The sequence below is a fragment of the Dendrosporobacter sp. 1207_IL3150 genome, assembly GCF_036763085.1.
Lineage (GTDB): Bacteria > Bacillota > Negativicutes > DSM-1736 > Dendrosporobacteraceae > JBAIYU01.
Genome location: NZ_JBAIYU010000010.1, coordinates 403,701 through 461,371 on the forward strand (window position 1 = coordinate 403,701; position 57,671 = coordinate 461,371).

Genomic DNA, 57,671 nt, shown 5'->3' on the forward strand with positions numbered 1-57,671 from the left:
GCTTTTTTCTGGGCTTGCTTCCGATTTATTATTCTTCCCGTCTTGTTTTTCGGTAAAGACTACACTAAGCAAATCTACTACATCCGAAGCTTTAGCGTGCTGAAGTTTAAAGACATTGATTTGCCCAAACCCTCTGCTCATTTGGCCGGAATTACCAACAACAATTACTCCACCTATCTTTTGGTAATCATAGCCCTTAGTTTTGGTGACAATATCAAGTGCCGTATCGAAAGAGACATCTTGCAACTGCACAGTTATTTTGCCAGTAACAGAATCATCAGCAACAATATTAACTCCACCGATAGATGCTAATGCTGTAAGCACGTCACGCACTTCGCCATTAGTTACATTCATATTTACTTTAGGATTCGCTGCCATGGCTGCGGAGGTAAGCAAAAGTATAAATATCATCAAAGTAACACTTGTTTTAATAATTTTCATTAACTACCACCTCCCAGCATTAAATTGAATTTACCCTCAGGTCCATCAAAAAGTACCGAGTTCTCGAATATTGCGGCAACTCGGTATGGTCCAATAAAATCATTAACCCTATATGTACGACTCTCAGACATATACTCTATGATAGCAAGACTTTTTGATTCTGCGCCAATAACACCAGTAAGAGTAGGTTTTTCAAATTTGGGTGTGTTACCATTATGAGCGTTCTGATTTATTCGATAATCACTTTGGCTTGCTGTATTAGCATTTTTATCTTCCCTGGGCTTTTGAAATGCCGTGGGAACTTCAAAAGGATTTTTTAATGAAGCCTCAGCCTTATATCCCTGTGGCATTACTGGCTGAGCGGTACTTTTCTTCACTGGTATGACTTGATTAGGAGTATTAATTTCTACTGAAGCCTCAGGTGCCATCAGGAAATTTGCAACAACAAGAGCTAATGTTCCTGCCGCTGCAACAGCCAGAATACGCTGCCTTGGCTGTAGATTAGCGATGAACTCCCTAATATTAACCTTCATTCACCACTACCGCCCTTTATTACCGAATTTTCTCTTTAATTCTACATAAGCATAAGAAAATCCTGTCAAGTATTGACAGGATTATAGTGGAAATATTTTATTGGGACTATCCACCTACTTATAGCGACAAATAGACTATTACTTATTAGCCTTAAGTGCTTTAAGCCTCGGCCCCATTAGCCGCTTATACCCCTCGACTCCCGGCTGATCAAAGGCATCGACATTAGCTAGTTCCCCTTCATATGCTACTGAAAGTGCCAACAGATATAATAGCTCACCTAAATGAAAAGCATTTAACTTTGGTAAAATAAAAGTTGCATTTAAGCGTTCATTTGAAGCTAAGGCTTCTGCATTAGCCGACCGAGCTACATCTAAAGCGTCACTCATATTAATTGATGAGACTTCCGAAAGCTTAGCTGCACTTGGGAATATATTAGGTATGACAAGATCATCCGACCACTCAGCTACTTTTACAAACTGGACTACCTTATCGTTCTTACCATCCTGGTGCTGTTGAGTTTGAGCATGCATATCAGTTGTACCAACCGCAACGACTGGTGTACGACCATAGTATACTTCGTTACCCTCACGATCTAAGCGTTTTCCAAGCGATTCGGCCAGCAGTTGTACATACCATTCTGCAACTGATTTCAAGTAATCCGCATAGGGCATAAACACTTCGATATCCCGCCCATATTTTTCGGCTGCTAGGTACTTCAGAGAGGCATTGAGCAGAGCCGGGTTGTTCCATATATTATCCTGCTGGCAGGCTTCGTCCATTGCTCGAGCCCCAGCCAAAAATCCATCAATATCGAAACCTATACATGCTGCTGTTATAAGACCAACTTCGCAAAATATACTGAATCTGCCGCCAACACCATCAGGTACGCCAAACGTTGGCCACCCCTGCTCAGCAGCCAGTTTCTTTAAAAGAGTAGCATTTTCACCTTCAGCAGGATCGGTTACAGCTACCACATTAACCTCTATTAATGGAGACTTTTTCAGTTCATTGTAAACTACCATAAAGGTAGCCATAGTATCCAATGTTGCGCCAGATTTTGAAATAACAATCAGCGTTATGTTATAAGGCTTCGCCGTCAAATCAAATGCTGCATGTGAAGCTTCTGTCCGTATCTGTTCAATAAGCTCACTTGTCCTGCGCGGATCTATATTGTTGCCACTGAAATAGTATTTTGGATACCCATTTCGTTCAGCAGCAGCCTTAGAATTCCAAAACTCACCGCAATGCATGTCAAACAACACTTTATTGCCTAGGAAGGATCCGCCAATACCGAAAGATATAACAGCATCGACTTTATTGCGCAATGAATTCCCAAACTCTTTTAACCTTTTTATCGACTGAGGAGAATTTAGATTGCCTTCTTTAACATAAGGGAGGTGAGTAAAAAGTACCTTCTCTGGGGTGTCGTCCTTAGATAGATGTCCTCTTACCTCTCCAGTAGCCCGCATATGCTTTATTGCCTTATGAGCATTTTCAAACTTAGCAGTTATTTCGTTAATATCATCACTAGATACTTTGCCTTCACCATACAGATTATTAAAATCGAATGTAAACCCAGAACTAAGCACTAAACATGAATTATTGTTAGCCATTCGAACACCTCAGCCCAAGTAGAATTTTTGTAAAATTTTACCTGATATGTATATTCAGTAAAAATGGATAATATTCCTGCTAATAAATATGCTAAGATTAAGAACCTCCTCAGTGGACGTGTCCATTGAGGAGGTTCTCTATGTTTCCGTAAGATAAATACAAAAAAATAGATTAATCCTTAATTTTTGCTTCTGACAACTCTTCAGATGCGGCTGCGGCCGCATCTTCGTTCTGAAGAATTGGGCCAACTTTTTTTAGCAAGTAGTTTAAAAACTTATCACGAAGATCAGGGCGCTTTAAAGCATATTCTACCGTTGCCTCTAGATACCCCTGCTTGTCACCGACATCATAACGGCGGCCATAGAAATTATACGCATAAACTGGCTTAATTGCAGCTAGTCGACATAAAGCATCAGTTAGCTGGATCTCACCACCGCGCCCTGGCTCAGTCTGCTCAAGCAGCTCAAATATTTCGGGATCGATAATATATCTCCCTAATACAGCAAGCTGTGACGGTGCTTTTTCAATAGATGGTTTCTCCACTAAATCAATAGCCTGCCACAAGTTATGCTTTATTGACTTGGGATTTACAATATCATAGCTGGATACCTTAGACCTGGTAACTTCCTGTACACCTAGCACGGTACCTTGATAGTCTTCATATACGTCCATAAGCTGCTTTAGGCAAGGTACATTAGCATCAACAATATCATCTCCTAAAAGCACAGCAAATGGCTCATTACCAACAAACTGTTTAGCACATAGTACAGCGTGGCCAAGACCTTTAGCTTCTTTTTGACGTACATAGTGAATCGTTACATTTGAAATTTCCCCAACTAAGCCTAACATATCATACTTGCCTTGTTCTTTGAGCTGAAGTTCCAACTCAACAGAACGGTCAAAGTGATCCTCAATTGCCCTTTTATTGCGTCCCGTTATAGTAAGATTTCTTCAATACCAGATTGAATAGCTTCTTCAACTATATACTGAATTGCTGGCTTATCAACAATAGGCAGCATTTCCTTCGGCTGAGCCTTTGTTGCAGGAAGAAATCTAGTCCCAAGTCCAGCTGCAGGAATTATTGCTTTTCGAACTTTAGGTGTAGTTTTCATGGAGAAACCCTTTCATCGTGGAAATAACGAATATAATTAGTAGCTATTTCGCTATTATAAGCAAATATTCTACTGTTAAATAATTGAATATATAAAGATATTCCAATTATGAATTGATTAGTTTTAGCAGTTCATTGGTTTTTTGTTTCATAAGTTCTACATCACACCGGGATTCAACATTTAGCCGTAACACAGGCTCAGTATTTGACATACGCACGTTAAACCGCCAATTTTCAAATTCAACACTTAAACCATCAATATACTCTACACTAACAGCACTGGGTATATATATATCCTCAATACGCTTTATTGCAGCCACCTGATCCTCAACATGACTATTTATTTCGCCGCTAACCGGAAAACAAGCCGTTCGTTCCTTCATCAATACAGATAAGGCTTTACCTTCTAGACTCATGATTTCTAATACTAGCAGCCATGGTATCATCCCACTATCACAATAAGCAAAATCTTTAAAGTAATGATGGGCTGACATTTCACCGCCATATACTGCACCTTCCTGGCGCATTCGTTCCTTCATAAAAGCATGCCCTGTTTTATTCTGGATTGGTACTCCGCCAGCTTGAGTTACAAGCTCTATCGTATTCCAAGTTAAACGAGGATCGTGAATAATCCTCGCTCCGGGATTTCTTCTAATAAAAGCTGTTGCAAGAAAACCTACTAAGTAATAACCTTCGATAAAATCTCCGTTTTCATCAAATAAAAAGCAGCGATCAAAATCTCCATCCCAGGCAATGCCAATATCAGCCCCGGTCTCCTTAACAACCTTTGATGTAGCCTCTCGATTTTCAACTAATAGAGGATTAGGAATACCGTTGGGAAAGCTGCCATCTGGATTATGATTGATTTTTATAAATTCAAATGGTAAGTACTCTACAATGGCATCAATTACTTTTCCAGCACCACCATTGCCGGCATTCACAACTACTTTAAGCGGCCTTAAAGTATTAATATCTATAAAGGTGAGTAGATGTTCAATATACTCAGGCATTATATCATAATAACTCACTTGTCCCGGTATGCTACCTCGCGTAGTAAATTCTCCATTAATCACAGCTTCTTCCAAATCCTTTAGTCCGCTATCACTGCTGATAGGCTTGGCCTCAGACCGGACCAGCTTCATGCCATTATATTCTTGTGGATTATGGCTTGCCGTAATCATAATACCGCCATCCAATTTTAAATGGGCGGTAGCAAAGTAAATTTGCTCAGTGCCGCACATACCAATATCTATTACATTACACCCGGCTTCAGTAAGGCCAGTAACCAAAGCATCTCTAAGCGCTGGACCTGATAACCGAATATCATGACCAACAGCTACTTGCTTAGCCTTAAATATGTCAACATAAGCTCGCCCAAGTCGGTAGGCCATTTCTTCATTTAGTTCTTCTGGTACCTTACCGCGAATATCATAAGCTTTAAATGCGTTGCGTAAAATCTTCATATACTTTTCACGCCCTTTAGTTAATTACGTTCTACCATACACATCTTCAAAGCGCACTATATCATCCTCTTCCAGATAGACGCCATTTTGCACCTCAATTATTTCAAGAGGTATTTTACCCGGGTTCTCAAGTCTGTGCTTCGTAGTTTGCGGTACAAAAATACTCTCGTTTTCATGCACCATTTTCTCTTCACTATCAAGAGTTACCTTAGCTGTGCCGCCAATCACAATCCAGTGCTCACTGCGATGATAATGCATTTGTAGGCTTAACCTCTGACCGGGATTTACAACTATTTTTTTCATTTTATAGCCTGGTCCTTCACCTAGTACTGTATAGTTTCCCCAAGGCCGATACATAGTCGTATTCTCACATATTTCCTTACGTCCACGCTTATTTAATTCAGCAACTAATTCTTTTACTTTTTGTGACTCTTCCCGCCTAGCTACAACAACTACATCGCTTGTTTCTACCACCAATAAATCTTCAAGGCCAACAGCTGCTACTAAGCGATTATGTCCCACAAGCAGACTATTTTTGCAATCTAAAGCAACGCAATCCCCATGAACGGCATTGCCATCGTTGTCTTTGTTTAGCACATCATATATAGCATCCCATGACCCAATATCTTTCCAATCGGCAGTTACCGGAATAGTCACTACCTTTTTAGATTTTTCAGCTATAGCATAATCTATTGAAATATTAGGCAAATGTTCAAAGTTGCTTATTAGACTATCAATATCACTAGCTAACCTTAGCATATCTGGCTGATATGTTTTCAGTTCATCAAGATAGCTCTTTATATTAAAGGCAAAAATACCCGAATTCCAATAATAATTACCATCTGCCATATATTTTTCAGCAGTTTCTTTGTCCGGCTTTTCTCGGAAAGACTTAACAGTAAAAGCACTGCCTTGTTTGTCACCAGCTTGAATATACCCATAAGCTGTTTTCGGCTCGTCAGGCTTTATCCCAAATGTAACAATCACATCGTTTTTTGCTATTTCAGCGGCCTGTTTAACTGCAGCATTAAACCCGTCTTCCGGTTTTACAACATGATCTGATGGAGTAACTAGAATAACCTCATGATCTGCAACTCCAAGTTTGTCTAAGCAGTAGCGAACAGCTAAGGTAATTGCAGGCGCTGTGTTTTTTCTCATAGGCTCGAGTAAAATGTGAGCATCTGAAGAACCACATAGTTCTAATTCTGCCTTGACATGATGAAAGTATTCCTGGTGAGTCACTATGATAATATCGGATGGGCTTACAATTGGAAGAAACCGTTCAACTGTCTTGTGAAAAAGTGATTTATCTTCGCCCACATTTATAAACTGTTTTGGGTAGCAGGTTCGCGAGAGCGGAAACAATCTAGTACCACCGCCACCAGCTAAAATAACTATTTTCATATTTTAATTTCTCCTTTAGGAAAATGCAAAAAGCATTATAATATATTCTTTAATATATTATAATGCTCCTTCTGGAAAGGTATTATAAGAATTATAAGCTCCACATTAAAAACAACCGAGTTGAGTTTATAGCAGGAAATCTAATTTTACATTAATCGGATTATTCTTTGTTAATCAATTCTAATTATATAAACTTTTTAAAAAATCTTACTCGAATTTTGCTAGCTATACTATCAACTTCTCCTATCTTCATAAAATAAATCATTATGATATACACGACTGCGCTTATGCAGATCGAAAGAATTAATGAAATATTTTCACTAAAACTGCCAGTAAAAGTACCGAAGGTATACTTTGCAATTAATCCCATTGCTATAGATGCAGTTAAGATTTTGCAGAATGATATTGTTAAATTCTTAATCCCAAAAGCGCCTATTTTTTTCCTTAAGCTTATAAATAATAGAATTGTACATAATATAGCCGAAATACTAGTTGCTAATGCTAAACCACCTATACCGAGATACCTTGATAAAATGATATTTAAAACTATGTTGAGTACCATAGCGATCGTTGCATTTATCATTGGTGTTTTAGTATCTTGAAGTGCATAAAAAGCCCGCGTTAGCACTTCCCGTAAGCCAAAACCAACCATACCTATTGAAAAAAAGTACAAAGCATATGACGTCATATAAATGGCGTGATAATCAAATGCCCCTCTACCAAATAAAAGCTTTACAATCGGTTCTGCAAAAATCATGGCTCCGACAGTGGCTGGTAAGACAAGTAAACTAATCCCACTAATAGCTTCAGCTAGCGTCTTTTTTAGACCAGATATGTTTTTTTCCGCTGCCATTTGAGAAATGACCGGATAAATAACAGTAGTTATAGAAGCAACAAATATCCCCTGGATAAATAAATTTAGACGATTTGCATAATTTAACGCAGAAATACCGCCAGTAGCTATCTGCGAAGCGATTGTCCTATCCACTAATACATTAATTTGGTCAACCGAACTGCCTACTATAACTGGAAGTGAAAGATACATTATTTCTTTCAAATACTTATCATTTGTATCAAATATAAAACTATATTTATACCCCTCCTTACGGATAAAAGGGATAAGATACAAAAGCTGAATAATTACTCCAATAGTAGTACCTATCGATAAGAATATGACATCAAATTTAGCACTTATAATAATTGAAAAAATGACAAATAAATTGGGAATTATACCGGCTAAAGCAGGTATTACAAAACTACTTTTTAATTGTAAGTAACTTTTAAAAATTGAAATAATACCATAAAAATATACTGCTACAATGCTAATCTGAGTAAATTGAATAGCACGGTTTAAAGTTTCACCTTCAAATCCAGAAGCGAATAACTTTACAATTGGACCGGCAAAAATTATACCCATAAAGGTTATCAAAGTACATATCATTAGCAAAAAATTTATAACACTACTTGTAAACCTATCCGCCCTTTGAATATTAAACTCTCTATTTATACGGCTGTACATAGGAATATAGCTTATAGCCAATCCTGTTCCTACAAATGAAAATATCGTAACAGGAATAGTAAGAGAAATTAAATATGCATCACTTATTCCAGAAGTTCCGTAATAATAGGACAAAGTTACATCTCTTAGAAATCCTACTATTTTGGAGACTATCGTCAGTACCATTAAAATTAAGGCTGTTTTTTTCATAGCTTACCCCAATTTAGTTTAGAAATAAAATCAATAAACAAGTTTTCATAAATAAACACTTAAGTTATAAAAAAACATCCTTTATCCAAAACTCTAAACTATATTTGTCATAAATAGTTTCGTCTATTTTTTCGTACTTTCCATTTATAAAAGAACATTCAATTTTTGGACTTTCTCTATCGACCAATAATATATTATTGGGATTAAAAAAATCATAATCTTTTATGTTAGGATTTGTAGTAATTAACTTTTTTCTCATCCCAAGCATCTCTATCGTTCTCATAGTTAAGCCGCTTTGTTTTGGATGTTGAATATCTAAGACAGTCTTAGATAAAAGAATCGTATTTTTTATTTCTTGAAATGATAAAGGCTTAAAATTAAAATCACTTGATTTAGTGTGCCGGAAACTGCTATTAAATATTTTTAAATAATAATACAATTGCTTTGCTGGGATAAACATATAGAAAAATGCACTTAAGCCTTTAGCTTCTAAGTCATGCTTAATATTCTCAATTAACGCATATCTATCGGAATGTATAGTTCCAATAAAACAACAGTCGTAAGCAAGGTTATTACTATTTTGATACTTATATTCATCTATGTAAAATAAAGGCCTAAACTTAAGGTCCTTAAACTTTTTAGCATCATGAAGATCAAATGTAAATACATCATCAAAATATTGAATTTTTTCATCTATATTTTTAATATTTTCTATTGAGTCCCATAAATAAAGTATCATTTTTGCTTTATTAAAGATTGTTCTTATTCTTTTTAGAATCTCACTGGTAACCGACTCGCCTTTTATAAAAAAAATATAATCGTATTGCTTATCTCTGACTTTACGAATTATTTCTTCGTAATATGTATTTATTGCTTGTACAAGAAATTTGTTATTTATTCTTAATAAAGCTTTGGATAAAACGGTATTAGAAGGCCTTTCATCGAAGAAATCAACCATATTTCCCATCAGTTCTAACTTTTTCTTTACCTCCATTTCATATCCGAAAAATCTAGGCGAAAAAAATAGAATTCTCTTATTTTTCAATTGGAAATCGGACATCTATTTGTACAGCCCCTTAACTTTCAACTCTTCGATTGACCTATCATAATTATCATCATTGATAGCCTGCTTGTTAACCCAGTCCACGAATCTTGATATACCATATTCAAATTCATATTTGGGAGCAAATCCCAACATTTTTTTAATTTTTAAAAGATCAGCATAATTATGTCTAATATCACCAATTCTATAATTACCGCTTATGTGAATATGAATATCAGAGTTAAATTTCTTTTTAAGTAATTCTGCAACTTCTAAGACATTGACAGGCCTGCCACTTCCTACATTAAAACATTCATAATTCGCTTCTTCTTTTTCTAGCGCCAAAATAGTTGCATCTACTACATCATCTATATATACAAAATCCCTTGATTCCTTACCATCTTCAAATATATTGATATCATTTCCATTCTTGATTCGTGTTGAAAATATTGATAATATTCCAGTATATGGATTAGCCAAAGATTGTCCAGGCCCATACACATTTTGGTATCGCAGCGATACAACCGGTATATCCATAGCCTTCCCTATCATCATACACATATTTTCTTGCATATATTTTGTTAATGCATATATTGATAAACAGTTTGTTAATGAATCTTCGGAAGTAGGAATTTCTCTTGCATCCTTATTGCAACAAGGACATTTGATTTGAAAATCTCCTTTAAGCATACATTGCTGCGTTCTTTGTAAAGGATATATTTCCCCATGCTCAGCACAATGATATTTTCCTTCACCATATATTGCTCTTGACGAAGCTACTACAATTTTCTTTATTTCACATTTCTTGTTTTGGATTAAATCCAACATAATAGCAGTTCCTGAAACATTTACATCAGAATATTTTTCAACTTCATACATAGATTGTCCAGTACCAGTTTCGGCCGCAAGGTGAATAATTGAGTCTTGATTTTTTAATGCTATTTCCCAGTCAGCTTTATTTCTTACATCTCCATAAATAAAAGAAACTTTGTGCTTAATATTTTTATATAGTGGTGAATCCTCATGGTTCTCTCCATGTATTTGCTTTGATAAGTTATCTAATACTGTCACTATATAGCCTTTTTCTATTAATTTATTGGCTAAGTTACTGCCTATAAATCCGGCCCCGCCAGTAATTAAAACTCTATTATTCATAATTTACTCCCCTCTAAATTTTCCCATTTTTGGCTATCAAAGTTGTAGCTCTTTATTACTTTAGCAGGTGAACCAACTGCTACTGAATAATCGGGTATATCCTTATTGACAACTGAATTGGCCCCTATTATGCAATGCTTACCCACTCTACAGCTTATTACGCTTACATTCTCACCAATCCAACTGTTATCACCTATATATACTTCTCCCTTAGAATTTATTGGCTGCTTCAATATTGGTTTAGTGATATCCTCGTATTCGTGATAGTTATCACTTATGTAAACTTTATCAGCGACTAATACATTCCTTCCAATTACAACCCTATTCTTAGATACGATGTGACAAAAATGGCCAACTCTAGAACCCGAATCTATAATAAGAGATGAATGTTTATCATGGGTGTATAACCAATTAAAGTCATTAATAATAACATCATTTCCAATGATAATATTCTGCGGATTAGTTAATTTTAATGGCTTAATAATAATTGATAAAGCCCCAATTTTCTTCAATATAAATCTAAAAAATATCTGTGTTTTGATAAGCCAATAGATTTTATAAATTTTATTTATGGCATTCATGACCATCGCTTCCTATTCTTGATATCTGACCACTATAAAATCTCGTCAATATATGTTGCGCTATTGTATCGCCCGACTTTAGATCTTTGTCCTGAAAATGACCTTCAAATAGATATTCAAAAAATAGATTATATAAAAATTTGTTTATTCTATTTTTAGGAATGTTATTCTCTATTGCCTCTTTAATTTTAATTACAATATCATCTTTTGAATTTACCTTAAAGCCAACTTCATGGCTATCATAATAACTATCACCCAAGATTACTAAAGGTTTATAATGGACTAATGCCTCTAATCCAACAGTCGAATTATTAACAACAATAACTTCACTTTGTTTAATCATTTCACCTAATGGCAAATCATTGATTAGTAAAATATTATTATTTTTTATATAATCATACATTTTTACATCGTAGTTATGAATATATAGTGGGTGTTCTCTAACGATAAGATTATATTCCCTTGGGATACTCTTATGTATCTCTTCAACCATTTCAGTAAAATCATTAAAAAGAGGTGAATTAAACATCATTTGAACATCGTAAGGAACCTGTAAGATTAATAAAATGGATTTTTTAGGTACTTCTAATTTTGATTTTATTTTATTTTTCAATGATAATATCCGTTTTAAATTACGTATAGCTAGATTAATAAAACTACTTTCGGCAACTAGTTCAATAGGGAAAATATTCTTTAAAGGAGGTGATAAATACATTAAATCTAAGATTTTAAGAGCATAGTATGTATATTCATTTTTATAAAACTTCGGTGATTTTTCCCTTGTTATGAATTTCTCTAATTTATTTTCATCAATTTCATTTTTGATTAAATAGTTTCTGAAAGAAGAATTAGCGTTTACTCCTTTTTCGTCAATAATAGTAGTATCATATGGACCTTGTTCGAAGTAGAAAATCTTAACATTATATCTTTGTGCAATTAAGATTGCAATCTCAACGAACATTCTACTATCGCCGCTGCAAATGAAAATATCGAAATTATGTTTCTTAAAAACCTGATCAAAATATTCAATGTATTTTAATGCAACTATCTTCAATTTACGATATTGACAGGTATCTCGCTTTATTCCCAGCAACTGCAAATGGTATTTCATAACATCTTCTATATTGATTCTTTTATATATTTCGCCAATTTCGTCAATATTAGAAATTCTAACTTTGCGTATTTCTTTGGGTAGAAATACCGACCTTTCACCTTGGTTTTTCCAATATAAATGAGCTGAAGGATATATGCTCATATTAAAATATTCTATCTCTTTACTTAATTTTGATATATTTTTTTGCAAGTATTTAAAGTATCGCGAAAAACTGCCATAATAGCCAAGGGTAACAATTTTCATCTTATTACTCCAGTCGAATAGATATCTTATTTTTATTGATTACTTTAGGTCTTGACGAAAATTTAGCTAGTAGAGTTGAAAGATAGTACAGGGTAAAGTAAACAAATGCAAATTTAAAAACTATTCTGATATTGTACGTATACCATTTTGGTAGTGTACAAAGTAAAAGTATTGTCCAGCAAACATACACCTGTTTATTTGTCTGAAATCCTTTAAAAATTAGTCTACCAAGAATATATGCGAATAACAATGTGCCTAGGTACCCAAACCATAAATACCCAGATATCCCGACTAGCCCTCCATTACCTGGTAAGGGAGCAAGTCCATTCTCCATTATATAGATATTAACCAACGCTTCATTTGGTGTTAGAGATGTGGGCAAAAAACTGTTTAAGAATGTACCTACAATGCTTTTTAACCTAAATTCTAAGTCAAATATACCATCACCAATTAATTTATATATAATTTCAGACGCAAACCAGACTCCTGTTTGATTATTATTTAAAATATCATTATCATTCAATCCAAACAATCCGCCAATTAAACTTTGATTCGAATGTACTCTATAAAATGCAAATAAACTGTTTAGTACATAACCAGCAATAGTTAATATATATATATATATAGTTTTATAGTTTCCTTCGATAAAAAGGATAAAGAATAAGATGAAAAGTTGCACAGAAGCTAGCCTTTTACCAAATAATAACGGCATAGCAGCCATTAATAGTATTAACGCACAGTTAAGACCTTTTTGAAACTTACTTGAAGAAAACTTATAATTAATTAGTGCAAAAATTAAAAAATAATCAAAATAAATTGTGCTTGCAGTATCAATACTATACATTGACTCTAAAATTGTCTCTCCGAAAGGAATATCCGCGAAAGAAATAACCATCAAAAGCAAGGAAAGAATATACGGAACATTAGCATTACTAATTTGCATCATCCTACGGATTGGAGTTTCTTCCTTTATTGGTAGTAAAGAAATGAACACTACCAGAAATATACTTTGTACTCGAAGAACACCTGATACGTTGTCAAACATATCAGGGTCAAATAGGACTTGATAAATCGAAAGAGGCAATTCAAAAAAGATAAACGGAATGATGTATAAAAAATAAGTCAACATAAACAACTGAAGTATTAATAATATTTGGCTTTTTGTTTTAGTTATTTTAATAACGGAGTATGCAATCATCCATATTAAAAGTGTCTTTACAAAAAAGGTATCGTAATAAGATAGCAATACAAATATTATTGTAATAAAGAACTCTATCAATTTTTTTACGCTAATAACCATAAATTTCTTCCTTATTCATAATTGTACATTTAAAGTGCTAAGTATCTTTAAATATTTGAATAAATCTTTATAATCGCTGCATTTCAAAATTATCGAGGTATTCTTTAATCTCCTCTTTAATCCCGTCCTCAAACGAAACAGGTGAATATCCGAAATCTTTTGTTGCATTTTCATAATCAAAATCTTTGTCTTCCTGCATTCTAAGAACCTGTTCAACAGAAATAATAGCATTTTTGCTAATCTTATTATAGATTTTGGCCGAGATAATTGAGAACCACAGAGGCAAATTGACTATATAATTCTTTCTCTCCAGTTTTTGAGAAACACATTTTACTAAATCTATATACCGTATTGGTCTCTTTCCCGACAAATTATATTCTTTATTTAGAGTTTTATCTTTATTTAACAGCACATCATAATACGCATATCCCAAATCTTTTGCATGTACTGGCTGCATTAAATTTTCCCCCTCTCCAAACAAAGGGAAAATTTTATTCCTATATAGATAATCAATTAGCTTGAACATATTTTTATCCTTGGAGGATCCGTATATCATAGTTGGCCTCAATACCGTAATACTAATTTTATCTCTCAAATTCAGTATATCGTCTTCGATTCTAATATACTCGTCAGAAGCACTTTTATATTTTGAATATCGTCCAGTTGTGTGGACTAAAATAGCCCATCTTACATTATTTGCAATTGCTGCTTCTACCACATTATTGGAAAACAATATTCCTGAAATGTGTACTATAATTTTAACACCAGCCATTGAAGATTCTAAAAAAGTCTTATCAGTAAGGCTACCATTAACCTTTTCTATTGAAAGTCCCGATTTATCTAGCATTTCTGTATTACTGTTTTCCCTAACTAAACAACGTATTTTCCCTTGGTAGTTTTCCTTAATTAATCTATCCAGAAACCATCTCCCCGTATGACCTGTGATACCAGTGACAAACAACATATACTTCCCTCCACGGAATAATAGTACAAATTTACTTTTTATGCTATTTAATTTTACCTCGCCCCTTCTTTTACACCATCTCTTAAAAGTATGCTGAATATAGTTTTAAAGAAAATTTCGGCATCAAAAATAAAGCACATTTTATTAGCATACTCTCCATCTAACTTAGCCTTAACATCTATGGGCAACTCATCTCGTCCATTTATTTGAGCCCAGCCTGTCAGTCCAGGATCAATATTATTAGCACCATATTTATCTCTTTCCTCAATTAAATCATACTGGTTCCATAGCGCAGGCCGTGGACCTACTATACTCATTTCTCCCTTTAATATATTAAAGATTTGAGGTATTTCGTCTAAACTTGATTTCCTTAGAATTCTTCCTACTCTAGTTATATACATTTCTGGATTTTGAACCATATGTGTAGGCATATCCTTAGGGGTATCTATTTTCATAGTTCTAAACTTAAGTATATAGAATTCTTTTTTATGTTTACATATACGTTTTTGCCTAAAAAGCACGGGGCCATTGGAATCTATTTTAATAAGAATAGCAATCGCCAGAAATAGCGGCCAAAGAACTAAAACTGCCATCGAAGAAAGAATAATATCTAAAAATCGTTTTAAATTATCATATCCGATAATACAAACCACACCTCTATATTTCTTTTTGCATTTAATTATGATCTGAAAACTAGCAAGCTGCTATCAAGTTCGCAAAGTCGGGAATTTTCCTTATCTTTATCAGATACTATTGGGTCACTAATTGGCCAATGTATATCGATATCTGGATCATTCCACAATACCCCTAGTTCAGCTTGTGGGTTGTACTTATTAGTACATTTATAACCGAATAGAACAGTTTCACTTAGAACGCAAAAACCGTGCAGAAATCCTTCAGGTACGTAAAGCTGCCGTTTGTTGTCACTAGATAGCGTTACCCCTACCCACTCTCCAAAGGTTTTAGACCCATACCTTACATCTACTGCTACATCAAATACTTCTCCCTGTAATACATGAACTAGTTTTCCTTGCGAGTTTGGGTTTTGGCTATGTAACCCCCGTAGTACTCCCTTTCGGGAAAAAGAGAGATTATCTTGAACAAATATAGAAGGAATTCCATATTTCTCATAACGAGACTGATGCCAAGTTTCCATAAAAAAGCCCCGTTCATCTCCATGTACTTTGGGTTCTATAATTAATACCCCTGGTAATTTAGTCTCAATTACGTTCATACAGGTTCACCATCCTGGATTAGATTGAGTAGATATTGACCGTAACCATTTTTCTTTAGTACGTTCGCTAACTTACGTACTTGGTCGACACTAATAAACCCCTTACGATAGGCTATTTCTTCCGGGCAAGCAACCATTAAACCCTGACGTTGTTGTACTGTCTCGATATAATTTGCTGCCTGGAGCAAAGACTCATGTGTTCCTGTGTCTAACCACGCATAACCACGACCTAGTGTTTCCACTCGTAAGCTCTTTTTTTCCAGATACATCCGATTTACATCTGTTATCTCTAGTTCTCCCCGCTTCGAAGGCTTTAAGTTTAGCGCAATATCCACAACCTGATTATCGTAAAAGTAAAGCCCGGTTACCGCATAATTTGATTTAGGTTTTACGGGTTTTTCCTCTATACTGATTGCATTCCCCTTTTTATCAAACTCTACAACGCCATAACGTTCGGGATCTTTAACCCAATAAGCAAATACAGTAGCGCCCTGATCAAAGTTTGCAGCTTGCTGTAAGCTTTCCGTTAAACCATGTCCATAAAAAACATTGTCCCCAAGTATTAATGCACAACTATCAGACCCAATAAAATTTTTCCCTATTATAAAAGCTTGTGCTAGCCCATCCGGATTAGGCTGTACAGCGTAAGATAAATTAATTCCCCATTGGCTTCCATCGTTTAACATAGTCTGAAATAAGGGCTGGTCCTGAGGGGTTGTAATCATTAATATATCAGTTATACCAGACAGCATTAATGTAGATAGCGGGTAGTAAATCATAGGTTTGTCGTAAATAGGCATTAGCTGTTTGCTAACTACAGTTGTCAGCGGATAAAGCCTAGTTCCTGAACCACCTGCTAGAATTATTCCTTTTCTAATAGCCATCTCCTAGATACCCTCCCCGAGCCTTTCGCCACGGTATTTCCCACTGCACACATTTTCAATCCATACAGGATTGTTCAAATACCAATTAATTGTTTTCTGAATACCAGTTTTGAAAGACTCTTTAGGTATCCACCCAAGCTCAGTCTTCATTTTCGTAGCATCTATAGCGTAGCGTCTATCATGACCTGGTCGGTCTTTAACAAATATTATTTGTTGACGGTAGGAGCGACCATCCGCACGTGGTTTGTCAATATCTAAAATATCACAGATTATATGCACGATTTCTAAATTGGTTTTTTCATTATGCCCACCAATATTGTAAGTACCGCCAATATTGCCGTTTTCCAGTACAGTTATAATTGCATTACAATGATCTTCAACATACAGCCAATCCCTTATATTCAACCCATCCCCATATACAGTAAGTGACCTACCTGAGAGTGCGTTTAAGATCATAAGTGGTATCAATTTTTCTGGGAATTGATAAGGCCCATAATTATTAGAGCAGTTTGTGGTCAACGTTGGTAAACCATAAGTGTGATGGTATGCCCTGACTAAGTGGTCTGACGCCGCTTTAGATGCGGAATATGGAGAGTTTGGAGCATAAGGAGTCTCCTCTGTAAAATATCCACTTTGTCCCAATGATCCATATACTTCATCAGTAGATATATGTAAAAAGCGAAAGGCTTTTTTATCTTGGTTAGACAATCCCACCCAATAGAAACGAGCAGCTTCTAACAATTCATAAGTTCCTACAATGTTAGTATGAATAAAGTCACGCGGGTCATCAATTGATCTGTCTACATGCGACTCAGCCGCGAAATTAACTATTGCGTCTGGCTTATATTTCCTAATAATTTCGGCTACTAGAGTCCTATCTTCAATCGCCCCCTTTATAAATACACAATTAGGATTGCCCGTTAAATCATCAAGAGAAGTAATATTCCCTGCGTAAGTAAGTTTATCTAAATTTATTATTTTATAATTATCACATTTAATAGCTGTGCGTACAAAATTACTTCCAATGAAGCCTGCACCACCAGTAACTAATAATGTTTTCAAGAATATCTCCCCTATTTCTAATTGTCATTACTAAATCAGCCTATTAGAAACTCTGTCAGCGCTTCCTCCCAGGATCTCATGTCTATTCCTCGTAACTGCAACATTTTGTTTTCCATTACTGAATACTTCGGCCTCAAGGCTTTAGAAGGATATTCCTCTGTACTAATTGATTTAATTTTTGTTGACTTATCGGTTATTTCAAATACCTTTTTTGCAAAGCTATCCCATGAACATACGCCGTTATTCGAGGCATGATATAAACCATAAAAATCAGTATACATCAGCTTTTCAATAACCAAGGCTAAGTCTTTGGTATAAGTCGGGGAGCCATATTGATCAGATACTACAGAGATTTCATCCTTATTCTCTGATAGCCTTAACATAGTACGAACAAAATTATTTCCGTCACCGTACAGCCATGAAGTTCTCAAAATAAAACATTTACAACCACTTTGCTGGATTAGCAATTCTCCCCAATATTTACTTTCCCCATAAATTGAGAGTGGATTGGGGGTATCGAATTCATTATATATGCATCCCTTTTTCCCGTCGAATACATAATCAGTACTAATGTGGAATAATTTGGCTTGAATTTTTTTAGCTACTATAGCAAGATTTTGAGCACCAATAGCATTAATTTTAAACGCCTGCTCAATTTCTTCCTCTGCTTTTTCTACATTAGTATAGGCAGCAGCATTTATAATAACATCGGGTAATTCTGATTGTAATTTAACATTTACCTCATTAAATTCAGTAATGTTAAGTGTTTCTATATCATGTAAAATTAAATCATGCTGATCCTTGAATTGTTTTGCGATAGCCCTTCCAAGCTGCCCATTCGAACCAGTTACGAGAATTTTCATAAGGGTTAGTCTCCTATCTATTTCAAAAAATAGCAGAATTAATATTAGCTTCCTATACCTAAAACTTCAGGATTTTTAAGGAGCGTTTCTGTGCTTTTATTTTGTATACTTACGTTATGTTCCAAATTCTGATCTTTAACCTTATACGGCTTATAGGTCCCAATCAATTGAAATAAAAGGTTCTTAATTTCATTACAGCTATTTCTCTTGGTTTCTAGTGACAAAAGGATTGTAATGAGCTTTTTAGTATCGATAGGATTTAGATTTGCAATGAATATTTTAGTATGCTTAGTAGAGGTTGTCCCTTCTTCATCTGTTAATAACTCCTCAAATAGCTTTTCACCAGGTCTAAGCCCAGTATATTTTATCTGAATATTTTCAAATTCCAACCCCGAGAGCCTAATTAAATCTAGGGCTAAATCTACTATCTTAACAGGTTGCCCCATATCAAGTAGAAAAACCTCGCCCCCTCTAGCCATAGCACCTGCTTGAAGAACAAGTTGGGTAGCTTCCGGAATAGTCATAAAATAACGATTCATATCAGGATGAGTAACAGTTATGGGACCACCCTTGGCAATTTGTTTTTTGAACAATGGAATTACACTTCCACGACTACCTAAAACGTTGCCAAATCTTACGGCGGCATATTTTGTATTACTAATATTATTTAAATGCTGAATTATCATTTCAGCAGCTCTTTTCGTAGCTCCCATTACACTAGTTGGATTCACAGCTTTATCAGTTGATATCATTATAAAAGTTTCGACGTTGAATCTATCTGCAGCTTCTGCAACAGTTTTAGTACCAAAGATATTATTTAAGACTGCTTCTGCAGGCTGAGCTTCCATTAGCGGTACATGTTTATGCGCAGCGGCATGAAAAACAACTTGGGGTCGAAATTCAGCGAAAATTGAATATATTCTATTTTTATCACGAATATCAGCAATGATCGGTATAATCCTTAAGTCAGAGTTTTTTTCTAGCAATTCTCGATGAATTTCATAGATACTATTCTCACCCTTGCCTAAAAGCACTACCGACTGTGGTGAAATTTTTGCCACTTGGCGGCAAAGTTCAGAGCCAATTGATCCTCCGGCTCCAGTAATTAATACAGTTTTACCAGTTAAATATGCAGAAATTTCGTCTATATCCAATTTTACTGGTTCACGACGAAGCAAATCTTCAACTTCAACATTCCTTAACTGTTGAACTGTAACCTTACCATCTATGAGTTCGTACAACCCTGGTAGTATTTTAAGCTCACATTTAGTCTTTTTACATTCATTAATAATTTTTCTAATTGCGTTACCAGTTATGGAAGGCATTGCAATTATAATTTCATTTACGCAGTTATCTTGAACAATTGATTGGATGTTCTCACGCGTGCCGAGAACCCTGGCACCAAACATTTCTTTCTTCTGTTTAAGAGGATCATCGTCAACAAAGCCAACTAATTTTCTAGAATCATGATATCGGTAAATCATCTCACGGGCTATCATTGCACCGGCATCGCCAGCTCCAATTATAAGTAGATTTGACTGCGTGTTGCACTCTTTTGTTTTGTTTCTAAAATAGTAATAAATTTTAACTGCTAGACGAATACCTCCAATGAGTAGAATATTTAGGAACCAGCTTAATATGTGCGTACTACGCGGCACTCCTGCATTAATGTATATTAGATATGTTGTTAAGATTAAGGTGCTTACTGTCACAGCACCAACAATGCATAATAATTCATTAATGCTTGCATATCGCCATAATCGATTATATAGTCCAAAAAAATAAAATATGGAAATTCTTACTGCGATAATTACCGGAATAAATCGCAATAGTGCATACAAATAATTATTTGGTATGACTCCCTCAAAACGTATATATAACGCAATAAAAGGTACTAATGACACTATACATACATCAGCAAACATTAAAAGCAAAGATAGAATTCGCCGTCGCACACTTTACACTCCCTAACGTACACCTTTTTTATTATCTTCATTACCATAATAATAGTAGTAATAAGCATGCTCTTCTTCAATTTCCACGCGATTCAGCACCACACCCAAAATGTGTCCGTTAGCTTTAACCAGCAACTCTTTTGCCTTTTGAACCATTTCGGGTCTATTGGTTCCAGAGTTAACAATAAGAATAATACCATCGACCTTAGAGGCTAAAACCGAGGCATCGGTAACTGCAACAACTGGGGGAGCATCGATGATTAGCATATCGCATTCCTGTTTTAAGTTGTTTATTATTTGCTGCATTGCTTCTGTGCCTAGTAATTCTGATGGGTTCGGTGGTATGGGTCCGCTTGGTAATATCCTTAAATTATCTACTTCTGTCTCTTGAAGCAAGGCAATAGCCGATCGCTCTTCAACCAGAATATTTGTTACCCCTCTATTTTGTTTAGCAAATATTTTATGCTGGACTGGCTTCCTTAAGTCGCAGTCTACTAATATTACACTTTTCCCTGCCTGGGCCATAGCAACGGCTGTATTTGCAGCAGTTGTTGATTTGCCTTCACCAGGTCCCGAGCTGGTAAACATTAATATTTTAAGTTCTCCATCTGCTCTTGAAAACTGTATATTAGTCCTCAACGTCCGATAAGCCTCAGCAATTGGGGACTTAGCCTGTTCTTGTACAATAAGTCTTCGTTGTGTAGACATAACCTCACGCTCCCCTTTGAACTTTAGCAACCATTATTTGTTTTATTCTTGCCCATAGATTTTGTTTAGGAGTATGATATTCATTATCAAAATGGGGTATACTTCCTAGAACTGGAAGGTCTAAATAATGATTTACATCGTCTGCAGTGCGGATTGACTTGTTCATATACTCAAGACCAAATGCCAAGCCTGTACCAACAAATAGGCCAAGTATAGCTGCAATTGCTATATTGAGGCTCTTCTTAGGTTTTATAGGTTCATCTGGAAGTGTAGCGCTATCTATGATTTGAACATCTGTCGGCTGCATGACCTCGCTGATACGCGCTTCTTCGTGGCGTTTAGCAAGCATTACATATATTTCCTGAGCTACAGCGGCATCACGCATTACCTTAGCTAAACCTTGCTCCTTTACAGGAAGCTTTGATATCTCTTGCTCATTTTGCTTAATTATGTTTGAAATTGCACCTTTCTGCGCAGCACTAGCCGCGATTTGGGCTTCGGCCATAATCTGGCTTTGAAGTAAAATTTGATGAATGGGGTTCATCGATGGAGACTCAGCATTAACCACTCTGCTGATTTCAGTATTAAGCCTAGCTTCAGTCTCTTGAATGGCAGCTCTTGTTGCTGCAACTTGAGGATGCTTCTCCGTATATTTCTGTGAAAGCTCTACTAGACTTACTTGAAGTTCAGCCAGTTTAGTTTTATATTGACTAATAAGTTGATTATCAGCAATAAACCCAGGCTTTTCGCTGACTATCTGCTGTTTTGAATTAGCCAATTTTCCTTGTGTAGCAGCTAAGGTTACTTGATTTTCGGCTGAAATTTTATTAATGGATGACATCATATCAATTAATGCCTTAGTTTCAACTGAAGGATCTGTAACTTTATGTTCACTCTTATAGTGCCTTAAGGCCGCTTCGGCTTTTTCAAGCTCCAATTTTGATTCTTTCAGACGATCGCCAATAAATTGCCGAACGACACTTTGTTCGGAACGAGCTAATAGTGTAAGCCTTTCATTAAAGGAAGCAACGAGCGTATTAGCAACCAACTGTGCTTCTTCAGGTGACTTTGCAGTAACCTTTATTTTTAGTATCTCAGTATCCTTAACTGGCTGTGTAGTAATTCGCTTAAGCATGTCATCGTAATCAGGTATTTCCTCTTTATCGGATTGAGTTTTAGTAATAACTTCTTCTAGCACAGTACGACTCTTAAGTATTTCTGCATATGTTGACATCAGTTGTTTCGTAGCTGATGCATTCCCCATCGGCAAATCAGACAGTAGTGAGCTAGCCAGTCCCTTAGGCTGCTTAACCCGAAGCGTTGTTTCAGCCTCATATGTAGGAGGTAATACGAAGCTAACTGCAGATGCAAGAGTAACAAAGCCTGCAAATGTACAAATAATAATTTTTCTGCGTTTTTTTATAGTTTTTATAATATCTCTCAAGTCGAGCGTTGCTTCTTCCATTGTTTAACCTCCGATTTGTTAATTGAAGTACCGTATCTGATTTTCTCTAGAAATAGATTACTCATCGATACGACTAACTTGGTAAGTTGCGGATATCCAAGGTAGAATATCTTTTGCAAAATCAATCCGACCATTGTCACTTAGGTAAACAACATCGCCATCGTTAAGTGCAAAATTCTGGCTCATATCTCCTTTAGTAAGGATATCTAAAAGGTTAGCTTTGATTTTTTCTCCATCTTTACGAATAATATGCACCTTTTTCTTGGCCGCATCTTTCGTATACCCACCTGCGATCCCAATAGCATCAAGCAAATTGTGTTGCTTTTCAATTTCATACATACCTGGTTTAGTTACTTGTCCTAATAGATATACCCTTGTTGTACGGTATTTAGCTATATTCACTGTTACCTTAGGATCTTTGACATATTCTGATAAACCTCTTGTCAATATACTTGTTAGTTCAAAAGTAGATTTTCCCGTTGCAGATATCTCACCAACTAAAGGGAAAGCAATTTTACCATCCGGTCTTATAATCAGATCTTTTACTTGCAGCTCTTCATAGCCCCAAACACTAACACTCAATATATCTCCGGCATCAAGACAATAATCCTGTGCATATACACTATTTAACGGAATTATTACAACAAGTGCTAGATTTATCAAAATAAACTTAATAAAACTCTTCACATTAGTCCTCCTTATTATGATCATTTGCATGTATAGTTCGACCGGACTAGTCAGTCTCCTGCTTCGACAAACACCTACATAATTTACCAATTATATGTCTGAAAATTCAATAAACCCGTCTTGCAATAGCGACGGGTTGTATTTTCTTGCCTTTATAACATATATTTGCAAAAATGATGTAACTTTGTAATACCTCTATCAGTTGCTTTTGCTGCTGGTTTCTAGTATCTTTCACTTGTGATGTCCCGATTACATCGTTTGGGATATTATCTATTTGGTATCCGTAGCACCCTAAATCAGATAGCTGTTTCTTAGGACTTTGTATCTCCGATACCTTATTCATAAAACCTCCTAGAAATGCAAAGTACAATAACTAGCAATTGGACTTAAGCGCCACAGAAAGAGTACTATTAGTTTCCGTCTTAAATCACTTAAAAACCGATAATATTTTATTTAATAGATTGGACTTATCTTTCATTTGCACTTTAGCTATTTCATTTATGAACACATCTTGATTATCTACTATTGCCTTTGGATTTACATTGATAATATTATTTGTTCTTTCGCTTCCTATCAAGCTTTGAAGTCTAGATATCCCTTGAGTCATGTCAGGGTTTCTAGTTCGGGTACTATGGGCGTCTGAGCCAGCAATATAAATCATGTTATTTGCAATAAAAAGTTCGGCTGTTTTCATCGCCCGCTCTCCCATTTTCCCTATTAGACTTGAAAAATTCATCTGAGTAAGTATACCTTTATTTATCCAATCTGCAAGTTTATTTGGGTCTTTTGCTAATATTGGATGCCTTTCTGGATGAGCAATTATAGGGGTTATTCCACGTGTTTGTAGAATAAAAAAGAAATCCTCGGCGTAGTCAGGTACTTCAGCTGCCGGCAATTCCACCAATAGATAACGTCCTCCGTTAATACAGTAAGGGCCAGGGCCTTTGATATGCTCAAGGATATCCATATGCATTGCAACTTCCCCGCCCGGGTAAATATCCATTTTAATACCCAGTTCGTCTGCTGCGTTTTTGACTTTTTTACAACCTGCGAGGATAGTATCCCAATCCGGTAACCAGTTTCCTTCTATTACATGAGGTGTAGCTACAATTTTAGTTGTACCATTTTGCGCTGCAATTTTAAGCATAGCGATGGTAGTTTCTAAATCTTTAGCCCCATCATCTATTTCTGGTATTATATGTATATGCATATCGTACATGACTGCTTACTCCTTTACCTTATAAGACTATATATGACAACTTATTTATATTTCTACATAAGATTGTCTAATCCTGTTATGCAAATCTTCAGGAACATTGTCTTATACCCTCTGGTGTCATTGTCCTATTTTGTATGTAATTTACACATTAAGAGTTGTAAATTATATACTCATTAAGAGGGGAGATTCTGTGTTTGAATTTAGAAAAATAACTCTTTTATCATTTATTTTATTGTTATTCGTAAGTCATAATTTACCAGCCATTAAATATTAATAACAATGGTTATAAGTACGCGCAGAATGCAAGCGGGGTATCTAGATTCCGGTTTGAAAAACCTGTGGATAAGAGTGTTATTATTAGCTTAGCACCTCGTTTTGATATTAACTAAGATAAGTTCAATCTCCTTCACTTGTTGGCTTTCGAGGCGACTTTACTCCCAACAAAAACTTTACATTCGGTATATCCCGCACTTCAATAATTGGCGGTAAAGGTCATGCACTTAGCGGCAGTGATTATTGGGATTTTTTAACAGGTAAAAATACTGAAACAGCTCATATAGACCAGTGGAATTCCATCGCTGGTTTTGATTTCCGCTGGCGTATTCAAAATCTCAGCGGAGTTCAAATGTATGGTGAACTATATGGTGAAGACCAGTCAAAAATGCTTGGGCCTATACCAGATCCCTCCAAAGTAGCACCACTTTTAGGTATTTATCTGCCTCGTTTATCAAAGGCAGGTGATTGGGATGCTGAGTTAGAGTGGGCTCGCACTGGTAGTCATGGTATACACACTCTTTGTATACAAATGGCTACGTACATAAAGGTGATATTTTAGGTGACGCGATGGGTAACGACGCAACACCATACCTCAAATGCTTCACAGATTTCCTTTAATTTTGAACGATTAATTCAGCAGGCGTCAGCGAATACTCCTCAATAGATAGATTCAATTTGGGTTTCCTCTCGTCATAAATTAAAACAGGATTTGTCCTTAGCTGCTTCATTCGGAATGGCTAATATTAAAAATACCAATTATATCGCTGGATTAACTGACCGTGATTACTTATTAAACTTAAATTTGGTTAAGCAATATTAAAATTATTACCAACGTTATAGTAAACGTAAAATACCAAATGTATATTATACATTTGGTATTTTTGTCATTTTAATTCGGCTGTAACTTCCGTGGTTTCTTTTTTTGCTTTTTTTTTAGATATTTAAAAATTCCTGCAAATGTGATAGTTGCTGTTACATCAAGTAATATATCAAAAAATCTTGAACTTCTGCCTTGAACAAATCCTTGGTGAATCTCGTCACTTAATGCAAATATAGCAGCTATTATTACAGCCCACTTTAAAGAACGGTTAGTTGCTAGAAAAATAGCAATTCCCAGTAAACCATAAAAAACAATATGTCCTATTTTATGGATTATAAAGTTTGGATGCAAACTAAAGGAGTAAGAAAAAAATCCATCACTGCCTATTTTGATATATGTTAGTTTAATTAGCTTCTTCCACCATATAGGCACTTGAGAGTCGGATATGACATGAAGATTAGGAATGTTAGAAAAATAGAAAATCATGAGCATAATTATTGCCGAAATTAGAAAATAGATCCCTCTCATTTTCTCATTCCTTTTTTATATTTATTGAATGTTTAATCACTCTTTAAGCTATTACTTGCAATCAAGCTTTCAGCAATAATCCAGTCTAGATGGGTATCAATATCAACTGAGTTTCTCTTATCCATAATATAAGCTGATTCATTGTCATTAAAGCTAGTTAACACCGTTAAATCTTTAATATAATTTATATATATCGCTCCATTTACATGATAATACTCGGCCATATCTTGCCTACGGACAGTACTATTCTGGCTTAATAACTTATTAACAGTCATATCTGAATTCAACGTTCGAATTAAAACAGGATTATCATTAACCGGGCTGACACTAACCAAACTTTTGCAACTTTCTTGCAGAAAAACTTTTATTGCCTTTTGTATGTCGCTCGAACTCCTAAGAGGCTGTGTTGGCTGAAGCAACACTAAAATATCATATTTTTTCCCGTTATCTTCTAACCATTGGATTGCATGTAAAACTGCATCAATAGTTTTTGCAGTGTCTCCTGCAAGATGAGCTGGTCTTAAGAAAGGGACGGTAGCACCGTATTGTTGAGAAACTTCAGCTATTTTCGGACTATCTGTAGTAACTATGACATCATCGATCATATCCACGGCTGAGGCGGCCTCAATTGTATATGCTATTAAGGGCTTTCCATTAAGTTCTTTTATATTTTTGTTTTTGATGCCTTTGCTTCCGCCCCTAGCAGGTATTAATGCTAGTATTTTTTTGTTATCAAACATTAATCTCACCTAAATCAATAAATCTTTTTTGGATTTTTATATCCCATAAATTAGGATTGTTTAAAGCTTCCATGAACATCTCGGTACTAGTCCCTTCCCCAAAATGTTTAGATACTAATCGATAGTTCTCCAAACATTTCAAGGCACTCAAGATTTGAGCTGTGTCTTCAGTTACATGCTGGATATTACTCATTTTTTTCAGGTCATATCTACCTGATTGTCTTGTCCCAATATCAATCGCCGGAATACCATACACGCAAGATTCCCTAATTCCCGCACTTGAATTGCCTATAATGCAATCTGCATGTTTTAACAAGGTTAAAAAGTATTCAAACCTTAGTGAGGGGAACATCCTAACATGTTCGTTATTTTTAACGCGATTATACTCATTTAAGATAATTTCAGAGCCTAGGTCATTATTAGGATAAATGATCACATAATTCCTTTTGGATTTAATTACTGCATCTATTACTTGTTTTATGTTTTCGGCTACCCTGCTATATTCGGTGGTTACTGGATGATACATTAGGATACAATAATTATTAAAGGGTAACCCGTAATACCGTTTTACTTCATCTATGTCCGGTAATAAACCTGAAAGCATAATATCTATGTCGGGCGATCCAATTTCATAAACAGTATCAGAGTTTTCTCCGAGCTGCAGAAGGCGCTTGGAGGCTTCTGAATTGCAAGTGAAATGTATGTGACAAAATTTTGATACAGCATGACGAATTGATTCATCAATAGTACCTGATACTTCTCCGCCCTCAATGTGAGCAACCAATATATTGTTTAGAGCCCCAACAACTGCACCAGCTAATGCATCCAGCCTATCGCCGTGAACAATAATCATATCAGGTTTGACATGTGCTACATAGCCCGTCAGCTGCTTAATTGTATTTCCTAAATTTATACTCATGCTGCTTGAATGCTCAAGTCCAAATGCCACGTAAACATTTTTATAGTTATCTTTTAATACTTCGTTATAGGTATTGCCATATTGAGCTAGCAGGTGCATGCCAGAGACAAATATATAGTTTTCAAAATTACTACTTGCCTCGATAGCTTTAAGCAATGGCTTTAGCTTACCGTAGTCTGCTCGCGTCCCAGTAATAAAAAGTATTTTTTTCTTAACTGCCATTAGCTAACCCTCTATCATATCAAATCTAATATGCGTGTCATTGGGAATATCACAGGTAGCCTTTCGTCCCAGGATCTTTTCATATTCTTCCGCTAATATTTCACCTGTGCCAGGCCGTTTTACCCAAAGGTTGCTTGCTGTAAATGTTTCACCAGCTTTAATGTCTCGTGTAGAAACAACTGTGGCAAAAGCAAAATCTATTGTAACTTGTTCTTCGGCTGCAGCCTTTTTCTCTCCGCCAAGCATCAGCGGCACTTCTTCAGCGGCTCTCAGAAGATTTGCTAACGCCATTTTATCCATTGAGCATATAATATCCGGGCCAGTCCTTCCCATATGGTCAGTAAAATGCCGCTCTACTAATGACGCCCCAAGCGCCATAGCAGCAATGCAAGCGTTATTATTTAGGGTATGGTCGGATAACCCAATAGGTATATCTTTAAACTCATCCATTAACTGCTGCATTGCTCCAAGCCGCACAAGTCTAGGGGCAGTCGGATATAAGTTCGTGGTGTGCATTAATGCATAGTCTACACCTCTTTTTTCCAAAACATCAACTGCTTTTGCAACACTTGCAAGGTCATTCATACCAGTTGACACTATCATTGGTTTACCAAATGACGCAATATAGTCTAACAAAGGGTAATTATTCATTTCACCTGAACCGATTTTATAAGCACATACATTTAATCGCTCAAGCCTCTCGGCTGCAGCTCGCGAAAATGGTGTGCTTAAATAAACAAGACCTTTAGATTCTGTATATAGTTTTAACTCTTTTTCTTCTTCTTCATCTAATGCGCATCTCGCCATTATATCGTAAATTGAAACATCAGCGTTACCCGGTATTACCTTTTTAGCCGCACTACTCATTTCGTCTTCGACAATATGAGTTTGGTGTTTTATAAGCCTTGCGCCAGCTGCAGCCGCTGCGTCTACCATCTCTTTTGCTACTTCTATACTACCTTCATGATTTATACCTATTTCAGGAATAACAACCGGCTTAAAGCCATTTCCAATTCCAATACTTCCGATAAAAAAACTAGGTTTTCCCACTTTCTACTCCTCCAAATCTTGATTGATATCCATCTGATAGTCTCTGTTTATAAAATTCTATAAACCATTTATTTTCAGCCATTCATCAAGTTTTTTATGGAATTCTTCTGTTTCTTTGGTCATTTTTCTCATTATTTGACTATTTTCAATTTTTAAACTTTCAAGAGAAGCTAAGCTTACAACCGTCTTATCCAGTAGTTTTTGCGCAAAACCTTTTTTATTAGCTTCTATTACTCTATCTTCCAAACCTATATCTTCGTATAGTTTTATATGCTTATGATAACTTAATAAACCAATAGTTGGTATGCCTTGCCCTATTGAACATACATTAGAGTGATACCTCATCCCAATTGTTAAATCACATTTACTGTACAAATCAAAAATGTAACTTCCATCTGTTACAGTTCCATTCAAGCATGGCGATACAGTTACTCTAGTTCTCAGAAATACATCGTTAATACAGCTAAATACCCTTGTCATAATTTCGTAATCTTTGATTATATGAGGAATAAAGACTAGGTGTATGCTTGGGTCCATTGCTAATAATTTATTTATAGTAACAGCAAAATCTTTAATAAACTCATCCATAGATATTTGTGTTTCATCAATTTCGGGGTTAAACCGAATTGTAGGCATATCTCCTGCTATATTGATACCAATTATTTTTTTGTCTTCGGCAATTTCTGGATGGATATAGCCCTTAGGTTTAACGAAGAATCCCCCATCTGGTATCTTATATATTTTTTCAATAATATCTTTAGGGTAATATTTACGCAAAATTTCTTGTGAACCATCATTCCTGACTGAAACAATATATTTCGGCGACGATGTCAGCGAAGTTAAAAAGCTCCCAAATTTATTAATCGTACTCTCTGTGACACCCTTACCATCATCTACTCCGACCCCATTAAAGAAAATAGGGGTTTTCAGGCGCTCTAAAATTTCTTTTGAGATATCGATGGTAGTACCAGTGCTAGAATAGTCCCACGCCACCTCGAAGAAGTTACCGCCGCCTATAATTATCAAATCATAATCGTTGGCCATCTTAACAAAATTTTCATCAAACTTTCTAAGATTCCACGATCGATAGAACTCTCTGATTTCCAAGTCTGTATAAATGAAGTTTCTGTTTAAGTTTTCTTCTAATGTTCTCCTGAAGCCAATATGGTTGCCAATATCTCCGACATTCCCGTTGAAACTCGCTATATGTAAGGCATGTAAGGTTTTTAAACTCATACTTGTCCTCCTATTATGAAAATTTATTCAATACATTATTTTGTTCGTTCATTAATAAGGTTAACACAGCGTTTGATGTCATTATATGGTAAATCTTTTATTACCTCGAAGTCTAAATTCCACCACTCTAAATCCAACAGTTGTTCTATTGTTGCTGAATCAAATCGATATTTAATAATTTTGGCTGGGTTACCTACGACAATAGCATAAGGAGGTACATCTTTAACAACTATTGCTCCCGCACCAACAATTGCTCCATCGCCAATTTTAACTCCTCGTTTAACAAATACATTCGCACCTATCCACACGTCATTCCCAATATTAGTACCTTCACCTGTTTCTTTGTGCTTAATACTCTTACTTTTCGTTTTAAATATGCCACCATACTGAAATGGACTTGTACTGAGCCAATCACTCGGGTGATTTGGCGCACCAATTGCTACGTTTTCGGCAATTGAGCAATACCTTCCGATCTTTGTATCCGAATAGATTCTGCCAGATACTATATAGCTATATTTTCCGATAGAAACTCTTTCGCTAATCTTAACCTCTTTAATAAATCTAACCGGATGTTCTAACGACCACTTTTTTCCACGTCCCAAAATACAGTACTTGATTTTACGAATGTATTCTTTCAACTAAAACACCTCTATACTGCTTCCTTGCAGATATGATTGGGTATTTCACCTTTTATTATAAGTTCGATAAAATAATCTCTTCTAATTGCTGCTCAGTTTCAGGTATCAAAACCCCACCCTTAAGCATCAGTAGTTCTAACTGCGTGTAAAAATCATTAGCAACTGTTTGATTATCCATTTTCCATAGTTTATATGTACTAATAGGTGTAATACTATGCTGTGCGAATACGTCAGAGTATATTATCCCTGATGACATGTAGCTAACAACATATTTAAGTTTATCTAACGCGTGGAATATTACTTCAATTGGCTCGACAGAATGAAAAAAATCAACCCCTGCTAAATTCTCACGGTAATAGTTAATTTTTTTATCATCTTCACCATGGTGTGTCTTATAGACCATTTTAAGCCCAGACTTTAGAGTGATAGTACGTAATTTTTCGAGATAAGCTAGTTCATTTTCTAGTGATATTCTCTTTCTCTCAACAAGCGGACTAGCCAAAAATAATAAACACTTCTCAGAATCTAGTACTTCCGTCAGTTGAAGTTGTCCAGTTATTTTGCTCATAGCAGTCTTAATTGCTTCACGGCCTATTTCTTTAGCATCTGGAGAATAACGTGTAAGCAGTTGAGGTTTGTATAGATAGTCTGCAGTACCTGCTTTTCCTTGACCAATACTTCCTAGATTGTACTCCATATCTGAGCACAGTCCTGCTAACATGCGAAGAACTTTTATTGTCACCCACTCTGCTGCTTTGCTTTGCCATTTTCTTTTTTTGGTGATATATGAACCTATTCCTTCGTCAAATCGGATAAATGAGACATTGCCTGATATTTCTACTGCTAATTGGCTCGCAATAGGTTTATCGTTCCCTAAATAGACTTGATCGATCTTACCATTTTTATTGATTATGCTCTTAAAGTTATTCAGAAGACTCCTTATGCCATCTTCCTTATACTGATTACGAACCTGTTCACTAGTCAATATAATAATATCTTGCCAAGTGTGATCATCGCTAGAAATCATAGCTAAGCACTTACTGTTAGCCCACTCTTTATATCCTTTGGGATTTTGCAAAAACAAGTAGTTGTTTTCATTGCAAGTGTATGTATTAGCAATTATATATGCTGTAAGCATCTGCAAGGGTGTATTAACTATAAAAAGATTTTTCATCGTCCTCCACCATATCCTCACTCATTGCTTTTATCTTTTATTATTTTAGTAATAATAGCTGTTGATGAACGCCCTTGCACTTCAGGCACCAGCATAGTTTGACCACCATAATTGCTAACAATTTCAGCCTCTGGAATAGCTTCGACTTTATAGTCTCCACCTTTAACATAAATCTGGGGTCTAAAATTAGCTATCAGATTTTTAGCTGTGGGCTCATCAAAAACAATAATATAATCAACTGAAGCAAGCGCAGCAAGAACTTCCGCACGGTCTGCCTGATTATTAATCGGCCGTGTTGGTCCTTTTAACCCGCGCACGGAGCTGTCACTGTTTAATCCTATAACCAAACAGTCACCAAGCTCGCGAGCCGCCTGCAGGTATCTTACATGACCAACATGTAAAATATCAAAACAGCCGTTGGTAAAAACGACGGTTTTACCAGCGGCTTTAATATCTTCAACTATTGCTGTTAGCTGTTCACGATTGACGATTTTCATAGTATACTCCTATAGCTGCCTTAAGCTCTGCAGGATTTGTGGTTGCAGTACCGGGTTTGCGTACTACGACACCTGCCGCATAATTTGCTAAACATGCAGCCTCCAAATATGATACTCCAGTTGATATTGCCAGAGCCATTGTTGCAACTACTGTATCACCGGCTCCAGTTACATCATAGACTTCACTTTTATTGGTAACCGGGATATGGGTATACTTCCCGTTGCGTTCGAATAGAGTCATACCGTCAGGTCCCTGTGTGATTAGAACAGCTTCCGCTTCAAGGCGTTCTAATATAGTATGACCGGCCGTAAGCAGCTGAGCCCGGTCCAGAGTTTTACAACCTAAAGCCGCAGCCGCCTCAGATTCATTTTGCTTTACAATCGTCACACCTCGATAACCCATAACATTGTAACGTGAATCAACAATACAATGTTTGTTTAACTGTTGGCAGCGAGTAATAACATACGAAACAATTTCAGAAGTTACAGACTTACTGCCATAATCACTGATTACTACCGCCGACATACTTGATATTTTATCTTCAATATAGGCTAATACTTTTTGTTCTACAGCAGGTTCGAGGTCTTGTTTGCTCTCTCTATCAACTCTCACTACCTGCTGCCTCACTGTAGCTTGTCCGCCAGCCATAACTCGCGTTTTAGTAATAGTCGGGCGGCCATCGTCAATAATTAGTCCTTCAGTCTTAGCTGACTTACTTTCTAACACCCTGATCAACTCATAGCCTGCGGAGTCATTCCCTACCACGCCAACGGCAAAAACTTCACCGCCCAATGTCGCGGTATTATGAACGGCATTAGCTGCTCCACCAGGCACAACTGTTTGATTCTCATGTTCGAGAATCAAAACAGGCGCCTCACGGGAAATTCGTGATATTTTTCCCTCGAGATAAACGTCTGCAACCATATCACCAATAACCATTACTTTTTGCTTAGATAATTGGTTAATTAACTCTATATAAGTGTTATACAAGCCAAAGACTCCTTTTAAATATTACCATTCAATGGCGGATACTTTCATTGTCCACTGCTCTCGTTTGGCACGATAGGTAATATCAGTTTCAAAACAATGCATATTGCGGCGCCAAGTATAATCCATATCATGTACTTCATCTTTATCAAGATCATAACTCATCTCTAGACCGAGGCCATTCATCTTATCTACCCTGTACATAACACCTGCGGTTAATTCACGCGGTATATCGATTTCATCATATTTATATACTGATGCACCCGATTGATTTTTATAACTATAACCAGTCCAAGCTTCTAGTCTAGCATTAGGTTTTGCATGTAAACTAAAATCATACTTCCAGATATTATTAGTCGAGTCATTATAGCCGTATTTTACCTGTTGAAAACCTGTCCCAAACTTGAGTGTAAAGTTATCACTTAGCTTGATAGGTTCATGTTTAAAATACAAGTCAAATTCCTGTCGCCAACCTGAAATATTATCCTCAGTCCATTTACCACTGCTAAACAATAAATTCGCTGTCAATCTAGAGTTACCTATTCGTTGAGGATTTAGCTTAAGCTCAAATTCTTGATCCTTTTTAACCCACACATTATCTTCATTCTGTTCATTATCCCACTTTAAGCTTGCTGTATAGTTTTTATCGCGATTGATCAAACCAGCTTTTGGCTTGAAATCGCTTTTTGTATAGTAAGCGAGATCTCCATATACTGCAAGGTTACCGATAACGGGAACCTCCAGATATTGGGCAATCATAAATCCATTATCAGAATCGTAACCAATTCTAGGCACAACGGTCTTAGTAGTTTCTATTAACGATTTTTGATATTTTGGCATAGAAAAAATCACTTTATCTTTGATCCAAAATTTAGCATTGTGGGCGATTAACTTATCGCCCGGCCATAATTCTATTTTGTCGGCAGTAACGCGATAATCAGGTACTTTAGCTGGGCACATGGTAATCATACCATTATGGAGCACCACTTGATCAGGTCTCAAGGTTAAGTCCTCAGCTGCAATATATTCCTTTTCAAGTTTACCAGTAGCCTTTGACATCGTGCCAGTACGGTCTTTGTAGTTATATTCCACTCCTGATCCGACTATATTCAAATCAGGCTGCTTCAAGTTAGCTGCACCATCAACCCAAACTAGGCTTGCCTTAGTATTTCCACGTAACTCATCAGCAGTAATCGATGTCTGACCTTTGAGTATTGTGACATTTCCTTTAGCAAATACTTCTCCTGTCATTTCGTTAAATGATAAATCATCACCTTCAAACACGATAGGGGCATTAGCTGTGGCAGTTTTTTGATTTTTTATTTCAGCCGCCTGACTAGGCAAAGCAGTTCCAAATACAGTAATCAGGGCCAACAAACCTAGAAGAGACTTCTTTGCATTTTTCATATTTACTCCTTAATGCTTAGCGATTCCCTCTAAGGGGTGTATTATTTATAGTGTTTCCAGATTGGCCTTCTTATTCACTAAGATGTTTGTATTCTACAATTATACCGCATTTCCTCCCCAATCCAACACGGGAAAATGTAGAAAAAGCCACCTATTGGCAGCTTTCTCCAGTATTATAGATCTATTTTACCTGTAGTCCGTACACGGCTGTATCGGACTTTACCTGAATATACATTTCTGTTCCTGCTGGTATAGTAATATCCGAACCATGGACAAAAGCGCCTCCGACGACACCTATAGGGCCCAATAATGCCATCCCCGCTACTGAAGCACCCGCAGCCTTTGCAAGTGATTTAGTTTCTTCTTTCGCCTTATCACCCATTTCAGTTTGCACTATACTATTATCAAAAGCAGTGATATCATCAAAACTCACTTCTAACACGGCATCTCGTCCAAAGTTTCTTGCTTGCTGTACTTTAGTTACTGTACCAGTTCCTTGCATTCCTTTAGGAATTACCAGTAATCCAGCAGAGTAAACATCCTCTACTGCCTGATAAGTAACGATATCACCTTTACGAGTCTTTCGGCTATCTAATTCTGAAGTCAGTTTTATTTTGATAAGAGTATCCTTATATATTGTTGTATTTGCAACATTAAATTGACCATTAGGATAGGCTATCTTGGTGAATTTTTCGACCCTATTATCAAATGTTCCTATAGAAGATTTCCCGAAAAGCGTCATCTCTATCGCTTCAATTTTCGCTTTAGATGGCTGATTTGTAACGTTATGAGTAAGCGTCCATTCTACCGCATTTAGCTTAGCTTGAAGAGATGGGGATGACATAGAATTATCCGTTAAATAGAGATAGATTCTGTCTAATTTAGCGGTTAAAGCGTCTCTAGTTTCATCACCAAAAATATCTCTTTCAATCTTAATAGTCCGTTCAATAAGTGAACCGGTCTGCTCAGTTCCATAGATAATTTTTTCAGATGCTGCTGTTTTTTCTAACACTGTCATTTCTTGTAAACTTTGGGCTGATACCAATGATGTAATAAAAAATACTATAAGTAAAGAACAGATTAAAACTCTTCTAGACATATTATCCCCCTTATGTAACTTCTTTATAGTAGTTTTCGGGAGAGTTAAATAAAAATCCTGCCGGATTAGAGCAGGATTTGCCAATTAGCTTTATGGATCTATAGCAACCTGATATTAGATGCTTGTTCACCATTAGGTACATTATCCCTGTGATTGGGCTGAAATACTTTATTAAAGCCCAAGTTAACATATAAACTCAATAGAGAAAAATACATGGTAAGCTCAAATAGCTCTTCGAATAAAGTTTGCCGATTCCCTAAGATACTGTGACTGCGATGTTCAGCAAAATCTGCTGCAATAAGTGATACTACCAAAATCACTACTTCAACTATTGGAAATCTACCATTTTTAGCCCAATGAACTATTTCCTTATAAAGTCTTTTAAATACCATTATTGCTAAGATGAAAAGTAACGTAATTCCGATAATTGGATATACATACTTACCGTACCAAAGAGCTTTAAGTGGAAGAAAACCATCGGTTCCGTTAGGATAAAACACTCTACCCCAGCTTAATTCTCGTAATGCGATAATGATTAAGATTGGAACGGAATATCCCATAAGCTGCTTTGTTGCAGTTGAACCCACATCGCATCTAGATGCTGTGACCGCTGCTATACATGTTAGAATTATTATAAGGACCTGCGCGTTTTCTATCGGCCCATTCTCTCGCCCCCATTCTGGCGGCAAAAGTAAACCTGCAGGAATAATAGCTAACAGAAAAAAAAGACACATCACGGTAACAGGAGTAAAGACTTTTAGAAATCGCGGATTTTTCACTAGATAAACACCTCGAGTAGATAATTAGTAGTACCTGCTTGTTATGGAAAATTAATTTATTATTGGACTATGCAGTCAATTTATAGTATACTCAAAACAATAACCCCATTATACTACATAGAAGGGAGATTTCAATGAAAAATCGCTTAATTATTAGCATGCTACTGGTTTGCTTAATCACTATTACTGCAGTTCCTGCTACCCAGGCGATAAGCCTAAAAGATATCTTAAAGGTAGGAGGCATAGGATTTCTAGTTGATAAGTTTGCCAAGCCTCTAAATGATTTTATCAACACCCTTACTTTTAAGCACGGCGGTAGCCATGATTATGCAACAAAGGTTGTACCCATACTATCTTTTGGTAACGGCAGCCATATCGGTGCCGCTCAGGTTATCGGAGAACGGTCATTGGTTGATAGAACTGAAGCTGTTATACAGTTAGAAGATGATTTTAGCGGCAACCGTTTTAGGGTAAAGGCTTTGATACCTATCGATAGCAAGAACCCTATAAATTTCTCCAGGGTGCAAGGTGTAGGTGTTTCGGCGATAATTGATGTTAAGATTTAAATACATAAAGAGCAGCCTAGCATTTTAGACTGCTCTTATTTTTTATTAGATAAAGTTTTATATTCCAAATAAAACAGGCTTCCCAAAGGAAGCCTGTTTCCAATTCTAATATTCTTAGAATTTGTAATTAACTGTTGTACGGAAGGAGTTGTATTTATCTCCAGTGTATACGCCTTCCATATCTTTGTAGAATATGTTAAGGTTTGTATCATTGGAGATTTTGTGGTTGTAGCTGTAGTAGATACCTTTGCCTTGTGGATCGAAATCAGTCATTGCAGCAATATCACCGAATGCTTCAACTTTGCTGTAAATTACAGCTAAGGAGTTTTTATTGTCGAAAGCATAGCTTGTTCCAACTGCGAAAGCTGCATTTTCAAGATCTACATCAGACTTAGTGTATTCGCCGAATACATTAGCTTTGCCTAATTGATATGAAGCGTCTACCGCCCAATGGTTTGTGGAAACAACATCATAATCAGCTTTTGCGAAAGTTGCACCAACAGTTAAATTCTTAGTTGGTTGGTAACCTGCATGTAATGAATATAGCTTAGCATCAATGCCATCGGTATCATGAGTGCTAACTTTACCTGCTAATACATTAATATCAGTAACGCCTGATTTAACGTTTGCAGTAACACCATCAATAGTACCAGAGTAGTTACCGATTTTGCCTTCTGTGCTGTAAAGAAGAGCAGTTGCACCAACGTTAGCGCCTTGACGTCCAATTTTATAAGTAGCGTTATCACCTTTTAGAACAAATCCAAAACGATCAAGTGAAAGTATGCTTGATCCGTATAAATCGGTACGGAAATCTGCACCAACTTCATCTGCAGTCAGAACTTGACCTGCAAGGCGAGCATAGAAATCAGTTTTTTCGTTAAGTGCTGCAGTTGCATTTAATTTGAAAGTAGTGATGTTACCTTCACTTTTAAGGTTCAAAGCTTTGCTATCTTCACTCCAACGGTATTGAGTAGTAATGTCACCGTCGAATTGGATTGGAGAAGCCATAGCTACGCCCATGGAAAGAGTAACTGTTGCAGCAACAGCTGCAGCGATAAGTCTTTTTTTCATTTTAAAATCCCCCTTAGTTTTTTTATGTATAAACAAACTTGGGAACCAGGGGGGCTTTTCAATAAGTGTCCACGTTTCCTTACTGATTGCACACTCTGGGTACCAAGGGTTTACCAAAAGATTGTAATATTGTTAATTCTCTACTCATTGGAAAATTCCTGCTAAATATTTGTAATCTGTTACTTTTTTAAAAGAGCTCACGCCAAAGACGTGAGCTCTTTTTTTTTACACAGAATTAGAATTTGTAATCAACTTGAACGCGGCTATATTCTGATCTGTCAGCTCCAGTGTGAACTAACTTGCTTCCGAATGTTTGTACGCCAGTAATAACCATGTTTTTAGCTAGTGTGTAGTTACCAGTTAGAGCATATCCTTCTCTGTTGTTTGCTTGGTTAGCAATACCAGCAGCCGCATAGTCTCCACCAGCTGTTAATACACCATTTTCAAACTTGAAGTATTCAACTGATGCACCCCAAGTGTCTTTCTTAGCGAAGTTAGCACCTTTATAGCCTAACTTAACAACATAACCATATGGATCTTCTACAGGAGCAAAAGTTGCTGCTGGTAATCTAGTAGCTGGTACATCTGCAACGTTTTTCAAATATTCGCCAGTTAATACCCAGCCTGGTGCAAATTTAGTCGTGAATCCAAGGTCGTAAACTTTATAATCGCTTATGTCACCGTTTTGTTCTTGGACATAGGAAGCATTTAATGCAGTTGCTTTGCTGAGATTGTAGTCAGCAGTTACGAAAGCAGCATCTTCGATTTGGTAGTCAGTAGTAGTAACGCCTGCAATTGCATTTTTGAAGTTAGCATAACCAACAGTTGTTTTTACTTTATTGCCGAATGATGCTTTAACTCCGTCAACCATACCAGTTGTAGCTAGGAAATAACCAGTAGCACCGATTTTTTGGCTATAACGACCAACAGTAACTGCCGCACCAGTGTTAAGAACATTCTTAGTTGTTAACGCCATTTCAGCAATTTTCATTTCATTGCCACCTGTCTGATCAGTAGCAGTAGTATCATCATCACCAAGTGGACGATGGCCGTTAGTCATGATTTTACCAGTGAAGCTAGTGTTATCGTTAACATTAGCGCTTAAGCCAAGGATTAAACGATAAGTGAAGTCGTTATCGGCTGGTTCTGCAGGAAGTCCGCCGCCAGCAGCTCTATCAAGCTGTACCCAGCGTACACGAGCATCGCCAGTGAATTTAATGTTGGATTGGCTAGCTTCTAATTTAGCTACGCGAACGCCAAGGTTGTTAAGTTCAGCGGAGAATTCAACAGCAAGCTTGTCAAGAGCAGCTTTTTGAGCAGCATCAGCTTTGTCGGATTTAACCATAGCTTTTGCTACGATTTGAGCCATCTCGTAACGAGTGATAGTTTTGTCGCCGCGGAAAGTTCCGTCATTGTAACCATCAACGATACCAGCTTGAGCTAATTTAGTAACAGCGTCATAAGCCCAGTGTTTTGCAGGTACATCCACGAAAGGATTTGCAGCAGCGAAAGTTGTGCTAGCAACACCAACTACCAATGCTGTTGTGATCATAGCAGCTAATCTTTTTTTCATTAGAATTTCCCCCTTAGGTTTTAATTTTTTTGTTGGCTAGTCCCAAGAAGGCAATGATTGAGTATCCATGTTCCCTCAACTTTCCCTATCTTAGGTTTTTGCCAATCTATCATTCTGTGAGAAAGTTTAGAAGTTCTCATCAGTATGATTTCACTTTCCATGGTAATATATTCTTCAATATGAATTAAATTCCTGCAGGATATTGTTATGTTTCTGTAAATTATTTTCAGAAAAATTAATTATTATCAAAAATAGGTGCTTTTTTGTTTAAACTAAATTCAATTTCATTCAGCAAATAAGTACTTTTCGGCAATTATTACTGCTGCATAGTCGTCTACCGATGCTGGCGGCACCATCATTGAAGTAGGAATAAGTCGCTTTATTCCACGTGGAGGGTTCTCCTGCCAATAACGTACTCTAGCTGCATCGGTTGTTCGATATTCGTTAATAAGTACAAGCTGTAAGTTGTTGCAGCCAGCCCGTATGCTCTCAACTGCATTCTTACTGGAAGTACCTGCGCCTAGTACGGCAGTAGCAATTTTGTATTTTTTCGTACATTCATCAACAGTCTCAACAAGCTTAGCTGTATCAACAATATTTTTATACAGTACGCCATTCTTTCTATGTACTACCGCTATCCCGCACTTCTCACGTCCTGGGTCTATACCTATAACAATTTCTTCCACTGTACAACCTCCATGCTTAGTTAGTATATTCTTTTTTTGGGTAATTATTCCTTCATTTTTAGTACGAGTATGTGTTACTTTTGTCATTGCCACAAAAGTAAAGTTAAAGTAAGTCTAGGCCAGTCTTGCAAAAGACTTGAAAAGTCAGCACCTTACTAAAATCCGTAAAACTCGCTTCGCTCAGACAAACGGATTTTTTAACGTAAGCTGCTGACTTTTCATCCTGCGGAACGTCTTTTTTTCAGAATGGCCGCCAACGGGCGAAAAATTTCTTACTACTTAAGTATAATTCAATTTTTCTCAGTTTTAGCTGAGATTTTATCCAACATTATCAACGATACAATGTAAAAGAAACCTGCCGGATTACCCGACAGGTTTCTTTTTTGAATCTTATATTAGAATTTTACGTTTACAGTTGCTTGAGTGCGAGCTCCGATTTCAGTGCCAGCTTGGTCTTTGAAATCTTGGTATTTTACGTTAAGAGCTGCGTTTTTGTTGAAAGATTTATCATATTGGTATTCCATACCTTTGAAGCCGTTAGTACCGATTGCTGTTACATCATTGCTAAGTGAACCGAAGCCTGTGAATGCAGCTGCATCTACATCATAGTGAGTTGCAGTCAGACCAGCTTTAGTGAATTTCACTCCATAAGAAACTGCAGTTGCATCAGCATCGTTATTATCATAGTAAGCAGCTTTAGCTTCTACACTGTTAGATAATTTGAATGCAGTGCTTAAACCATAAATTTCTTGATCTTGAGTATCGTTTTTGTAGTAGTCAGCAACTACTTTACCGCCAAGAGCATTGAAACCATATTCAGCAGCATAGATACGCTCAGAACCAGCAGTTACGTTTCTGTTACCAGCAACTAATTTAAGACCATTGATATCAGTCGCGAAAGCGTTCATTTGTGTATCGAACAGGTAACCACCAGCAAGTTTTACATCTTGACGACCGATTGTGCTAGTTGTACCAAGTGCATTGAAAGTTACGTTAGCAGTGTCGATAGCAGCGTCAGAGTTTCCGCCTTTGTAGTTCATGTTGCCAGTAGTAAGGCGTGCATTGAATTTCATGTCATTGTTGATTTTGCCTTCGAAGCCTACACGAGCGCGGAAGTCATTGTCTGAACCTTGATTGTCAGAACCGAATACACGAACGCGAGCATCACCGGAGATTTTAACCATGTTGTCAACTTTGTTTTGAAGGCCTTCTACTTTAACACCAAGATTGTTAAGTTCAGTTGAGAATTCTTTGGAAAGTTGGTCAACAGCTGCTTGTTGATCAGCATTTAAGGATTTGTTCATAGCTTTAGCTACGATTTGAGCCATTTCGTAACGAGTCATAGTTTTGTCACCTTTGAAAGTGCCATCGTTATAACCGTCAACGATACCAGATTGAGCAAGTTTGTTTACTGCATCATATGCCCAGTGTTTTGCAGGTACATCAGAGAAAGGATTTGCAGCAGCTGCGAATGCAGGTACAGCGAAAGCAACAGTTAGAGCAGTAGTTACAGCAACTTTTAAAAATCTTTTTTTCATTTGAAAAGATCCCCCTAAAGTTTATTTTTTTAGCTGGTGTTGCCACCGGCAATAGGGGCTAATGCTTTTCAAGAAGAGCCGTTATGAGTTTCCACGTTTCCTCATTACTTCTTCTTTATTGCATTTCACCACTCATGCCCCTGCGGCTTTTTTGCAGGTTGTAGTTAACATAATTCGACATGACCTTTAATTATCCTGCTGTATGTTATGGTGTAATTTTTACCACATCTCATGCTACTCAAGCCTTGACCATTCAGTCACGTCATATCAAAAAAATATTTGATATTTACATAATTCTACGTTCCTTTAGATAATCCTGCTTGAGCCGCATTTGTACTTTTTTCCAGCAATCCATTTTAGATTGCCAGAATGACCAGTCAGTCATGTCTTGTCAAAAAAATTTATGCGTTTGCATTTTTTATTCTTTTGATACTATACATAATTCTACGTTTCTTTTATAATTCCTGCTGTATTTAGCTTGTAGTTTTTACCAATAGCCTTTCCTTTATTATATTGACTATTCGGTCATGTATATTCAAAAAAATTATGCATTTAACATAACGTTTTTCTGATATACCTATATTTCTACATAAATTAAGAGAATCCTGCTTTTACACAGGATTCTCCTTTTTGTATTTTATACCATAATCTATTGTGCACTCTTTACTTGAATATCAATCTTAAGCGGCCCTACGGCATAAGTGTCAATCTGAGCAGTAGCTGTAAGCTGCACTTTTCCGTAATACCTATTAACCTTATTTATAGTGTCATATAGTTGCGCCCCACTCATAACTCCGACAGTACCTTGAATAGGATCAGGCAAAATCCCCTTCTTTATGGCTTCGGTATTTACCTTCTGTAAAAATGCCAGAACCGCTTCTTCAGCTTCGTGAGCCGTTCTGCCTGCATTCATAACTTCAGTATGCACTACCTCGTCATGGGCGTATACTAAATGGTTTTCGAAAAGCTCGATACGTCCAATTACTGGCTCACCGTAAACAATATTCCCTGCGGATGAAATGCGGACAATAACATCTTGCTTAGAGTTTGCCAGCAATTCTATAGCTTGATCGTAGTCAGCTTGAGCAATCCAGAGGGCTTCAGCTTTTTTGTCATCAATACCCAATTTATCTAAGATTTCAAAGTTAGTTTTTAGAATAGTACCTGTGAGTGAGCTCTTAATATCACTTTTCGATTCACTACTATGGATTACCGAAGTAGATAAAATCTCACCAGCTCGGTAAAGAATGTCACCTTCCCGGACAACTTGAATGCCTTTATTAAGCTTCGCGGTTAGTTCATTCAAGCGATTTACGTCGCTCTCTAAAGATATTTTGGATTCATTAAGAGCAGCAACCCGAATATCAAGTTCCTTTTTTGTTGCTTGAAGCTGAGTAATTTGCAACCGTGATTTTTCTAAATCACCACGTGCTAAGGTATAGTCTGTCTGGACCTGCTGTAAAGCTGAGGCTGCGCGGTCTCTTTCGCTTGTAACTACCGCCAGTTCAGACGTTATCGAAGCCAGTTTAGCGGCTGTATCTTTGATTTTAATATTTAAGGCAGCATATTCAGCGGTTTTAGCATCTAGTGCCGCCCGACTGACTTCAAGCTCTGTGCTTTTAGCCAAGACTTCATTTGATAAATTTGACAGCTGAGCTTTTAGTGCATCCATACCAAAAAGTGCTGTACGCACATCACGGGAAGCTAATGCAAGTATCCCCAGTGTAGAGGACGTGATTAGTATACCGGTGATGATGGTTACTATTATTGATGTATGCTTAGGGCGCAATCCAAACATTGATAGTTTTCGTTTACCTACTTTTGTGCCGAGTTTATCGCCAATATAGGCGATTGCTCCGCCCATTATAGTGAGTACAGCAATTAGTACTATTCCATACACAGTACACCCTCCTCTACTGGAAATTTCGTTCGAACCGCTAAGGCGCGAAAGTCGCAAAGGGTTAAGTTAACGGGAGGCTTTGCGGATGAGATAGATGCCTGCGAGGATGCCGACGGTGTTTGGTATCCAGGCAGCCACGTATACTGGCAGCGCACCGCCTTGGCCGAGTGCTGTAGTAAGCGTCATTATGGTGTAGTATATAAAGATAATTATTATGCTTAGTCCCAGCCCGATAGATGAGCTTGACCTCTGCGGCTGCAGACCTAACGGTGTTCCTATTAGGGCGAATACAAAACTAGCCATAGGAATTGATACACGCTGCTGCAGTTCAACTTCGTAAGTTGTACTTTTTACATATTCACTCTTAAGCACTTTGATATGCTGCTTAAGTTCTTTTATAGTCATTTCGGAGGCTTGTTTTTGCTCACGAGTAATCGTCGTTGGCGTCTTATCTATTGGCATTATCTGCTGCTCAAATTTCATTGTCCGCTTGAGATTTCCTTCGGCAGATAAATCATGAATTGTACCGTGGTACATTACCCAATGATCTTTATTCCATTCAGCTTTTTCAGCGTGCTCAACTCGCACAATATTGCCATTTTCATATTCTTGAATGGATACGGCGTGCATCGTATTTGTACTTTCCTCATACTTACGAGCATAAGTGAGACGTTCTAGATTACCATTCTTAACATCTTTTATGATGATATGCTCCTGTGATTTGGGAGCAGTATTACGTTCAATTTCATTTTTAACTACATAATTGTACCCAGCATTAGCTTTAGGAACTACGACTTCATTAAATGCTACCGCAAAAATACTGACGAAAAAAGCAACAATGAATACTGGCATAGCCAACCGAGAAAAACTAATACCGCCTGACCTCATCGCAGTTATCTCACTTGAACCAGATAATCTGCCAAAAGCCAACAGTGATGCAAGAAGCATTGACATTGGGAAAGTGAGTACAATAATGTTAGGCAGGCTATAAAAAAACAATTTAACAACCGAAGTTACTGGGGCACCATATTTTGTAACATATTGAGCAATTTTAAATAGAGTATTTGTTCCGATAAAAACGCTTGAAAAAGCGCAGATACCAAATATAAAAGGCCCTAATAATTCTTTTACTATATATTTATCTAATATACGCATTTTTTTCTCCTCTATAAAGGGTGCGTGGGTTTACGTGGGGATGATATTTTAACCGCGAAGGCGCAATGGACATAAAGTGAGTTACGACGCAATAATTATCGCGCTTATATTTATATATTAAATCTCCTTTGCGCTTTCGCGTCTTTGCGGTTAGTCGTTACAAACTAAAATTCTCGCCAAGGTAGAATTTACGGGCGATTTCGCTGGAGGCAATGGTTTCACTGTCGCCTTCTATTAGGATTTTGCCTTCGCTTAGTATATAGGCTCGGTCTACTATACTCAGAGTTTCCCGGACGTTGTGGTCAGTGATGAGTACACCGATACCTCGGTCGCTGAGATAGCCGATAACTGACTGGATGTCAGATACTGCTATTGGATCTACTCCGGCAAAAGGTTCGTCCAACAAAATGAAGTATGGATCTGTGGCAAGACAGCGGGCTATTTCGACCCGGCGTCTTTCGCCGCCTGACAGTTCTGACCCCTTACGCTGACGGACATGCGTGATATTGAATTCCTCCAGAAGACTTTCAGCCTTGTCTTTGCGTTCAGCAGGAGTAAGTTTTGTTGTTTCAAGTATTGCCATAAGATTATCTTCTACAGTCAGTTTGCGGAAAACTGATGCTTCCTGGGGCAGATAACCTAAACCAAATCTTGATCGTTGGTACATCGGCATTTGAGTAACATCCTCTCCGCCGATTAACACTTGCCCGGAATTTGGTTTTTCAAGCCCTACTATCATATAGAAAGTAGTAGTTTTGCCAGCCCCATTCGGTCCTAATAGCCCTACTACTTGTCCTTTATCGACCCTTAGACTAACTCCATTGACCACATTGCGGCCTTTGTATGTTTTTATAAGATTGTGTGTTTCAATAAACATTGTTTATTCCTCATTTCAAGGTTTAAGGAATGACTAGGACTAACCACAAAGGCGCGAAGACCGCAAAGGGTTTTGCACGCGATAATTATCGCGGGATATTTATTTTTTCGTTTTTTAGCGCTTTTGCGTCTTTGCGGTTAAATACATCGTTGGTTACTGTGGCTGAATTACTAGCTTGGTGCGTCCTTGGGCGTTTACGGCATTATCGTCAAGGTATATTGTTAATTTATTACCCTGGAGCACGTTGCCTTCCTGAACAGCTTTTGCGTTGCCAGTAAGGACTACCCTGCCTTGTTCGCCTTTAGCACCGTAGTACGATGCTTGATCAGCCGTTGCGTCTAGCTGTCTTGTTTGACTTACAATATGCACATTACCTGTTCCAACAATCTGATTATCACTCATATAGGCTTCGATCTTATTCGCGGTCATGATGCCATCAGGCATCTTTAGACGAGCGTTATTATTTATAACAGCATAGGATTTATCGGCATAATAATCAATTTGCGGACCTGTTAAAGTGTTATCACCCTTAACAAGCTCAACATCACCGCTAGCGATTATATGATTGTTGTCATAGGAACGTAGTTCTTCTGCTGTCATTACAGCGTTATCCTGAACCAATTTTACTCCGCCTGTTATAACGGCTTCCTGAGTCTTAGTATTATAGTTTACATTTGAGCCGGTTACCACTGCATTGCCTTGAGTAAGTTTTATAGTTCCTTGGCCTGTCATAATTCCAGTAGTTGAATCATACTCAATGACATCTGCCGCTAATTCGACAGGCTTAGTCTGAGCGGCATAGATTTGCGTAGCCATGCCTAAAGTCAGAGCTAATACTAATAATATTCTGCTAAGCTTCAATTGGCAGGACCTCCTTTGCGGATACGGGCATTACCCTCTACTTTTATTTTCTGCATATTAGCATCGCTCTCGATGCGATCACCTATGATAACAGTGTCATCTCTAGTCATAGTTATGCCGCCTGATCCGTAAAAACGGCGGTCATTGCCAGCCCAGCGGGCTGTAGGTGCCGTAAAGGTTGCCCCATCAGCTGAGACAGCTTTAACCTGTCCATTCATGATAATATCTCTTGTCTTGGTATCTAAAACGGCTTGGGCTGCATTTATTTCCATTTTACCGCCATTATCCTGATAAAAAACGCCTCTTAAATTCTTTATAATGGCTTGTTTGCTTTTGGGGTCCACTTCAATTGTTTCGGCACTCAGTTCCCACAACCGCTTACCATCTTGTTCTTCGATAATAGAATTGCCTGAATAGGTCATATTCACCGTTTGTTCATTCTTTACTTGCTGTTGTTGAAGCTCTTTGGGGCTCTCATCTCTAAACAAGTAATATACTCCAAATGCCAGCACTAAAACAATACAGGCAATAAGCGCATATGATTTTTTATTCATTCAGGCTCACTGTCCTCTCTGTTCAGTTGCAGCTGTTTGCTGAACATTGGCATTTATATCAGCTTCTTCATATTTTGTATTCCAACGCTTTTGAAACCATAGCCATTGGTCTGGATATTCTTTTACAATGTCTTCTATAACCTTGGTAGTTTTTTCGGTTATAGTATATAGATCTTTGTTTTCATCACCTGTGTTTTCGTAATACAGCGGCTTACGAATTAGAACTTTATGTCCGCCGGATGGATTTCTAACAATAAACGTTGGTACTATTGGAGACTTAAAACGTTTTGCAAAAACTGACGGCCCTAATGGCGTTGCAGCCATCTTGCCCAGAAATTCTATAAACATGCCAGCTTTTCCGCCGTCTTGATCTGCTAGAAAGGCCAGAATCTTTCCTTGTTTTAGGGCTTTTGCCGCAGCTACCAGTTCTGTGGTTCCACGGGCAAAAACTTCTATACCTACCATTTCACGATATTCATTGAGAATCTGAGTATGCTGGTCATTAGGCTGACGCTTAATGACTGTCGTTATTGGCAATTTTGCCATGGCTAAAGTTGCTCCAAGCCATTCCCAATTGCCAATATGAGCAGTAAGCATTACGACGCCTCTGCCTTCAGCTAATGCCTCGTCTAAATAGTGCATATTTTCTACTTCTACATAGCGTCTAATTTTTTCAGGAGTAAGTGCAGGCATATACATTACTTCTAAAAAAGTCTGCCCTAGATTATTAAATAGACCCACTGCTAAATTCTCAGCCTGCTTAGTGGAAATGCCTAAGCTCTCCTGCATTTGTACTATAGCACGCTTTCGCTGACGACCGGCAGCATAATAGTAAAGCTTACCAACCACTTTACCTAATGCTAATACCATGCCATAAGGCATTAGGCAAACAATGAAGCTAATAACTTTCAGTATTTTATATTGCACGCACCATCCTCCTCTCTCAAGTGACGATTCTATTAACCGCAGAGTACGCGGAGGGCGCAGAGGGAACGCTGAGTTCGGACTTATTATTTTTGCGTGATAACTATCACGCCGTTTCACTCCGTAAACCCTCTGCGTACTCTGTGTACTCTGTGGTTCAATTATTGTCTAGTTTCCATGTTTATGTCTTGGGTGTATGCTGCGATAATGTCAGCCCATTTACCTTGGGCTTTTAGGACTAATTCAACGATTTCACGGACGGCACCGCGGCCGCCTTCGTTGGCTGCAATGTAATGAGCGTTAGCTTTGACCTCAGGTACAGCGTTTGCTACTGCGCAGGCTAGTCCTACTTGAATCATTACTGGGAGATCGATAAGATCATCGCCCACATAGCATACTTCATCTAATTTTAAATTGTACTTTGCAATAAGTTCTTGCAGGGCAGCAAGCTTACTCATAGCACCTTGATATACATCAGTTATTTTGAGTTCAGCTCCACGCAGTTTCACCATGTCGCTTTCGCGCCCGGTAATAATAGCTGTCTTTAATCCGGCTTTATGAGCTACCGATATTCCTAAGCCATCTTGAGCATTGAATTCCTTCATGGCTTCACCATCACGACCAAATATAATTTGGCCGTTAGTGAGAACACCATCAACATCGAAAATCATTAGCTTAATTTTATTAGCCCGGGTGTCAATGTCCATTATACCACTCCTTGACGTAATAAGTCAGTAAGGTGAATAATGCCAATTGCGTGATGGTCCCCGTCAACTACCGGCAATACTGTAATCGGACGAGGTTTATTTTTCTCCATTAGGTTTAGTGCCTGGGCTGCTAGCTTATCTAGCGTAATAGTACGAGGATTCTTGGTCATAAGGTCAACGACTGGCAGATCAAGAAAACCATGACCTTTTTCTAAACCTCGTCGAATATCGCCATCTGTTACTATGCCCATGAGTCTTCCTTGTTCATCCACCACCGAAGTCGCTCCAAGTCCTTTGGCAGTCATAACAAATAAAGCTTCTTTCACTGTCTTATCAGCAGTAACCATAGGATTATCTTCGCCGCTATGCATAACCTTTTCTACCGTAAGCAATAGCTTACGGCCCAGTGAACCACCAGGATGAAATATAGCAAAATCTTCCGGGGTAAATTTGCGTTCTGATAATAGGGCTACTGCTAATGCATCACCCATTGCTAATGCCGCAGTTGTGCTGGCGGTTGGAGCCAAGCCGAGCGGACAAGCTTCCTGACATACGCTCACATCAAGAAATACTTCTGCAGTTTGTACTAATGTAGATTGTTCACGCCCACACATCGCGATAATTGGAGCTCCAATACGCTTAACGGCAGGAATAATACTGATAATTTCGCCAGTCTCGCCACTGTTTGAAAGAGCTAATACTATATCATCAGCTGTAACCATTCCTAAGTCACCATGAATTCCTTCAGCAGGGTGCAGGAAAAAGGACGGAGTCCCGGTACTTGCTAAAGTAGCAGCTATCTTCTTACCGATAAGACCTGATTTACCCATACCGGTAACAATCACTCGGCCTTTGCATTCTAATATCATATTAACGGCTGTAGTAAACTGACCATTTATCCGCGGAATTAAACTCTCAATCGCCGCAGCCTCTATAGCCAATACTTGCCTTGCTTGTTCAATTATCATTGGAGATACCTCCTCTACTTTGGATACGATTAACCGCAGAGTACGCGGAGGTCGCAGAGGGAACGCTGAGGACTAATTTTTATTTAGGCGCGATAACTATCGCGCTGTACTCCGTAATACTCTGCGTACTCTGTGTACTCTGCGGTTCAAAAACCCAGTTCCCGTTTTTATTTATGTCGACGAACTACGTTGTCGATTGCTAGGACGTCTTTCAGCAGATCTTCTAGTTGATCAATGTAGAGCATATTGGGGCCGTCGCACAAGGCTTCGGCGGGATTGTCGTGGACTTCCATGAATAGAGCATCGATGCCAACTGCTACAGCCGCTCTGGTCAGGTAACTGACATACTCTCGTTGACCAGCTGAGCTAGTGCCTGCGCCGCCAGGCAGCTGCACACTGTGGGTAGCATCAAATACTACAGGGTAGCCGAAAGAACGCATAATAGCAAGGCCGCGCATATCAACAACAAGATTATTATATCCGAAGCTTGCCCCACGCTCAGTTAGCATAATATTTTCATTACCTGCCTCGCGCATTTTGGTTACTACATTCTTCATATCATTAGGTGCGAGGAATTGGCCTTTTTTAACATTAACAACCTTACCAGTAAGAGCCGCCTGATAAACTAAATCAGTTTGGCGGGACAGAAAAGCTGGTATTTGCAGAATATCCAGCACTTCAGCTGCCGGCTGTACGTGTGATACATCATGAATATCACTAACAACAGGTACACCAAGATCCTGTTTGATTTTCTTCAGAGTCGCTAGACCTTCTTCTAAACCAGGTCCGCGAAAAGAAGCATAAGATGAACGATTGGCTTTATCAAATGATGCTTTAAAGACATAAGGTATTCCTAATCTATTTGCAATGTCTTTAACCGCACGTCCAATTTTTATTGACCGCTCATAGCCTTCGAGTACACACGGACCTGCTAATAGTACAAGCGGCTGCTTGCCGCCTACTGTTATTGAACCAATATTGACTGTATTCATGGAAAATGCCTCCTTATTGTTGGGGGTGACGTTATTTAACCGCAGAGTACGCGGAGGGCGCAGAGGGTTTACGGAGTTACTTTCTATGCGATAATATCGCACATGTTTTTACTTGTGGCCACTTTGCGTCCTTTGAGTACAATTTTTTGTTAATAGTTTATTTTTTCAACATTTCATTTACGCGTTCGAGGTCTTCGGGGGTGTCGACGCCGATGGATTTGAAGTCTGTTTTTATGACTTTGATACGATAGCCGTGTTCGAGGGCGCGGAGTTGTTCGAGCGATTCAGTACGTTCTAACGGGGTAGGGCTTAGTTTTGCGTATTTTAGAAGAAAATCACGACGGTAAGCGTAGATTCCTAAATGTTTGTGCACTGGCATCCCGACATCCTTTACACGAGGATAAGGTATTATGGAGCGAGAGAAATATAGTGCATAGCCCTTCAAGTCAGTGATTACTTTTACGGCATTTGGATTATTATGTTCAATTTCTTCCATTTCGGTCATGAGTGTAGCCATTGCTAAATCAGGTGAATCATCAAAAGCACTGGCTAAGTCGTCAATTACTTTTGGTTCGATAAGAGGCTCATCGCCTTGCACATTAATAATAATATCAGCGTCAGGAAAGCTGTTGGCCACTTCAGCCAGCCGATCTGTTCCTGTAGGATGATCGGCTGAAGTCATCATAACTTCGCCGCCGAAAGACTTTACTGCTTGATATACTAGTTCATGATCAGTAGCAACTAAAACAGTTGTAGGACGTTCAGCCTGCTTAGCCCGCTCGTACACATGCTGAATCATCGGCTTGCCCGCGATATCAGCTAGCGGCTTTCCCGGCAGCCTAGTCGATGAATATCTTGCGGGTATTACACAAAGTATGTTCATAAAAACCTCCTGTGGAGATGAGAAGAATTTTTAACCGCAAAGGCGCGAAGGTCACAAAGTGTAATCTTTTTTTCGCAATAATTATTGCGTATGTTTTTTTGCGTCTTTGCGGTCAAACATCATTATTTCATCGTTGCTTTTATTAGTTCCATAAAGTCATCATAGCCTTCTAAGAATTGGACTTCAATTCCAAGTACATAAACAGGCAACTGTCGATCAGAGTGGATAAATTCTGCTGGAATTTTCACTGCGTCCTTTTCGGTTGTCACAAGAGCGTCAGCACCCTTTTCAACTGCACTCTGCATTATGGCGTGCATTTCAGCCATTGTGTAGTCATGATGGTCAGGGAAACGAATGCTGTCAACGACCCTTGGCCCAAGATCTGTTATGGTTTGTTCGAAAGAAGTCGGATTGCCAATCGCTGAAAAGGCAACGAGAGTCTGACCACCGAATGTATCCAAAGAAATGTTTTTATAACGAACTCCCTTATACCATTCGGCTATTTCGATAAAACACTTGGGACTATGAATACTCTCTACAACTAAAGCACTCTTGTTATACAAGGCAATAGTATCCCTAATTACATTTCTAGCTCCATCCGTAGCCTGATCAACCTTAGTTAATAGACATACACTTGCGCGGCTTAGGTTTGAAAGCGGTTCTCTCAGCGTACCTCTTGGCAGCATATAACTGTTTCCGAAAACATTTAAGGCATCAATTAAGACTATATCAAGATCTCTCGCTAATTTCCAATGCTGGTAACCATCATCAAGAATTACAACATCGGCCTTAAGTTCCTGTACTGCATACTCGCCGGAAATAGTACGATCACGTCCGATTACTACAGGAACTCCTGGTAGGTTTTTCGCTAAGAGATAGGCTTCATCTCCGGCCTCAGACACTGACATATAAATTTTTTCACCATCTGATACAAGGCCTACTTCTTCCTTAAAACCAGCCCGATATCCTCGGTTTAGAATAACAACACGATAGCCCATGTCCCTGATTGCAGCAGCAAGCAGTTGTGCAGTAGGAGTCTTACCAGTACCGCCAACCGTTATATTACCCAAACTGATCACCCGACAATTAAGTCTGTGCCGCTTTAGTATCCCTCTTTTATATAGTAAAAGGATTAGTGAAACTCCTGAGCCATATACTAAGGATAAAAAGTACAGTATTTTAAGAGCTGACTTAGCTAGTATTCCTTGTTTATCACCATGGACTAATTTATATAAGTAGGTTTGCATCGCTTCACGCTGGCGGCCGATCTGCTCAAGTTTTCTGCTTTCTTTAGACATATCCCAATTAAGCAGCATTTCCTTAAGCTCAATAGCACTCTGTCTCGATGCTCCCTTGTTCTCATTAATAATAGCTAGTGTTTCATTAGACATAGCCTGGCGCATACTATCATTTTGAAGAATATTTAGCATTTTTTCTGTCAGTTCATCGGCATTATGCACTGTAAGGCAGGCAGAGCGTTCAGAAAACAAAGCATATGTGTCCTTAAAGTTGAACATATGAGGCCCGACAATAATCGGCTTTCCGTGGGCTGCTGGTTCTAAAATATTATGTCCCCCGCGCGCCACTAAACTGCCTCCAACATAGATTATATCACCTAAACTGTATACTTTCCCCAGCTCACCTATCGTGTCAAGTACTACAACATCATGCTCATAATTGCTTTCCTGCTGCAAGACAGTACGCTTAGCGGCCTTAACCTGATATGAATCAGCCATCGTAACAATTTCGTCAGCACGTAGAATTTCACGCGGGGCCAATATCAGTTTAGCTGTTGGAAAGAAGGCTTTTACCTTAACAAATGCAGCAAATACTGCCTCTTCCTCTCCAGGGTGTGTACTTCCTGCAACCACTATCGGCGTATAATCCTTCAAGCCCATGCTGTCACGCAGTAATTGTTTGTCACATTCACTCACATCGGTATAGGTCTGGTCAAACTTTGTGTTTCCTGTTACGACTACCCTTTTAGGGTCTGCTCCTAAACGGATAATATGATCAGCATCAATTTTAGACTGCATACAGAATTTAACTACAGTACCAATCATCGAATTTAATATACTTCGCAGATAATGATACCTTTTGACACTCTTGTCACTGATCCGACCATTTACCATCATAACTGGAATACGATGATTCCGGGCAGCCTTTAAAAAGTTCGGCCACAGCTCGGTTTCAACTGGAAGAAATACTCTTGGCATAATCCTTCTAACTACACTTTCACTAAGCCAAGGCAGATCCAGTGGAAAATAAATTATGCTATCTGCATCTTTTACAATTCGCTTAGCCATTGCATAACCGTTTGAAGTAACCACAGAGACCAGTATTGGTGAATCAGGCATCTCGCGTCGAAATTCTTTAACTATAGGGCTGGCGGCTACAATCTCACCGACAGAGGCCGCGTGAAGCCAAATGCAGCCTTTGTTTGCCACAGGAGCCAGTGCTTCCTCAGGCAATAGACCAAAACTCTGACGCACTCGCTCGGCAAAACCATCCTCGCGAAGCATACGGAAAACAAATACCGGTAATGCCAGTACGACAAGCAGTATTGCGACTATGTTGTATAAAAATTGCATACCGGGTACCTCACATTTCTAAATAGATAAAAATGCAATTTAACCGCAGAGTACGCAGAGGGCGCAGAGTGGATGCTAAAACTATGCGCGATGATATCGCGCTTGAAAACTGTAAGCATCATTTGAGTCCTTTGCATACACTTTTTGTTAAATCGTTAATCCTTTTTATTAAACTGAACTTGATATAATTTGCTGTAAAGTCCACCGAGGGCGAGAAGTTCGGCATGGGTACCACGTTCGACGATTTTGCCGCGTTCCATGACTAATATTAAGTCTGCGCGCAAAACTGTGGAAAGGCGATGAGCTATTACAAAAGAAGTTCGCCCGATCATAAGCTTATCAAGAGCTTCTTGTACAAGCTTTTCACTTTCGGTATCTAGTGCCGAAGTAGCTTCATCGAGTATAAGCACCCGAGGATTTTTTAGAATGGCCCGGGCAATTGAAATACGCTGGCGCTGACCACCTGAAAGTTTCGATCCTCGCTCACCAATCTGGGTTTTGTAGCCATCCGGCATTGCAGTGATAAAGTTATGTGCATTTGCAGATTTAGCAGCAGCAAAGATATCCTCCTCGGCAGCACCTAAATCGCCATATAAAATATTATCATATACTGTACCATTGAATAGAACAGTCTCCTGAGGTACAATACCGATTTGTTTACGTAATGAATCCAGCGTAACATTCTTAACGTCAATACCATCAATACTTACACATCCGTGGGTGGCATCGTAAAAGCGCGGCACAAGATTAGCAATAGTAGTCTTGCCAGCACCACTTGGCCCAACGATAGCAACCATTTGGCCCGCCTTTGCTTCAATCGTGATATTGCTAAGAACTGGTTCCCCCTCTTTATATTCAAAGGTTACATTATTGAAAGCAACATCCCCATTAATCGGCGGCAAGTCAACGGCACCAGGCATATCTTTAATTTCTGGTTCGGTGTCTAGTACAGAAAAAACGCGGTCAGCAGCAGCTAACGCACGCTGGATATTACCGTATACTCGGCTTAAACGCTTTATTGGGTTCGATAGATTGACAGCATAAACCAAAAACGCAATCAGAGCTCCAGAAGTCAAATTGCCATTGATTACTTCCCAGCCGCCATACCAAATAATAAAAGTTACACCAATAGCAGCTAATAACTCAATTATCGGGGTAAGGGTAGCAGTAAGTTGCGCATTTTTCATTTGAGCCCGAAAATTGAAATAGTTTTCTTTACTAAATCGCTCTACTTCATAGTTCTCACGAACAAAGGACTTAACAACACGTACTGCCGAAATTGTTTCTTGCAATACAGATGTAATATCTGCAGCACGTTCTTGCATTACTGTGCTAGTGTTACGCAGTTTCTTACCAAAGATGCGCATTGTATGCGCGACCAATGGTAATGTTATCAAGGTTAATAGCGTGAGTTTCCAGTGTAGAAAAAACATCATTGCAAGTGACCCGATAAGCACAGATGCTTCGCTAACCATCTCGATAACACTTTCAACTAAGGCCCCTTGGAGAGCTGCTACATCATTCGTAATATAACTCATGATCGTACCAGTTTGCCTTTTTTCATAATAAGAAAGCGAAAGGCGCTGCAAATGCTTATATATAGCTTCACGAATGTCTATAATAACACGCTGTCCAATATAAGACATTAGGTAAGTTTGTCCGAAGAAAAAAACTCCGCGCAGCATATAGACCACAACTATACCAAATGCAATTGTATTTAACATTACTACATTTTTTTCAGCCAAAACTTCATCAATTACTTCTTTTATTACCCATGGAACATATAGGTTAGCACTCGCCGCAGCAATTATACAAACAACGGCCAAAGCTAAACGCGGCAAGTAGGGCCGAACATAACTTATCAAGCGTTTATATGTGTTCATTGCTACCTCCAGCTTTGGCACTAGCAACCTCAAGGATTACTTTAGCCACACGCCCTACAGCACCAATATCACCTAACTTTTGACGCACCTCGACTAAATCATTTTTGAGGCGTAACTTTTCTGCTTCGTCAATTAGCGTAGGGATAACTTCTTTGGCGATATTATCAGGATTAGCGTCCCCCTGAAGCAGTTCGGGTATAATTCTCCGTCCAGCCACAATATTAGGCAGGCTAAAATGAGGAATTTTAACCAGAAATTTACCTAGCAAATAGGTTAAAGTTGCAAGTTTATAAATAACAACACAGGGTAAATTCAATATAGCAGCTTCTAGAGTGACAGTCCCTGATGCCGCAATTGCTGTATCAGAAATAGTCATTAAATCATAGGTTCGTTCATTTGTTAATTTCACATTCAATTTGTATTTACCTATAATATCCTGCAGCATTTCCCGGGAAATTGTCGAAGCAATTGGCAGATAAAACTGACAATTGGGCACCTTATCGACAATTTTTTCGCCAGCCTCAAGCATGACTGGGAGTAAGTTAGTGATCTCTTGCTTTCGGCTGCCTGGTAATAACAACACCACCGGATGCTTTGGGTCAGCATCGAAAAATTTATATGCTTCATCTTTCGGCATAGTAGGTTTTACAATGTCCATAAGCGGATGCCCGACAAAAGTTACGTTTGCGCCAGCTTCCCGGTAAACATCAGCCTCAAAAGGAAATATTGCCGCAAGTCGGTCAACAATCTTAGCAACATCCTTAGCCCTGCCTTTACGCCACGCCCATGCTGACGGGCTAATATATGAAACAACTGGA

The 57,671-nt window shown here is 37.9% G+C and carries 53 protein-coding genes and 2 pseudogenes (2 of these 55 cut by a window edge); 2 read left to right on the plus strand and 53 right to left on the minus strand.

Annotation, left to right across the window (positions count from 1 at the left end):
• From V6C17_RS05395 to V6C17_RS05510, 24 genes and pseudogenes are all read right to left on the minus strand, one after another.
• Positions 1-441, minus strand: partial view of a secretin N-terminal domain-containing protein gene (locus V6C17_RS05395; RefSeq protein ID WP_333521525.1) — the 5' portion only. Its footprint begins 873 nt before the window's first position; the window shows 441 of its 1,314 coding nt (coding positions 1-441); the start codon lies at positions 439-441; its stop codon lies beyond the left edge, outside the window.
• Entirely contained in the window at positions 441-974 is a 534-nt protein-coding gene (locus V6C17_RS05400) for a hypothetical protein (RefSeq protein ID WP_333521526.1), read from the minus strand. The genes V6C17_RS05395 and V6C17_RS05400 overlap by 1 nt, the downstream gene beginning before the upstream one ends.
• A gap of 138 nt (positions 975-1,112) precedes the next feature.
• A complete protein-coding gene (locus V6C17_RS05405; RefSeq protein WP_333521527.1) occupies positions 1,113-2,588 on the minus strand; it encodes a glucose-6-phosphate isomerase in 1,476 nt (491 codons plus the stop codon).
• A 172-nt stretch (positions 2,589-2,760) separates the two neighbouring features.
• A pseudogene (gene galU / locus V6C17_RS05410) lies at positions 2,761-3,701 on the minus strand (UTP--glucose-1-phosphate uridylyltransferase GalU).
• A gap of 106 nt (positions 3,702-3,807) precedes the next feature.
• Complete coding sequence (locus V6C17_RS05415) at positions 3,808-5,163, minus strand: phosphomannomutase (RefSeq protein WP_333521528.1); 1,356 nt, start codon at positions 5,161-5,163, stop codon at positions 3,808-3,810.
• Between the two features lie 24 nt (positions 5,164-5,187).
• Complete coding sequence (locus tag V6C17_RS05420; RefSeq protein WP_333521529.1) at positions 5,188-6,567, minus strand: mannose-1-phosphate guanylyltransferase/mannose-6-phosphate isomerase; 1,380 nt, start codon at positions 6,565-6,567, stop codon at positions 5,188-5,190.
• Between the two features lie 184 nt (positions 6,568-6,751).
• Positions 6,752-8,275 (minus strand): murein biosynthesis integral membrane protein MurJ, encoded by a 1,524-nt coding sequence (gene murJ / locus V6C17_RS05425; protein ID WP_333521530.1) that lies wholly within the window; start codon positions 8,273-8,275, stop codon positions 6,752-6,754.
• 64 nt (positions 8,276-8,339) lie between these two features.
• Entirely contained in the window at positions 8,340-9,335 is a 996-nt protein-coding gene (locus V6C17_RS05430) for a hypothetical protein (RefSeq protein ID WP_333521531.1), read from the minus strand.
• On the minus strand, positions 9,336-10,472 hold the full coding sequence (locus V6C17_RS05435) for an NAD-dependent epimerase/dehydratase family protein (protein WP_333521532.1): 1,137 nt from the start codon (positions 10,470-10,472) through the stop codon (positions 9,336-9,338).
• Positions 10,469-11,053 carry an acyltransferase gene (locus V6C17_RS05440; RefSeq protein WP_333521533.1) on the minus strand — a complete coding sequence of 195 codons (585 nt, stop codon included), beginning with the start codon at positions 11,051-11,053 and terminating at the stop codon, positions 10,469-10,471. Before V6C17_RS05440 ends, V6C17_RS05435 begins: the two co-directional genes overlap by 4 nt.
• Positions 11,037-12,410 (minus strand): capsular polysaccharide export protein, LipB/KpsS family, encoded by a 1,374-nt coding sequence (locus V6C17_RS05445; protein ID WP_333521534.1) that lies wholly within the window; start codon positions 12,408-12,410, stop codon positions 11,037-11,039. The genes V6C17_RS05440 and V6C17_RS05445 overlap by 17 nt, the downstream gene beginning before the upstream one ends.
• A 4-nt stretch (positions 12,411-12,414) precedes the next feature.
• On the minus strand, positions 12,415-13,710 hold the full coding sequence (locus tag V6C17_RS05450) for a hypothetical protein (protein ID WP_333521535.1): 1,296 nt from the start codon (positions 13,708-13,710) through the stop codon (positions 12,415-12,417).
• A 67-nt stretch (positions 13,711-13,777) separates the two neighbouring features.
• Positions 13,778-14,674 carry an NAD-dependent epimerase/dehydratase family protein gene (locus V6C17_RS05455; protein ID WP_333521536.1) on the minus strand — a complete coding sequence of 299 codons (897 nt, stop codon included), beginning with the start codon at positions 14,672-14,674 and terminating at the stop codon, positions 13,778-13,780.
• Between the two features lie 53 nt (positions 14,675-14,727).
• The gene (locus V6C17_RS05460) at positions 14,728-15,327 is read right to left on the minus strand and encodes a sugar transferase (protein WP_333521537.1); all 600 of its coding nucleotides are present in this window, start codon (positions 15,325-15,327) and stop codon (positions 14,728-14,730) included.
• A 26-nt stretch (positions 15,328-15,353) separates the two neighbouring features.
• Complete coding sequence (gene rfbC, locus V6C17_RS05465) at positions 15,354-15,908, minus strand: dTDP-4-dehydrorhamnose 3,5-epimerase (RefSeq protein WP_333521538.1); 555 nt, start codon at positions 15,906-15,908, stop codon at positions 15,354-15,356.
• Positions 15,905-16,792, minus strand: coding sequence for a glucose-1-phosphate thymidylyltransferase RfbA (gene rfbA / locus V6C17_RS05470; RefSeq protein WP_333521539.1), 888 nt, complete (start codon positions 16,790-16,792; stop codon positions 15,905-15,907). Before rfbA ends, rfbC begins: the two co-directional genes overlap by 4 nt.
• A gap of 3 nt (positions 16,793-16,795) precedes the next feature.
• Positions 16,796-17,854: a dTDP-glucose 4,6-dehydratase gene (gene rfbB / locus V6C17_RS05475; RefSeq protein ID WP_333521540.1), complete on the minus strand. Its 1,059-nt coding sequence runs from the start codon at positions 17,852-17,854 to the stop codon at positions 16,796-16,798.
• A gap of 35 nt (positions 17,855-17,889) precedes the next feature.
• The gene (rfbD, locus tag V6C17_RS05480) at positions 17,890-18,717 is read right to left on the minus strand and encodes a dTDP-4-dehydrorhamnose reductase (RefSeq protein ID WP_333521541.1); all 828 of its coding nucleotides are present in this window, start codon (positions 18,715-18,717) and stop codon (positions 17,890-17,892) included.
• Positions 18,718-18,761: 44 nt separating this feature from the next.
• Entirely contained in the window at positions 18,762-20,672 is a 1,911-nt protein-coding gene (locus V6C17_RS05485; protein WP_333521542.1) for a polysaccharide biosynthesis protein, read from the minus strand.
• 12 nt (positions 20,673-20,684) lie between these two features.
• Complete coding sequence (locus tag V6C17_RS05490; protein ID WP_333521543.1) at positions 20,685-21,380, minus strand: CpsD/CapB family tyrosine-protein kinase; 696 nt, start codon at positions 21,378-21,380, stop codon at positions 20,685-20,687.
• Positions 21,381-21,384: 4 nt separating this feature from the next.
• Positions 21,385-22,845, minus strand: a complete 1,461-nt coding sequence (locus tag V6C17_RS05495) for a GumC family protein (RefSeq protein WP_333521544.1) — start codon at positions 22,843-22,845, stop codon at positions 21,385-21,387.
• Between the two features lie 57 nt (positions 22,846-22,902).
• Positions 22,903-23,532, minus strand: a complete 630-nt coding sequence (locus tag V6C17_RS05500; RefSeq protein WP_333521545.1) for a polysaccharide biosynthesis/export family protein — start codon at positions 23,530-23,532, stop codon at positions 22,903-22,905.
• A 106-nt stretch (positions 23,533-23,638) separates the two neighbouring features.
• Complete coding sequence (locus tag V6C17_RS05505; RefSeq protein ID WP_333521546.1) at positions 23,639-23,875, minus strand: hypothetical protein; 237 nt, start codon at positions 23,873-23,875, stop codon at positions 23,639-23,641.
• A gap of 84 nt (positions 23,876-23,959) precedes the next feature.
• Positions 23,960-24,751 (minus strand): tyrosine-protein phosphatase, encoded by a 792-nt coding sequence (locus V6C17_RS05510; RefSeq protein WP_333521547.1) that lies wholly within the window; start codon positions 24,749-24,751, stop codon positions 23,960-23,962.
• A 412-nt stretch (positions 24,752-25,163) separates the two neighbouring features.
• On the opposite strand from V6C17_RS05510, the pseudogene V6C17_RS05515 reads away from it, so the two are divergent.
• Positions 25,164-25,586, plus strand: a pseudogene (locus V6C17_RS05515) (capsule assembly Wzi family protein); the annotation flags it as partial.
• 330 nt (positions 25,587-25,916) lie between these two features.
• Here the strand turns inward: V6C17_RS05515 and V6C17_RS05520 are convergent.
• From V6C17_RS05520 to V6C17_RS05575, 12 genes are all read right to left on the minus strand, one after another.
• Entirely contained in the window at positions 25,917-26,375 is a 459-nt protein-coding gene (locus tag V6C17_RS05520) for a VanZ family protein (RefSeq protein WP_333521548.1), read from the minus strand.
• 32 nt (positions 26,376-26,407) lie between these two features.
• Positions 26,408-27,115 carry an acylneuraminate cytidylyltransferase family protein gene (locus tag V6C17_RS05525; protein WP_333521549.1) on the minus strand — a complete coding sequence of 236 codons (708 nt, stop codon included), beginning with the start codon at positions 27,113-27,115 and terminating at the stop codon, positions 26,408-26,410.
• Positions 27,108-28,256, minus strand: coding sequence for a UDP-N-acetylglucosamine 2-epimerase (gene neuC, locus V6C17_RS05530; RefSeq protein ID WP_333521550.1), 1,149 nt, complete (start codon positions 28,254-28,256; stop codon positions 27,108-27,110). Before neuC ends, V6C17_RS05525 begins: the two co-directional genes overlap by 8 nt.
• A gap of 3 nt (positions 28,257-28,259) precedes the next feature.
• On the minus strand, positions 28,260-29,306 hold the full coding sequence (locus tag V6C17_RS05535; protein ID WP_333521551.1) for an N-acetylneuraminate synthase family protein: 1,047 nt from the start codon (positions 29,304-29,306) through the stop codon (positions 28,260-28,262).
• Positions 29,307-29,363: 57 nt separating this feature from the next.
• Complete coding sequence (locus V6C17_RS05540; protein ID WP_333521552.1) at positions 29,364-30,542, minus strand: polysaccharide pyruvyl transferase family protein; 1,179 nt, start codon at positions 30,540-30,542, stop codon at positions 29,364-29,366.
• Positions 30,543-30,577: 35 nt separating this feature from the next.
• Positions 30,578-31,180, minus strand: a complete 603-nt coding sequence (locus V6C17_RS05545) for a CatB-related O-acetyltransferase (RefSeq protein WP_333521553.1) — start codon at positions 31,178-31,180, stop codon at positions 30,578-30,580.
• A 55-nt stretch (positions 31,181-31,235) separates the two neighbouring features.
• Complete coding sequence (locus V6C17_RS05550) at positions 31,236-32,354, minus strand: polysialyltransferase family glycosyltransferase (protein ID WP_333521554.1); 1,119 nt, start codon at positions 32,352-32,354, stop codon at positions 31,236-31,238.
• Between the two features lie 17 nt (positions 32,355-32,371).
• Positions 32,372-32,851 (minus strand): D-glycero-beta-D-manno-heptose 1-phosphate adenylyltransferase, encoded by a 480-nt coding sequence (rfaE2, locus tag V6C17_RS05555; RefSeq protein ID WP_333521555.1) that lies wholly within the window; start codon positions 32,849-32,851, stop codon positions 32,372-32,374.
• On the minus strand, positions 32,832-33,842 hold the full coding sequence (locus V6C17_RS05560; RefSeq protein ID WP_333521556.1) for a bifunctional heptose 7-phosphate kinase/heptose 1-phosphate adenyltransferase: 1,011 nt from the start codon (positions 33,840-33,842) through the stop codon (positions 32,832-32,834). Before V6C17_RS05560 ends, rfaE2 begins: the two co-directional genes overlap by 20 nt.
• A 21-nt stretch (positions 33,843-33,863) precedes the next feature.
• On the minus strand, positions 33,864-35,246 hold the full coding sequence (locus V6C17_RS05565) for an LptA/OstA family protein (RefSeq protein ID WP_333521557.1): 1,383 nt from the start codon (positions 35,244-35,246) through the stop codon (positions 33,864-33,866).
• A 181-nt stretch (positions 35,247-35,427) separates the two neighbouring features.
• Entirely contained in the window at positions 35,428-36,345 is a 918-nt protein-coding gene (locus V6C17_RS05570; RefSeq protein WP_333521558.1) for a hypothetical protein, read from the minus strand.
• A gap of 98 nt (positions 36,346-36,443) precedes the next feature.
• On the minus strand, positions 36,444-37,124 hold the full coding sequence (locus V6C17_RS05575; protein WP_333521559.1) for a hypothetical protein: 681 nt from the start codon (positions 37,122-37,124) through the stop codon (positions 36,444-36,446).
• A 134-nt stretch (positions 37,125-37,258) separates the two neighbouring features.
• Between V6C17_RS05575 and V6C17_RS05580 the strand changes: the two genes are divergently transcribed.
• On the plus strand, positions 37,259-37,690 hold the full coding sequence (locus V6C17_RS05580; protein ID WP_333521560.1) for a hypothetical protein: 432 nt from the start codon (positions 37,259-37,261) through the stop codon (positions 37,688-37,690).
• A 114-nt stretch (positions 37,691-37,804) separates the two neighbouring features.
• On the opposite strand, the gene V6C17_RS05585 is transcribed toward V6C17_RS05580, so the two are convergent.
• From V6C17_RS05585 to lpxB, 17 genes are all read right to left on the minus strand, one after another.
• Positions 37,805-38,761, minus strand: a complete 957-nt coding sequence (locus tag V6C17_RS05585; protein WP_333521561.1) for a porin — start codon at positions 38,759-38,761, stop codon at positions 37,805-37,807.
• Between the two features lie 235 nt (positions 38,762-38,996).
• Positions 38,997-40,334, minus strand: a complete 1,338-nt coding sequence (locus V6C17_RS05590; protein WP_333521562.1) for an S-layer homology domain-containing protein — start codon at positions 40,332-40,334, stop codon at positions 38,997-38,999.
• A gap of 284 nt (positions 40,335-40,618) precedes the next feature.
• Positions 40,619-41,020: a pre-16S rRNA-processing nuclease YqgF gene (locus V6C17_RS05595; RefSeq protein WP_333521563.1), complete on the minus strand. Its 402-nt coding sequence runs from the start codon at positions 41,018-41,020 to the stop codon at positions 40,619-40,621.
• 395 nt (positions 41,021-41,415) lie between these two features.
• Complete coding sequence (locus V6C17_RS05600; RefSeq protein ID WP_333521564.1) at positions 41,416-42,558, minus strand: S-layer homology domain-containing protein; 1,143 nt, start codon at positions 42,556-42,558, stop codon at positions 41,416-41,418.
• A gap of 649 nt (positions 42,559-43,207) precedes the next feature.
• Positions 43,208-44,458: a DUF3084 domain-containing protein gene (locus V6C17_RS05605; protein ID WP_333521565.1), complete on the minus strand. Its 1,251-nt coding sequence runs from the start codon at positions 44,456-44,458 to the stop codon at positions 43,208-43,210.
• A gap of 66 nt (positions 44,459-44,524) precedes the next feature.
• Positions 44,525-45,613, minus strand: coding sequence for an LptF/LptG family permease (locus V6C17_RS05610; protein WP_333521566.1), 1,089 nt, complete (start codon positions 45,611-45,613; stop codon positions 44,525-44,527).
• Positions 45,614-45,770: 157 nt separating this feature from the next.
• Positions 45,771-46,490, minus strand: a complete 720-nt coding sequence (gene lptB, locus V6C17_RS05615; protein ID WP_333521567.1) for an LPS export ABC transporter ATP-binding protein — start codon at positions 46,488-46,490, stop codon at positions 45,771-45,773.
• 153 nt (positions 46,491-46,643) lie between these two features.
• A complete protein-coding gene (locus tag V6C17_RS05620; RefSeq protein ID WP_333521568.1) occupies positions 46,644-47,351 on the minus strand; it encodes an LptA/OstA family protein in 708 nt (235 codons plus the stop codon).
• Positions 47,348-47,905 (minus strand): LPS export ABC transporter periplasmic protein LptC, encoded by a 558-nt coding sequence (lptC, locus tag V6C17_RS05625; protein WP_333521569.1) that lies wholly within the window; start codon positions 47,903-47,905, stop codon positions 47,348-47,350. Before lptC ends, V6C17_RS05620 begins: the two co-directional genes overlap by 4 nt.
• 6 nt (positions 47,906-47,911) lie before the next feature.
• Positions 47,912-48,832, minus strand: coding sequence for a lysophospholipid acyltransferase family protein (locus V6C17_RS05630; protein ID WP_333521570.1), 921 nt, complete (start codon positions 48,830-48,832; stop codon positions 47,912-47,914).
• A gap of 158 nt (positions 48,833-48,990) precedes the next feature.
• Positions 48,991-49,536, minus strand: coding sequence for a KdsC family phosphatase (locus V6C17_RS05635; RefSeq protein WP_333521571.1), 546 nt, complete (start codon positions 49,534-49,536; stop codon positions 48,991-48,993).
• Complete coding sequence (locus tag V6C17_RS05640) at positions 49,536-50,504, minus strand: KpsF/GutQ family sugar-phosphate isomerase (RefSeq protein ID WP_333521572.1); 969 nt, start codon at positions 50,502-50,504, stop codon at positions 49,536-49,538. The genes V6C17_RS05635 and V6C17_RS05640 overlap by 1 nt, the downstream gene beginning before the upstream one ends.
• A gap of 167 nt (positions 50,505-50,671) precedes the next feature.
• Complete coding sequence (gene kdsA, locus V6C17_RS05645) at positions 50,672-51,496, minus strand: 3-deoxy-8-phosphooctulonate synthase (RefSeq protein WP_333521573.1); 825 nt, start codon at positions 51,494-51,496, stop codon at positions 50,672-50,674.
• A 157-nt stretch (positions 51,497-51,653) separates the two neighbouring features.
• Entirely contained in the window at positions 51,654-52,379 is a 726-nt protein-coding gene (gene kdsB / locus V6C17_RS05650; protein ID WP_333521574.1) for a 3-deoxy-manno-octulosonate cytidylyltransferase, read from the minus strand.
• 122 nt (positions 52,380-52,501) lie between these two features.
• On the minus strand, positions 52,502-54,970 hold the full coding sequence (gene lpxK, locus V6C17_RS05655; RefSeq protein ID WP_333521575.1) for a tetraacyldisaccharide 4'-kinase: 2,469 nt from the start codon (positions 54,968-54,970) through the stop codon (positions 52,502-52,504).
• A gap of 155 nt (positions 54,971-55,125) precedes the next feature.
• Positions 55,126-56,853: a lipid A export permease/ATP-binding protein MsbA gene (msbA, locus tag V6C17_RS05660; RefSeq protein ID WP_333521576.1), complete on the minus strand. Its 1,728-nt coding sequence runs from the start codon at positions 56,851-56,853 to the stop codon at positions 55,126-55,128.
• Positions 56,840-57,671: the 3' portion of a lipid-A-disaccharide synthase gene (gene lpxB, locus V6C17_RS05665; RefSeq protein ID WP_333521577.1), read on the minus strand. 329 nt of this gene lie beyond the right edge of the window; the window shows 832 of its 1,161 coding nt (coding positions 330-1,161); its start codon lies beyond the right edge, outside the window — the gene reads right to left on this strand; it ends in the stop codon at positions 56,840-56,842. Before lpxB ends, msbA begins: the two co-directional genes overlap by 14 nt.

Coding starts and splice junctions, on each gene's coding strand:
- V6C17_RS05400 (WP_333521526.1), bottom strand. CDS start 974: ATGAAGGTTAATATTAGGGAGTTCATCGCTAATCTACAGCCAAGGCAG.
- V6C17_RS05405 (WP_333521527.1), bottom strand. CDS start 2,588: ATGGCTAACAATAATTCATGTTTAGTGCTTAGTTCTGGGTTTACATTC.
- V6C17_RS05415 (WP_333521528.1), bottom strand. CDS start 5,163: ATGAAGATTTTACGCAACGCATTTAAAGCTTATGATATTCGCGGTAAG.
- V6C17_RS05420 (WP_333521529.1), bottom strand. CDS start 6,567: ATGAAAATAGTTATTTTAGCTGGTGGCGGTGGTACTAGATTGTTTCCG.
- murJ (WP_333521530.1), bottom strand. CDS start 8,275: ATGAAAAAAACAGCCTTAATTTTAATGGTACTGACGATAGTCTCCAAA.
- V6C17_RS05430 (WP_333521531.1), bottom strand. CDS start 9,335: ATGTCCGATTTCCAATTGAAAAATAAGAGAATTCTATTTTTTTCGCCT.
- V6C17_RS05435 (WP_333521532.1), bottom strand. CDS start 10,472: ATGAATAATAGAGTTTTAATTACTGGCGGGGCCGGATTTATAGGCAGT.
- V6C17_RS05440 (WP_333521533.1), bottom strand. CDS start 11,053: ATGAATGCCATAAATAAAATTTATAAAATCTATTGGCTTATCAAAACA.
- V6C17_RS05445 (WP_333521534.1), bottom strand. CDS start 12,410: ATGAAAATTGTTACCCTTGGCTATTATGGCAGTTTTTCGCGATACTTT.
- V6C17_RS05450 (WP_333521535.1), bottom strand. CDS start 13,710: ATGGTTATTAGCGTAAAAAAATTGATAGAGTTCTTTATTACAATAATA.
- V6C17_RS05455 (WP_333521536.1), bottom strand. CDS start 14,674: ATGTTGTTTGTCACTGGTATCACAGGTCATACGGGGAGATGGTTTCTG.
- rfbC (WP_333521538.1), bottom strand. CDS start 15,908: ATGAACGTAATTGAGACTAAATTACCAGGGGTATTAATTATAGAACCC.
- rfbA (WP_333521539.1), bottom strand. CDS start 16,792: ATGGCTATTAGAAAAGGAATAATTCTAGCAGGTGGTTCAGGAACTAGG.
- rfbD (WP_333521541.1), bottom strand. CDS start 18,717: ATGAAAATTCTCGTAACTGGTTCGAATGGGCAGCTTGGAAGGGCTATC.
- V6C17_RS05490 (WP_333521543.1), bottom strand. CDS start 21,380: ATGTCTACACAACGAAGACTTATTGTACAAGAACAGGCTAAGTCCCCA.
- V6C17_RS05495 (WP_333521544.1), bottom strand. CDS start 22,845: ATGGAAGAAGCAACGCTCGACTTGAGAGATATTATAAAAACTATAAAA.
- V6C17_RS05505 (WP_333521546.1), bottom strand. CDS start 23,875: ATGAATAAGGTATCGGAGATACAAAGTCCTAAGAAACAGCTATCTGAT.
- V6C17_RS05510 (WP_333521547.1), bottom strand. CDS start 24,751: ATGTACGATATGCATATACATATAATACCAGAAATAGATGATGGGGCT.
- V6C17_RS05520 (WP_333521548.1), bottom strand. CDS start 26,375: ATGAGAGGGATCTATTTTCTAATTTCGGCAATAATTATGCTCATGATT.
- V6C17_RS05525 (WP_333521549.1), bottom strand. CDS start 27,115: ATGTTTGATAACAAAAAAATACTAGCATTAATACCTGCTAGGGGCGGA.
- neuC (WP_333521550.1), bottom strand. CDS start 28,256: ATGGCAGTTAAGAAAAAAATACTTTTTATTACTGGGACGCGAGCAGAC.
- V6C17_RS05540 (WP_333521552.1), bottom strand. CDS start 30,542: ATGAGTTTAAAAACCTTACATGCCTTACATATAGCGAGTTTCAACGGG.
- V6C17_RS05550 (WP_333521554.1), bottom strand. CDS start 32,354: ATGAAAAATCTTTTTATAGTTAATACACCCTTGCAGATGCTTACAGCA.
- rfaE2 (WP_333521555.1), bottom strand. CDS start 32,851: ATGAAAATCGTCAATCGTGAACAGCTAACAGCAATAGTTGAAGATATT.
- V6C17_RS05565 (WP_333521557.1), bottom strand. CDS start 35,246: ATGAAAAATGCAAAGAAGTCTCTTCTAGGTTTGTTGGCCCTGATTACT.
- V6C17_RS05570 (WP_333521558.1), bottom strand. CDS start 36,345: ATGTCTAGAAGAGTTTTAATCTGTTCTTTACTTATAGTATTTTTTATT.
- V6C17_RS05580 (WP_333521560.1), top strand. CDS start 37,259: ATGAAAAATCGCTTAATTATTAGCATGCTACTGGTTTGCTTAATCACT.
- V6C17_RS05585 (WP_333521561.1), bottom strand. CDS start 38,761: ATGAAAAAAAGACTTATCGCTGCAGCTGTTGCTGCAACAGTTACTCTT.
- V6C17_RS05590 (WP_333521562.1), bottom strand. CDS start 40,334: ATGAAAAAAAGATTAGCTGCTATGATCACAACAGCATTGGTAGTTGGT.
- V6C17_RS05600 (WP_333521564.1), bottom strand. CDS start 42,558: ATGAAAAAAAGATTTTTAAAAGTTGCTGTAACTACTGCTCTAACTGTT.
- V6C17_RS05610 (WP_333521566.1), bottom strand. CDS start 45,613: ATGCGTATATTAGATAAATATATAGTAAAAGAATTATTAGGGCCTTTT.
- lptB (WP_333521567.1), bottom strand. CDS start 46,490: ATGTTTATTGAAACACACAATCTTATAAAAACATACAAAGGCCGCAAT.
- lptC (WP_333521569.1), bottom strand. CDS start 47,905: ATGAATAAAAAATCATATGCGCTTATTGCCTGTATTGTTTTAGTGCTG.
- V6C17_RS05635 (WP_333521571.1), bottom strand. CDS start 49,536: ATGGACATTGACACCCGGGCTAATAAAATTAAGCTAATGATTTTCGAT.
- V6C17_RS05640 (WP_333521572.1), bottom strand. CDS start 50,504: ATGATAATTGAACAAGCAAGGCAAGTATTGGCTATAGAGGCTGCGGCG.
- kdsA (WP_333521573.1), bottom strand. CDS start 51,496: ATGAATACAGTCAATATTGGTTCAATAACAGTAGGCGGCAAGCAGCCG.
- kdsB (WP_333521574.1), bottom strand. CDS start 52,379: ATGAACATACTTTGTGTAATACCCGCAAGATATTCATCGACTAGGCTG.
- lpxK (WP_333521575.1), bottom strand. CDS start 54,970: ATGCAATTTTTATACAACATAGTCGCAATACTGCTTGTCGTACTGGCA.
- msbA (WP_333521576.1), bottom strand. CDS start 56,853: ATGAACACATATAAACGCTTGATAAGTTATGTTCGGCCCTACTTGCCG.